Source organism: Singulisphaera rosea, from assembly GCF_054877945.1.
The window spans coordinates 1-57,671 of record NZ_JBTYIP020000025.1 but is presented as its reverse complement, the minus strand read 5'-3'; the positions used below and the strand labels follow the sequence as shown (position 1 = coordinate 57,671).

Below are 57,671 nucleotides of genomic sequence, written 5' to 3'. Positions count from 1 at the left end.
GTCCCGCCCCCGGTTGGGGTCGCGTTTCCGCCGTCGGATTGGACAATTGTTGGCGACAAGCCGCCCTCAAGCCACTAAAATGATCCGGCCCGCGGACATTTTGCGAAGGCGGAATGACGAGAATTTTTCATGTGTGGAATCGTCGGGTTTGTAGACCGGCTGGGCCGTCCCGGATTCCCGACCGGCCGGGTGGCCCTGGCGATGCTCGAGGCCCTGGGCTGCCGGGGGCCCGATAGCGCGGGGCTCGCGGTGGTGCGCGACGAGTCGGCCGGAGACGCCTGGACCGTCCGGATCGCGCCCGGCGATGCGCTCGCGCTCGATCGGCTCGAGCCGCTGGGCGCCGTCGGGCGTCGCGAGCCGCAGGGGAGCACGCTCCGGTTCCGGTTCCGGCCCAATGACGGGGTCACCGTCGACTCCGTCGAGAAGGCCTTGGGGGTCGCCCGAGGGGGCCTTGAGGTCCTCAGTGTGGGTGCGAGCCTCGACCTGGTGAAGCAGGTCGGATCCCCCTCGCAGTTGGAGGCGACGTTCGGGATCTCGACCTGGCACGGCCCCGTGGCGATCGGCCACACGCGGATGTCGACCGAGAGCCGGATCGACCTCAGCCACTCTCAGCCGTTCTGGGCCCACGGGGTGCTCGACCTGGCGACCGTCCACAACGGCCACGTCACGAACTACCACCAGCTCCGCCGGATCTACGAGCAGCGCGGGGTGACCTTCTACACCGACAACGACTCCGAGGTCATCGGGGTCTATCTCCGCGACCGGCTCGACCGGGGCCGGACCTTGCCCGAGGCCATGGCCGACTCGATCCGCGACCTCGACGGCGCCTTCAACTACCTGGTGATTTCCGAGGAAGGCCTGGGCGTCGTGCGCGACCGTTACGGCTTCAAGCCACTCATGATCGCCGAGACCGACGAGTTCGTGGCCGTCGCCACCGAGGAAATCGCCCTGCGGCGTGCCCTGCCCGGCCCCTACCGCGTCTCCGAGCCGCCGACCGGCCAGGCGCTCTTCTTCCCTCGCCATGCGCCGGCGTTGGTGTGAGGGAGAGGACGAGGCAATCCGCTCCGCTCCCGCGCGTTGATTCCCTTCCCAAAGGACGAGGACGAGCCCGTGCCCGCGACTTCCGGACGGACGACGACGATCGACTGCGGCAGCTTGACGGTGCGTGCCATCAACCGCGAGGTCCGCGCGGCGATCGCCTCGGGTTCGACGCATATCAGCCTCATGCATCCTTCGGCCCGGCATAACCTCGGGGTCGCACTCCCCGAGGGGGTCCGCCTCACCATCGAAGGAAGCGCGGGCTATTACGTGGCCGGCCTGAATGACGGGGCGACCGTCGAGGTCCAGGGGAGCGTCGGCTGGGGGGCGGCCGAGAGCATGCGCGACGGCGTCCTCACGATCGACGGTGATGCCGGCAACGCGGTCGCCGCGGCGATCCGGGACGGGACGGTCGTCGTCCGGGGCAACGCCTCGACCCGCGCCGGCATCGCGATGAAGGGGGGCGCGTTGATCGTCGCCGGCAGCGTCGGCCCGATGGCCGGATTCATGATGCAGAAAGGGGTCATGATCATCTGCGGCGACGCCGGCGATGGTGTCGCCGACAGCATGTACGCCGGCACCGTCTATGTCGCCGGCAAGGCCGGCGAGCTCGGCGCCGACGCCGTCGACGCCGACTTCACCCCCGCCGATCGCGAGCTCGTCTTCGGCCACCTGGAACGCTGGAAGGTCACCGCCCCCTCCCCCGGCGGCTTCCGCAAGCTCATCGCCGGCCGCAAGCTCTGGAACTTCCACCAAGCCGATTTGCATATCTGGAAGACCGCCCTATGACGAGGCTGAAACCCGGTTTCTTCCGAGAAACCGGGTTTCTGCCACAGTCGATCGGAACCGGATGCCTGCCACAGTCGATCGGAACCGGATGCCTGCCACAGTCGATCGGAACCGGGGGCCTGACGGAATCTATGCCTGTGGCTTCTGGTACTGGCAGGGTCTGCTGAGTCAGAAACCCGGTTTCTCGGAAGAAACCGGGTTTCTACGGGCGAAGTGAGACGGGATGGCGAAAGAATAATGCCCTATCGAACTGTTACCTTTCAGGCTGGACATTATTATCATGTTTATAATCGCGGTGTTAATCGTAACGATATCTTCTTCGAACGGGAAAACTACCTCTTCTTTCTCCAACGACTGAGACACTCCCTCGTCAACAAAGGCGTCGACGTCATTTCCTATTGCCTGATGCCAAACCATTATCACCTTCTTGTACTCCTGAACGTCGACGACCTCGGGAGTTTGATGCACCCACTTTTGATCTCTTACACGAAAGCCGTCAATAAGCGATTTGGGCGAGTGGGGACGTTGTTCCAAGGAGGCTTTCAGGCCATTCATGTTGACGGGGAAGAATATCTAATCCACCTTAGTCGCTACATTCACCCGAATCCCGTCAAAGCGGGCTTGGTTCAACATCCAGAAGATTGGGAATTTTCCAGCTACCAAGAATTTGTGGGCAAAAGGTCCGGCACGCTTCCCAGGCCGGAGGTCATTCTCTCTCAATTCCCGGAGGCCGAGGTGTATCGATTCTTTGTCGAGGCCGGGCTCGGTGAGAATGACGCGGTGATCGGGCATTTGACTTTAGACTGAAGCCAGGACGACTGCTGGTCTTGCTACATTTTCGCCGTTGAACCCATCAGAAACCCGATTTCTAAGAAGAAATCGGGTTTCACCGGATTAGACCGGATCGGAGCAACCCTTTGAGCACCCCCAAAGACGGGCAGACGCCTTCGACTTCCGCGGCCGACCGTTCCCCGATGGAGCGTTCGGGGACGTTCACGCCGGGGGTGATCGAGGACATCCAGATCAAGTCGGAGCTGGCGCGCTACCGGATCCGAGGGTTCGGCATCCTCCGGCCGAGGACCTGGGCGACCTTCGACGACCTGACGTTCGTGCCCGGCACGCTCACGCGAATCCCGCTCGAGGGGTATCGCGAGAAGTGCTCGACCAAGACGGTCCTGGGGACGCGGTTCGCGGCCAAGCCGCTCGAGCTGGATATCCCGCTGATGGTCACCGGGATGAGCTACGGTGCGCTCTCGAAGAACGCCAAGACCGCCCTGTCGCGCGGGGCCAGGCTGGCCGGGACCTCGACCACCACGGGCGACGGCGGCATGCTCGACGTCGAGCGGTCCGAGTCTCGGGCCATGGTCTACGAGGTCCTGCCTAGCCGGTACGGGATCAATGTCCAGCACCTCCGCCAGGCCGACGCGATCGAGCTGACGATCGGCCAGGGGGCCAAGCCGGGGACCGGCGGCCTGCTGCTCGGCTCGAAGATCTCCGACGAGATCGCCAAGCTCCGCGACCTCCCGCCGGGCGTCGACCAGCGCTCTCCTTGCCGCCACCCCGACTTCCTCGGCCCCGACGACATGGTCATCAAGATCGAGGAGCTTCGCGAGGCGACTGATTGGCAGGTGCCGATCTTCGTCAAGATGGGGGCCTCACGCGTCTTCGACGACGTCCGGCTCGCCGCCAAGGCCGGGGCCGACGTCGTGGTCGTCGACGGCATGGAAGGGGGCACTGGCGCCTCGCCCGAGCTGCTCCAGGAGCATACCGGGATCCCGACCCTCGCGGCCGTCTGCGAGGCCCGCGCGGCGCTCGAGGACATCGGGCTCTACGGCAAGGTCCAGATCGTGATCGCCGGCGGCCTGCGGCACGGCTCCGACTGCGCCAAGGCCCTCGCCCTGGGGGCTGACGCATGCTATCTCGGGACTGCCCTTTTGATCGCGCTCAACTGTAACAAACCTATCTATGAGGACGATTACCACGCGATCGGCGCCGCCCCTTACGCGTGCCACCACTGCCACACCGGCCGATGCCCCGTCGGGATCACGACGCAGGACCCGGAACTGGCGGCCCGCCTCGAGGTCGACGCCGCCTCGGACCGCGTCGCCAACTTCTTCCACGCCCTCTCGTCCGAGATCCAGATCCTCGCCCGGGCCTGCGGCAAGAGCGACGTCCACCATCTCGAACCCGAGGACCTCCGGGCCCTCACCTTCGAGGCTTCGATGATCACCGGCCTTCCCCTCGCGGGCACCAATCGCGTGTTCGGCGGCGGGCCGGGCTGGTAAAGGCAAGGTGTCGCCGACGTCCCCTCTATCGAGGCACCCACAATGGCTACGATCTCGTCCTTGATGACCGTGGAGGAATTCCTGGCGTTGCCCGACGACGGAGTTGAACGCGAGTTGATCCGCGGTGAATTGAGGGAGTCGTCGATGACCACTCGAGGTGGCCCTCACTGTATGGTGATGACCAATTTGGCAAGAGTGCTCAGCAATTGGCTTTGCATTCAGCCCCTGCCTCGCGGGCGAATCTTCACCGGTGATATGCGTGTGCTCCTTCGCAGAACTCCCGATAGCTTTGTGGGAGCGGATCTTGCTTATATTTCGACCGAATTGGCGGCGAAAACGCCGATAAATACGACATTCATCGACGGGGCGCCCGTGCTCGTGGTTGAGATTGTTTCTCCCTCCGACACGGTCGAAGGCATTGCCGAAAAAGTTCGTGGATATCTGGAAGCCGGGGTGTCCCTGGTCTGGGAGGTCAACCCATTCTATGAAACGATCCTCGTCCACCGCCCCGATGCCCGCCCCGAGCTCTTCAACACGGAACATGGGTTGACGGCCGAGCCCCACCTGCCGGGTTTCCAGACGCGCGTCTCAGAAATCTTCATGGTCTGAACGTCGTGAAGAAATGATGGACGCGACGGGTCGACCGGCTGATAATCGGGACGTCGGCGAATCCTCCCCAGTCGCATCGGGTCGGAGCGACGGCTTCGCGAGCGTGCGGCCTACCTTGAATGGCAGGGAAATCCCGAGATGAGACGTGGACGAGCCATGCTCGCGGCCCTCGGGCTGCTCTGGGCTTCGGCCGGGATGTCGGCTTCGGCCGAAGGCCCGGCGGGTGCCAAGGTCGACTTCGATCGCGACATCGCCCCCTTGCTCGCCGAGCATTGCCTCGACTGCCACGGCGGCCCGAAGCCGAAAGGGGGCCTCGACCTGGCGAGCCAACGCGCCACCCTCAAAGGGGGGGACGGCGGCCCGGCGCTCCGGGGCGGTGACCTCGACGAGAGCCTGCTCTGGCAGAAAGTCGCCGACGACGAGATGCCCCCGAAGAAGCCGCTGGCCGACCGGGAGAAGACCCTGATCCGCGACTGGATCGCCTCGGGTGCCAAGTGGGGGACCGACCCGGTCGACCCCTTTCGCCTGACGACCCGCAAGCGTGCGGGGTACGACTGGTGGTCGCTCAAGCCCATCCAGAGTCCGACGCCTCCCTCGCCCAAGGACGCTTCGTGGGCGCGAAACCCGATCGACCAGTTCGTGCTCGCGAAACTGGAGGCCGCCGGCCTGGATCCGTCGCCGGACGCCGACCGTCGCACGTTGATCCGCCGACTCTCATTCGACCTCATCGGGCTCCCGCCGACCCCCGAGGAGGTCGAGGCGTTCGTCGCCGACCGGGACGTCCTGGCGTATGAGCGGCTCGTCGACCGCCTGCTGGCCTCGCCCCACTACGGCGAGCGCTGGGCGAGGCACTGGATGGACGTGGCCCGGTTCGGGGAGAGCGACGGCTTCGAGCGCAACACCTCGCGTACGAGCTCGTGGCACTACCGCAACTGGCTGATCGACGCCCTCAACGCCGACATGCCCTACGACGAATTCTGCCGCCTCCAGGTCGCGGGCGACGTCCTTCGGCCGGGGGACGCGGAGGCCTCGAAGGCGACCGGGTTCCTCGTCGCGGGGGTCCACAACACGGTGCTCGGCAACGACATGATGCGAGTCGTGGCGCGTCAGGATGAGCTCGAGGACATCGTCGGGACGGTCGGCCAGACCTTCCTCGGGCTCACGGTGAACTGCGCCCGTTGCCACGACCACAAGTTCGATCCGATCGCCCAGGCCGATTACTACCGCCTGGCCTCGGCCCTCGGCGGCGTCGAGCACGGCGAGAAGGAGTTCCCCGTCGAGCGGATGCGGGTCGAGGTCGCACGCCTCACCGCCGAACTCGCCAAGGTCGGCGGAGAACTCGAGGAGCTTGAGCGGCCCGTCCGGCGGACGATCCTCGGCCTGCACGAGAAGGGGAACGCGTTGGCGGTGGACCCGCCCACGCCGATCTCGGCCTGGGACTTCCGCTCGGGAACGCGAGATCGCGTCGGGGGCCTGGACCTCAAGGCGAAGGGAAGTGCCCGCGTTGAGTCCGAGGGCGTGGTCCTGGACGGAAAGGACGCCTACCTCGAGAGCGGGCCGATCTCGGGTGAGCTCCGCGAGAAGACGCTCGAGGCCTGGGTCCGGCTCGGCGGATTTGCTCAGCGCGGCGGGGGCCTGATGAGCCTCGAGAGGCCCGACGGCTCGGCGTTCGACGCGATCGTCTACGGCGAGCTCGAGTCGGGCCGCTGGATGGCCGGGAGCGAGAACTTCCGGCGCTACGCGTCGTTCGGAGGCGAGGGCGAATCCGGCGAAGACACCCAACCGGTCCACCTGGCGATCGCCTACCACGCGGACGGCTCAATCGTCGCCTATCGCAACGGTCAACCTTACGGCCGCTCGTATCGGAGCACCGGGGCGATCACCTACCCTGCGGGCCAGGCCGTCGTCCTCTTCGGGTGCCGACACTCGCCCGCGGGGGGGAACCGGATGCTCGCCGGGACCATCGTGCAGGCCCGACTCTACAACCGAGCCCTCGCGGCCGACGAGGTCGCGGCCTCCGCCGCCACGGGGGGCGACTTCGTCGACGAGGCGACCCTCGTCGCCCACCTCACTCCCGAGTTGAGGAGCCGTCGCGAGGCGCTCAAGGGCCGCCAGAAACGCCTCTCGGATGAGCGGGTCGAGTGCCAGGCCCGTTCCAGCTTCAAGGCCTACGTGACCCTCTCGGGCCCCTCGCCGGTGACCCGGCTGCTAGTCCGGGGCCAAGTCACCGAACCAGCGGCCGTTGTCGCCCCCGGCGGGGTCCTGGCCGTCGGCGGGACGTCGGCCAACTTCGGCCTCGCCCCGGAAGCACCCGAGGTTGATCGCCGACGCAGGCTCGCCGACTGGCTGACGAGCCCAGAGAATCCCCTCTTCGCCCGGGTCATGTCCAATCGGCTCTGGCATTACCACTTCGGGACGGGCCTGGTCGAGACCCCCAACGACTTCGGGTTCAACGGGGGACGCCCGAGCCACCCGGAGCTGCTCGACTGGCTCGCCTCCGAGTTCGTCGCGGAGGGGTTCCACCTCAAAGCCATGCACCGCCTGATCGTGACCTCGGCCGCTTATCGCCAGCGCTCGGCACCCGATGCCAAGGGGTTAGCCCGAGACGCCGACAACCGGCTTCTCTGGCGGAGATCCCCGCGACGAGTCGAAGGCGAGGCCGTGCGCGACGCGATCCTCGAGGTCTCCGGACTGCTCAACCGCGAGCTCGACGGACGGGGGTTCACGGACTACCACGAAACATTCCTCAACGGGACGACCTATTTCGATCCGTTCGACCCCGTCGGGCCCGAGTTCCACCGTCGGAGCGTCTACCGGTTCCTCCCTCGAGGGGCGAACCAGGGCCTGCTCGACACGTTCGACTGCCCCGACCCGGCCTCTGCTGCCCCTCGGCGATCGATGACCACGACCCCGATCCAGGCCCTGGCCCTTTGGAACAACGGCTTCGTCTTCCGGATGGCCGAGGCGCTCATCGCCCGGGTCTCGGCCGAGGTCCCCGGTCCGGACCGCGACCCGGCCGTCCTCGACCGCCGGATCGCGCGGGCCTGGCAGCTCGCCTTCCAGCGCGAGCCTCGCCCCTCCGAACGCGGTCCCGCCCGAGACCTCGTCGCGACGTATGGGTTCCGAGCCCTCGGCCGTGCCCTGTTCAACGCTAACGAATTCCTCACGGTGGAGTGAGTGCCATGAACGGACCCAGCGATCCCGGCGGGCTCGACCGTCGCGGCCTCCTCTCTTGGGGCCTTCGAGGCCTCGGCGCGACCGCCCTGCTCGACCTCCTGAGCCGCGAAGGCCACGTCCGCGCCGCGAGCCCTGGAGGCGGCGGCAGTGGCCCCGAGTCGCATGTCCCCCGGCCCCACTTCGCCCCGAAGGCCCGGAGGGCGATCCAGATCAGCCTCATCGGCGGGATGAGCCACCTCGACTCGTTCGACTACAAGCCCGCGCTCGTCGCGTCGCACGGCCGGACGCTCCAGACCGACCAGAAGCCCGACCTCTTCTTCGGCCAGATGGGCCGGCTCCGCCGCCCCGACTGGGAGTTTCGCCGCCGAGGGGAAAGCGGCCTGTGGGTCTCCGAGCTCTTCCCCCATCTCGCCGGGGTCGCCGACGAGCTGACGGTCATCCGTTCCATGACCTGTGAGAGCGCCAACCACACCCCGGCCCTCTTCGTCGCCAACAGCGGGTTCCAGTTCAATGGCTTTCCCGCGCTGGGGAGCTGGCTCTCCTACGGCCTGGGGAGCGAGGCCGATGACTTGCCAGCCTTCGTCGTCCTTCCCGACCCCCGAGGCGCCCCGAACGGCGCGGCGTCCAACTGGACCAACGGGTTCCTCCCCTCACTGCACCAGGGGGTCGTCTTCAAGGGCGGCTCCGAGCCGGTGCGCGACCTCTTCCCCGGCCGCCCGGTCTCCAGTGAGGAAGACCGGGCGACCCGCGACTTCCTCCGCCATCTCAACTCCGAGCACCAGCAGGCGTCCGGCGGTGAATCCTCCCTGGAAGCCCGGCTGCGGACCTACGAGCTGGCTGCTCGGATGCAACTCGCCGTCCCCCGCGCGACCGACCTGGACGACGAGCCCGAATCGACGCGGACCCTCTACGGCCTCGACCGCCCCGAAACCGCCGACTGCGCCCGCCAGTGCCTGATGGCCCGCCGACTCCTCGAGCGCGGGGTCCGGTTCGTCCAGATCTACTCCGGCGGCCCGATCGCCGGCTCCCCCCGGACGAGCTGGGATGCCCACGAAGACGTCCGTGAGAACCACGGCGTCGAGGCCCTCCGCATCGACCAACCCGTCGCCGCGCTCGTCCGCGACCTCCGCCGCCGAGGCCTCCTCGAAGACACGCTCGTCCTGTTCACCACCGAGTTCGGCCGCACCCCATTCGCCCAATCGGCGGCCGACACCGTCGGCACCGGCCGCGACCACAACAAGTACGCCTTCACCTGCTGGCTTGCCGGCGCCGGCGTCAAACCCGGCTACGCCCACGGCCTCACCGACGAGGTCGGCTGGAAGGTCGCGCAGGACCCCGTCCCCTGGCACGACTTCCACGCGACCGTCCTCCACCTCCTCGGCCTCAACCACGAACACTTAACCTACTACCACAACGGCATCGCCCGCCGCCTGACCAACGTCCACGGCGAGGTCATCCGGGAGATCCTCGCCTGAGCCGGGTCGCTCTTGCCGAAGCTCGAGCTTTGGCCTTTCGCGAGTAATCGTCCCGCGACCGTTCGATCGGCGAAACGAGAATTCCGGCCCTGGTTTTGTGTAGCCCTGGTGGGCGATGCGCACCCTACGGGCCTGGCATCGACTCGATTCCCGTAGGGTGTGCATCGCCCACCAGGCCGTTGACTCGGCCGATCTGGCTGGCAATGCTAATCTTATGGCGACTTTCCGGTGGTGCAAGCCCGAAGCGTCAGCGAGTGAATCACCCTCGGCGGAAATCGAGGAGAATTCACTCCTTTGCGCTTTGAGCTGGTGAGAGATCGGTTGGGGGCTGCCTGACCGAATTCATCCTAAGCCCGATCGGCTCTCGGGACAGTTCCGGGGTCAGCTCGGCGATCCGGCAGGCTTTCGGGTCCCCGAGAGCTGGGCACGGAGCGAGTCGAAGGTGGAGTGGCCGTCGCGGTCGAAGACGAAGCGGGTGGGGACGCCGACGACTCGGCTGGCGCCGAGGTCGAAGAGGTGGCGTTGGCAGGCGGTGAGCTTCTTGGCGGCGACGAGGGCGGTGATGCGCCAGCCGGGCTCGTCGCGGTCGTCCCAGACCTCGCCCCGGGCGATGTGCTGGGCCCCTTGTTCGCGGAGGTAGGTGGCGACGGCCCTGGCGGCCTCGGGGCCGTTCGAGGCGGGGCCTCCGACGACTTCGAGGTGGAGCCAGCCGTCGGACGCGCGGACGCCGTCCATCGCGTCGAGGAGGAGGGCCAGAGGGCCGGTCTCACCCTCGTCGGCCAGGGCCGCGAGGCTGGGGGCGTGGCCGATCAGGCAGGAGGCCGACTCGAGGACGTTCCCCCCCTGGATCTCGCGCAGGCGGTTGTCCTTGAGCGTTGTCCCCGAGCTCGTCAGGTCGACGATCACGTCGGCGATCCCCAGGCTGGGATGGAGCTCCAAGGCGCCGTCGGAGTCGATCAACTGATAATAATAAATACCCCACTTGCGGAAGTACGCTTGTGTGAGCGCGGGGTACTTGGTCGAGACGCGGAAGGTCTTGCCGGCGGCCTTGAACTCGGAGGTCAGGTCCACGAGGTCGATGATGTGGGTGACGTCGATCCAGCTCTCGGGGACGGCGACGACGAGGCGACAGCCGCCGTAGCCGAGGTCGGGCACGACCACGGCGGTCTTCTCGGCCTCGTGGGCACGCTCGGCGAAGAGGTCCATGCCGGTCACGCCGAGGTGGCAACGCCCTTCCTCGACCTGGGTGACGATGTCGGTCGGCCGCATGAAGACGACGTGGAACCGGGGCTGGCCGGAGATCGTCGCCTCGTACTGCCGGTCGCTGGCGCGCCGGACCTTGTAGCCGGAGGTCTTGAGGATCTCGACGATCCCCTCATACAAATGCCCCTTGGAGGGGACGGCCAGGCGGATCGGGTCGATGGTCGGCATGGTGCTCATCGTCGTCGGCCCTCCGCCTCGGCGCGGACGATCTCGCCCAGGTCGTGGCCGGAGATCTCACGCTCGGCCCCACCCTCGACGTCACGGAGCCGGAATGCGTTCGGCGCGTCGGGTGAGGCATTCAAGATCACGATACGGGAGACACCCAGGGCCTTGGCCCGGGTGTCCCAGGAGTTGCCCGGGGTGCCGAGCTCGGCGATGGCCCGAACGCCGAGGCTTCGCAACGCGGTCGCGACGGCCGACACCTCCACGGGGCCGAACTTCCCGGACAGGATCAGGTACCCATTCGGCTCGATCGAGAATCGGGTGCGGCCCTGGGCGTCGAGGGCCTGCATCAGGCGCTCCAGGCCGAAGGCGAAGCCGACCCCCTGGTCGTTCCGGTCGCTCCCGAGAACCCGGGCGAGGCCGTCGTATCGGCCGCCGCCGCAGACCTCGACGGGCCCCGAAGGGGTCGGGACGACGAGCTCGAAGATCATCTGCGAGTAGAACCCGATGCCACGCCCGAAGCCGAGGTCGAGCTCGATGCGGTCGAGGTCGATCCGGCACGACCGCAAGGTCTCGAGGAGCCCGGCCAGGGATTCGACCGACTGGGGGACCGTCGCCTTGAAGTTGCGTTCGAGCTGCTCGAGGATTTTTGGCGCGGGGCCTCGCAGCTCGGCGAGCTCGTGGACCTGGCGACGGACGCCGTCGAGCGCGCCGAGCAGTCCATGGCCGAGGTCCCACTTTCGGCGGAGGCGGTGGATGATCTCGTGCCCCGACCGACGGCCGGTGACGACCGGGACGAGGGTCCGGAACAGCCGGTCGATCTCGCCGTCGTTGCCTCGGCCGACCGAGCTTGGGATCTCGGCGTCGCTGGTGGAGTGGAGCCAGCCGGCGAGCTGCTCGAGGCCGAGCTCGATCGCCCGGATGTCTCGGCCTTCGGCCGCGGCCTCGCTGAGCATCTCGATCAGGGCCGAGGCCAGCGGTGCGGGCAGGCCCGAGCGCTCGAGGAGCTCGAGGATCAACCCGACGTGGCCGAGGCGGATCGTCGCCCCCGACACCCCGGCCTCGGCCAGGGCCCAGTCGGCGAGCCAGATGATCTCGCCGTCGGCGAACGGTCCCGAGTCGCCGAGTCGCTCGACGCCGACCTGCTGGAACTCGCGGAGCCGGTCGGGCCTCGGCGGCTCGTAGCGGAAGACCGAGCCGGAGTGGCTCACGCGCCAGGGGAGGCTCGGTGGGACCTCGCTGGCGGTGAATGCCCGGACGATGCCGGCGGTCAACTCGGGCCGGAGGCAGACGCCCCCCTGCCCCGCCCCGGAGACCTCGAACAGCTTCGACACGATCCCCGCGCCACTTTTCCGCTCGTGGAGCTCGGTGAACTCGAGGATTGGCGTCCGGATCGGTTCGTAGCCGGCCCGCTCGAACCGGTCGAGGAGCAGCGACTCGAGCCCGGCGAGCCTGGTGTAATCCTCCGGGAGCCAATCGCGCGTCCCCCGGACGGCGTCGATCGGCCGCTCCGCGACCGGCTTCACGCCCGTCGTCGACGTCTCGGGGCTCATGAACCGGCCCCCTCGATGCGACTCAACGTGTCTCTCACCGTTGCCTCCAGCTCGGACCAGGCGATCGCCTTTTGCTCCTGGCGAGTGGCCAGGTCCCGGAGGTTGAACACCTCTCGGGCCTGCTCGTCGGGGCCGACGATCACCGCGAGCTTGTGCCCGCGTGCCGAGCCATAACCCATCTGCTTGCCGATCTGGAGTGGCTCGGGGAAGACCTCGGCGCCCGTGCCCGAGGCCCGGAGTCGCGCGGCCAACCGGGCGGGGACCGTCGGGTCGATGCCGGGGAAGTTCGCGACCAGCACCGGTGCCGTCGTGGCGGTTCCCTTCAGCCAGCCCGCCTCTTCCATCAGAGCCAGGAGCCGGTCGAGGCCGATCGAGGCGCCGACGCCGGGCAGTCGCCGATCGGTGAAGAGGCTCGCGAGGTTGTCATACCGGCCTCCCGACGCGACGCTCCCGAACCGCTCCCACCCCGCGATCGTCGTCTCGAAGACCACGCCCGTGTAGTAGTCGAGCCCCCGGGCGAGACCCAGGTCGATCTTGAGCCGATCGGTCGGCACTCCCGACGCGTCGAGCAGCTCGACGATCTGCCGGAGGTTCTTGATCCCCTCGGCGGCCTTCGGGTTCGCACCGAGCTCGGATTCGACCCGGGCGAGCGTCTCTACGCCCCCTTGGCCGTTCACGGCGAACTCGACGACCTTGTCGGCCTGCGCCTCGGCCAGGAGTCCGCCTTCGGGGCCGGGGGTCTCGCCTCCGAGGAATTCGAGGCGAAGGCGTTCGGGGCCGATCTTGTCACGCTTGTCGATGATCCGCAGGATCGACGCCGACTTCTCGGCGATCCCGAGCGTCTCGAGCAGTCCGTCGAGGATCTTGCGGTTGTTGAGCGCGATCGTGAACCCGGGGACCCCGGCCGCCTTGAGGGCGTCGTGGATGACCTGGGCGGTCTCGGCGTCGGCGAGGGGGCTCTCGGTGCCGACCGTGTCGAAGTCGCACTGGACGAACTCGCGGAACCGCCCCTTGGCCGGGCGCTCGCCTCGGAAGACCGAGCCGATCGCGTAGCGTTTGAAGGGTACGCCGAGCTCGTTGACGTGCTTGGCGACGAACCGGGCGAGCGGGACCGTCAGGTCGAACCGCAAGGCGAGCTCGCCGGGGGTTCCCCCCTTGTTCGTCACGTCAAAGATCTGGCGGAGGACCTCGTCGGAGCCGGCCCCTTTGCCCGTCAGGACTTCCATGCGCTCGATGTGCGGGGTCTCGATCGGCACGTAGCCGAACGAGCCGAACGTCTTGCGGAAGACGGCGAGCATTCGCTCGCGCGGGATCATCACCGAGGGTGGAATGTCCCTCAACCCGCTGGCCACGCGGGGGTCGATCATGGCAGGCGCTTCCTTCAGAAGGGGCGGGATCCCTTGGGATCGGGCCAACCCCGAAAAACGTCCCCTGGTGCGTCGCGCGGCGACGCCGCCTGCCCTCAAGGGTGGATCTCCACGACCACTTCGATCGTAGCAAGTCGCCTCCGCCCGACGCAAGACGAGCGACGGCCTCTCGACCGCTTCCGGGCCGCTTGTGCCGGTCGTCGAAGGTGTGGTTGTGCGGCCTCGCGTGCGATTCGGCCTCAGGCCTGGGGAAGAGCTTCGTTCGACTCCGTCGACCCCGTCGAAGGCGCGTCCTGGGTGGAGAACAGGACGTCGGCGAGGGCCTTCGAGGCGAGACGGATGTGCTGGTCCATGGCCCCGGCGGCCCCTTCGGCGTCGCCGGCCCGGAGCCGGACGAGGATCTCGAGGTGTTCGCCGACGTCGTCGGACCTCGAGTAGTTCGTGGCGGCGTCTCGGAGGTGGCAGACGTCGCGGAGCGTATGGAAGAGGGTGAGATACCGATCGATCTCGGCCGTGAGCCGGTCGCTGCCGCAGGACCGGGCGATCAGGCCGTGGAGCTTGGTGTCGCAGATCCGGGCGTCCCGGTCCCGGTTTGCGTCCAAGGGGCAGGCCAGGAGGCGTTCCGACTCGGCCTCGAGGGCACAGAGCTCCTTCGGGTCGATCCGGCCGCAGGCGCAGCGGGTCCCTTCGGCTTCCAGTACCCGTCGGATCTGGCTGATCTCGTGGACCTGCTGCGGCCCGAAGGGCAGGACCACCGCGCCTCGGTTCGGCAACAACTCCACGATCCCGAGCGCCTCGAGCTCGACCAGCGCCTCGCGGACAGGGGTGGGGCTGACCTCGTAGAGTTCGGACAGACGCTGGACGATCAGCCGTTGCCCCGACGCGAATCGGCCCTGGAAGACCGCCGCCAGGATCCGCGAGGTCACCTGCTGCCGAAGATTCCCGCGAGGCACTGGGCCCCCGAACGTGCCTTCGGACTCGAGCGGAGTTTCCATGGCCAAGCTTTCTATCCCAGTCGAAGGAAGAGCACGCCACCGCATCCCAATCCTCCGATCTTACCGCATGGAATGCCTTTACGGAATCACTCGACGGAGCCTCACGGTCTCGAGCCTCTTAACCGTCGACCGCCGGCTTGTCGTGAGCACGATGATTCTTCGTTCCATATTTTATATACGATGATCTTTCACGTTTGCTCGAAAAATGATTTCGAAGGGGGCTTCGACCATCCAAAGCCGAGGCCCACGCCGGCCGAAGCGCCGTTGCGAAACCCCGGCGGTGTCTTCGAACGACGAGCCTCTGGAAGGATCGACATCTCTCGGATAGGCGGGAGGAAGGCTCGGTGGGAGAGCCGTCGAGCCCGATCGGATTCAGGAGGATTCGCCGGCTTTCGAGGAAGTGGGAGCGAAGTTGGGAGGATTCTGGATCGTCGTCGAGAACCGTTCGAGCAGGAGATCCCAGGCGTTGTCATAGAGCAGGCGCTCGAACGGATCGCTCCGCTCGCCCCCCATCCCGACACGGCTGGCCTGGTAGGCGGTCATTCTGGGGAGCGGGACCTGCGTGCGGGTGATCAGGGGGCCGACTTTCCAGAGCGTCGACCCTCCTCGGGAGAACACCATCCGCAGGTCGAGGACGCTGAGCCGGTTCATCGACTCGAGATAAGACCCTTCCCAGCGCTCGGAGACGTCGATCGTGACTCGGGTCGGGGCGTGCGACTCCCAGAGCCCGGTCCAGGGTGATTTGGGCTTGGGGAGCAGGAAACCCCGGCGCTGGAGGAGGGCGACGAGTGGCGGCCGGAGCTTGGTGTCGTAGGTGTGCGGGGTGCCGAGGGAGAACTGGCCTCGGACCGGCTCGATCACCACGCCGATTCGCTTGACGATCGAGAGGACGAGGTCGTCGGCCAACCCCTGGAGTCGGGAGCGGAGGTCGTGGTCATCGAGGTCGCGGGCGGTTTTGACGAGTCGCTCGCAGAGGTCGATCGCCGCCGCAGGATGGCCTCCGTCGAGGGTCCGCTTGGCCTCGGCCGCGTCGGACTCGGCCCAGAGGCGTCGGGAGCGCTCGAGGCGTTCGTCGATGCTACTCTCGAGGCCGGATAGGGTGGGGTCGGCTCGGATCACGGCTCGTAAGGCGAGACACTCGGCGACGGCCCGGTCCGGCGGCAATGTGTCGGTCGCGGCGAACCGGGCCTGGACCGAGCGTTTGGCGAGTTGGTCCCTTTGGTGTCGCAGGCCCTCAAGCCGGGCCGAATGCCCCGGGCCGAGCGCCTCCAACTCCTTCACGGCCTTGTCGAGCTCCGCCCGAGCCTCGTCGAGTTGACCTGATCCTTCGAAAGCCTTCGCCGAGTCGATCGATTCGGCCAGCGCCTGTTCGACCTTCGCTCGTCCTCGAGACTGGACGAGTCGGGCGGTCGTGATGACGACGAGCAGAACTCCGGCGACCCCCAGGATTCCCCAGGCCAGGATCGCCCGCCTGCGCTTTTCAACCTGGGTCTGTCGGAACCGAGGCTTGGTCCCCGCCCTTGGCAGGAACGGTACTTCGACCCAGGCTTCGCACCAACGACAGCGGACCTGGCGGCCGGGCGTCAGACCTTCGAGGGTGAATTCGGTCCCGCACTCGGGACAGGCGAAGGACCCGACCATGCCTCGACCCCCCACGTCCGGTCTCGGGCCGACGACCCGTCCCTCGCGGGCCCCATCGCCCCTACGAATCTCCGGGCGAGCGTCGCAGGATCTCACACCTCTTAAGCTAATCGCTGTCGCTCAAGCAAACGAGTGGGGTGTGATACCTTTGGGGGGCTTTCGCCAATCTTTCTCGGATCTCGACGAGGAAATTCAAGGACCATCCCCCTTCTTGGGAGCGTCCGTAGAAAGACGCTGTGCGTCGTCGATTCCCACCCACGAGTCATGGAACGCTTCGCCGTCGACCTGCACACGGGATTCGCTCTATGGAGTCGCGCCGTTCCCTTCCGACTCTCGCGGGGCAAGAGTGCCCCGCCTACCCAGCGAGCTTCGCAAAGAGACGGTAGAGTGGATGGTTGCGTCGCAGAGAGATCCCTGGTTTCAGCGGTGTCTCTGCGACGCAACCATCTTAATCACTCTGGTTTTCGGGCAAATTTCCCGCCCTCCGGTACGCCTTGCCGCCAACGAGTTAATGGGCTTTTTGCAAGTACCTGCGGTCAGGAAATTTGCGACGACAACCCCATCAGGCGGGGCACTCCTGCCCCGCATGTGTTGATCATCACCAGGGTTGAGTCAGCGTTATGTCGGCCGGCTTGAAGTCGATGTTTTTTTATGTTTTGATTTCATGGGCCCCGTCGAGGCGTCGGATTGTCGTCTGGTGGCGTGAGCCTCGAGTTGGATTCGACATCCGATCACGTCTTGGTTCGAACCGCCTCGAAGGCGGCCGTTCTTTTCCCGTCGATGTGGGCCCGCCTTTCGGACCCAAGTCCCGACGGGCAACCCTCAGGCCGAGGGCGGCCCGCTGGGAACGGCGTCCCTCCTGGGATATCAGTTTTTGGGAGGGGCCGGAAAAAACGATCCCGCCGAAGATTCCGGCGGGCCGATGAAGAGAGGGGAAGGTTGTGCCGAGGATTCGGCTCAGAGATCGGCCGTGCAGTGGTTGATCAACCAGGTGTCCACGTCCGAGAGCATCGGCGAGGTCAGGCGATGGGCACAAGGGTACGATTGGAAGGCGACGCGAAGCCCGCCGGCGCGAAGGCCTCGGACGTCGCGACGGGCCGCCTGGACGGGGACCCTCGCGTTCCATTCGCCGTGCACGACCAGGATCCGGAGGTCGCGACAAGCCTTGAGCCGGCTCAACGGGCGGAAGTCGCCCGGCAACCAGCCGTTGATGGCCACGACGCCCGCGAAGCGTTCCGGGTAGCTCAGGCCCAGGCGATAAGCGACGGCGGCTCCTTCTCCGCAGCCGACCAGGAAGATCCGCTCCGAGTGGACGTGCAGGGCCCGTCGCGTTTGGCGGATCGCCGAGAAGATGCCGTCTTCGAGCTTGTCGATCGGGTCGGACAAGCCGTCCTGGAGGCTCTGCCGCACGATCTCCCCGTCGGAAAGGGGAGAGACCGGACGAGGGGCTCGACGGTCGGGGCGGGCATAGGCGGCGCCCCACCCATGGCCGTCCGGGCGGCCTCGCTTCGCCACCACCTCGGGTCCTCGCAGGCTCAAGCCGACATAGTTCCGCCAACTGAGTGCCGGCATCGACCGGACCATCTGCTCTTCATCACCCCCTCGGGAGTGGAGCAGCACCAGGAGCGGATAAGGATAGTTGGGCTCATACCGTTGCGGGATGAACCGCGCCTCGACCAACCCGCTTGCATTCGTTACCGCGTCAGAGGATAGTGCATTCAGCCGGTCGCTGGACATCTCGGGAAGCTCCTCGAAGGCAATCAGGGCGGGGCATCCCTACCCCCTATCAGCCGGTCCGGCTCAACCCGTCGGCGCCAACCGGGTTGATCTGTGCAAGCATAGCCAGGAAATTGCCAGTCTTCAATAAATCGCCCATTTAATTTAGATTTTGTCTCAAGTTTTTCCCAGGACGACCGTAAGCTGGGCAAATTGCCAGAAAAGCTTCGGGTTCTACTGGTTACACGGCATGATTCGGACGGCGAAATGAGGGCGGGAGGGGTGAGTTTGCACCCCTCGCCGGGGTTGGATGTTGACTCGTGGGGTCGACTCGCCTATTTGAAGAGGTCGTTGAAGAAACTGCTGACTTTGTCGGGGAAGACGCGCAGCTTGTGTTCGACCTGGGACGCGACGCTGTGCGACTTGGGGACGTATCGGCGGTGGAGCCGGCGCTGGGCCGCGGCCGCGTTGAGCGCGGCCTGGGCGGCCGTCTGCCCCTGACCGATCGGGTGGAGGGTCCCCGCCGTCTTGACCGTGCCCAGGGTGATCCCCGCGGCGGCCTGGGTGGGGACGGTGCTGCTGCCGTCGGTGCCGAGCACCCGGAGCTTGACCGGGTTCGACTCCGAGAGGTTGTTCGTCCGGACGGTGTCGTTGACCACGTCCTCGGGGTCGACAATCATCGCGATCCGGCCGAGGGCGGCACTGCTGAGGGTCACGCCGTTGGGGAGCCGGTTCGGCAGGTTCAAGGTCTGGGTGATGTCCTGGTTGGCGCCGGCCTTCAGGCCGGCGACGTCGGCCCCGCCGATATAGATGGCGCGGTCGAGTGTGCCGTTGGCGCCGGTCAGGAGGAAGCTGACGTGGAATGGCCCGGCGTCGGCCTGCCCGACGTTCTGCACGGTGCCGGTGACCTGGAAGCTATGGCCCCAGGCGAGCGTGTCCGAAGGCGCCTGGATCGCGCCTGCGGCGAGGTCGGTGATGGGGGTCGGCTTGGCGGTCGAGTTCGGGTCGGTCGTGATCGTGATCGGGACGAGGTCGAGCCCGGTCCCCTGCGAAGGCTGGTGGGGATACATCGGGTCGGTCACGTAGTCGGCGTCCTGCACGAGCGACAGGACGAAGCCCGTGGCGTCGCCCAGGGCTGTCGGTGCCGCCGCGGGCAGGGTGATCGTCTGGACGACGTTCACCGTCTGCCAGGCGGGGACCGCCGGGACGTTGACGTAGCCGACGGTGACGTCGGCGTCGGTGCCGAACTTGTCGCCGGCCGGGGTCAGCACGACCGCCGCCCTCGTCGCGGGGGCCGCGCCCTGGGCGTTGTTGCGGACCTGGGCGGTTACCGTGACCTGCTGGCCCCAGGTGACCTGGCTGCTCGACAGCGAGAGCGAGCTCCCCTCGAGGTCCGACGGCGGAGTCGGGGCGATGCCGATGACTCCGGTATCGCGCCCCTTGCCGACCCCGTGGTTATTCCTCGTGTTGCCTTCCTTGACCGCGCCGTCGGGGTTGACCCAGACGTTGATGTAGACGGGCTTCCCCGAGAATCCCGAGAGCGGTGTGGTCGGCAGCGTCACGGTCTCGTTGTACGAGGCGGTCTGCCCAGCCGCGAGTCCGCCGGGGATCGTGACCTCGCCCAAAGGGATCGACTTGGGGCCGATGCCAGGGGTCGTCGAGGCGTAGAGCTGGACCTGGAATGACTCGTTCGCCGTCCCCTTGCCCTGGTTCAGGACGGAGCCGACGACGTTGAAGGAATCGCCCCAGTCGGCCGAGGGGGTCGACGTGATCACGGCATTCCCGACGAGGTCGGGCAATGCGTTCGCCGCGAGCAGTTGCCGGCCCTCAAGGGATTCGAAGCGGAGAATGATTGGTCCGCGCCCCCAGGCGCGGCGGCGGGCGGCGGCCCGGCGGTCTTGGGACGGCATGAAGTCTTCTCCTCCTTGAGAAGGCGGCCTGCATCGAAGATGAGATCGCGAGCCGATCGTCTACCCTGGCCCGCGCTATCCAGCGGGGCCTGGCGCTCCAACTCGCGTTGGCTCTCGACAACCCTTCCTTGGATTCTGAGCGGAACCTAACCGCGATCGCCATTCCGGTCAAGGTCGACTCGCCGGCCACTCCGCCATCTCGGCACCTGCCGGGGAGCCAAATCCCCGGGAATTCCCGACTTCCGTCGTGGCTCGAAGGTGGATCGCCTCCCTCGGTTACATCAAAGCATTGGTGTGCAAGACGCCATGTGCCGATGCAGACGCCCGCATCTTTATGGTAGAACGGGGAGCCGAGGATGCCCCGGCCGGCCCGGTTGATGTCGAGAGTCCGGGGACTTTGCCACGAAAGGTTCGGCAGGAGGCGTGTCCCTCGACGATCTCTGGGCGTTATGATACCAATCTCGACGACGGGGTCGGATCGGGCGAGGGTGGCGAGTCGGGGAGTCGGGTTTGGCGGAAGCACTGGTCGGAAAACTCGGCTACCTGGGGATCGCGCTGCTGTTGGTGTTGGGCGGCCTGGGGCTTCCGGTCCCCGAGGAGGCGCCGATCATCCTGGCGGCCGTCCTTTCGAAGAACGAGAAGATGTGGTGGCCCATCGCCCTGGCCTCGTGCTTCGTCGGGGTCCTGCTCGGCGACTTCATCGTCTACTTCCTCGGCTATTTCTACGGCGAGAAGGTCCTCAGCCTGAGGCTGACGCGCCAATTCCTGACCCGGGCTCGCGAGGCCCAGATCAAGGGCTACTTCCACCGCCACGGCTTCAAGATCCTGATCCTCGGCCGATTCGCGGTCGGGTTCCGGACCGCGGCCTATCTGACGGCCGGGATCCTGAAGCTCCCGCCGCTGAAGCTGTTCTTGACCGACGCCTTCGCCGCGTCGTTGAGCACGCTGCTGATGTTCGGGCTCGGCTACATCTTCGCGCACCAGATCCAGAGCAACTTCGACCAGATGAAGCACTGGCTGACGGCCTCGGTCGCTGTCGCCCTGGGGGCCTGGCTGCTCCACCGATACTATAAGGGGCGGATGCGGGCGGGCCTTCCCGTCGGCCCCCCGGTCCTGGTGGCCGACGATGCGCCACTCCCCCCCGACGATCTCCATCCGCTTCCCAAGGGAGCCGCGGTGACGAACCCGCCGGCACCTCCGCCTCAGGAGCGTGCCCCCGCCGAGCCTGCCGGACCCCTGCCCGAAGTCGAGGCGGCCTCGCCGCCTCCCCCCCTCGAAGCCCCGGGCGGCCCCTCGGCGGCTCCGCCGGTCCTCCCTCCGGTCGACGCTGGCCAGGCCCCTCCGCTCGAGCCGAATTCTCGCTGATCTTAATAAGTGTTAAGGGCTTCATTACAAGGGTAAAGTCGGGTTGACCGTCCGGGAGCCGACTGCTACCCTCACGCCGCCTTGGGACTGGACCGTGACTCGTTTGAGTCGCGTCGAGATTCCCGAGTCGAGCAGAACTCCTCTTGCGTCCGCCAGCGCGACGGGTGACTCGACAGCGGCCGGAGCCCGCCCGCGGAGCCGAACAGGCGACGTCGGTCGGATCGAAGGTCGGAACACGAGCACCCGCCCGAGGGAGTGAGCTCGAGAGAGCCGGTAGTCGGCCCGATCCGGGGTAGACGAATCGGTTTCTCCGCGCCCGACGCGCAACCAGGATCATCCCCGGTGCGCGGGGCCAGCCCGGAGTCGTCCTCCGGTCGGCGAGTAACGGACTGACTCGCACGAGACACTCGGGTTCGCAGGTCGAACCCCTTCAGATCAACCCTGGAAGATCGTTAAGAATGAACAAGCTCATCGTTCCTCTCGCCCTGGCGGCCGGTCTGACCCTGGGCCTGGCCGCTCCGAAAGCGCACGCCGACACCATCCAGTCGCTGAGCCTCTCCGACATGTCGGCGTCCCAGTTCAACGCCCTGTTCACCCCGGTCGACGGCGCGCCGACCATGTCGTCCCCGTTCACCTACCTGGGCCAGACCGACCCGTCCGGGAACGTGGTCTCGGAGGTCTTCAAGGGGACGGGGGCCGCCGCGGGCCTCTACGCCTACGCCTACCAGTATGACCTGAACTCGAACCCGTCGAGCGCGTCCACGGTCAACCTCCAGGCGACCTCGATGACCTTCAACGCGACCCCGGTCGGCTCCGACCTGACCGGCGCGGGCTCGACGAGCTACGGCTACGTGATCAAGGACGGCGCGGTCGGCGGCATCGGTGCCCCCTCGGCGGCTGCCGGCCAGGGGATCCTCTCCCCGACCGTCTACTGGCAGCCGAGCACGGCGAACGGGTCGCTGCTGACCACCTATTTCGACCCGACCAAGCAGATCACCGCCCTCAATGCCGGTGCCCACAGCGCCACCTACGTCGTGCTGTCGACCCAGCCGTTCACCAAGACCAACGTCGCGATCCTGGGCTCGACCCCGATCAACCCGGGCTCGCAGGTCACGACCTCCTACGCCGCGACCGGCGGCTCGATCGACCCGATCCCGGCCCCCGAGCCGACCACGGTCCTCGCCTGGGCCGGCATGGTCGGAGCCGTCGGCCTGGTGCGCCGGGTCCGCCGCAAGAACCAGCCCGCCGTCGCCTGAACCGATCCTCTTCGCGATCGCCAACGTCCCCGGCACCATGCCGGGGCAGGTGGACCGGACGAAGTGACGTCGCCCTCGACCGCCCCTCGCATCCGCGAGGGGCTTTGGCGCGCGCCCCGGGTTTTGGGTAAGATCTCCCGTGCCTTCCCGCGGCCGGACCTCGACGCCCGCGACGCGAAGGCCCACCCTCGCGAGCCAACCGAAGCGAGTACCGATGAGCTTCCCACCGATCGCCCGAGTCCGCCAGTCCGTCCACCAGCCCGAAGTCGCCGACGTCCCCGCGGCCATCGCCGACACCATCCGATCGAGCCGGATCTCCGCCAGGCTCAAGCCGGGCGCGACCGTCGCCGTCACGGTCGGGAGCCGGGGGATCGTCGGGATCGACCGCATCGCCAAGGCCGCCGTCGACACGCTCAAGGGGCTCGGTTTCTCCCCGTTCGTCGTGGCCGCGATGGGGAGCCACGGCGGCGGCACCGCCGAAGGCCAGCGCGCCATGCTCGCCGAATTCGGCGTCACGGAAGATGCGGTCGGCTGCCCGATCCGCTCCGAGATGGACACGGTCGTCCTCGGCACCGATGGCTTCGGCCTGCCGATCCACTTCGACAAGAATGCGTACGAGGCCGACGGTATCGTCCTGCTGAATCGGATCAAGCCCCACACGTCGTTTACCGGGCGATACGAGAGCGGCCTGCTCAAGATGCTCACGATCGGCCTGGGCAAGCGGCAAGGGGCCGCCCAGGTCCACAAGCTCGGGCTCCCGGGCCTGAAGCGCATGCTCCCGGAAGTCGGCGCGTTCCTGCTCGAGAAGACGCCGGTGGCCCTCGGGATCGCGCTGCTCGAGAACGCCGAGGAACGCACCTCCCGCGTGGTTGCCGTCGAGCCCGAGGACCTGCTCGAGGTCGAGCCCAAACTCCTCGACGAGGCGAGGGTCCTGATGGCCCGCCTCCCGTTCGACCAGATCGACGTCCTCGTCGTCGGCGAGCTCGGCAAGAACTACAGCGGCACCGGGCTCGACCCCAACGTCATCGGCCGGCAGCGGGTCGAGACGATGCCCGACCTCCCCCGCCCCATCGTGACGAGACTCGCGGTCCTCGACCTCTCCGTCGAGACCCGGGGCAACGCACTCGGGATCGGCCTGGCTGATCTGACGACCGAACGTCTGGCCCGGGCGGTCGACCCGGTCCCGATGCGGCTCAACAGCATGACGTCCAACTTCCTCACCCGCGCGAGGATCCCGCTGTCCCTGTCCGACGACCGCGAGGTCCTCGCCGCCAGCCTCGACACCTGCTGGCGGATCGCCCGCTCCGAGGCGAGGATGGTTATCATCCCCAACACCCTCGAGCTCGCCACCCTCTACGTCACCCCCGCGTTGGCCGCCGACGTCGAGGCCGACCCGAACCTCTCGTTCGAATCTCCATTCTCCGAAATCCCCTTCGACGATGCCGGCAACCTCGAACAGGCCCAGCTCTTCCCCGAGAGCGTGCGGGGGCGGAGGGTGTGAAGATGGGGAGGAGGATTCACCACAAAGGGCACGGAGGAAAAAATGCAAGAATTAAAAAAATAAATTTGATTTAATTTGAATTCTTCGTGTCCTTTGTGCCTTTGTGGTGAATCCTCCCCCTCCCTCCGTAGGTCTTTGATGATGCCGGGTCCGATCCTCGCAGTGGTGTTCGACCTCGACGGCCTGATGTTCGACACGGAGGCGTTGTTCCATCGGGTGCTCGCCGCGATGCTGGCCGCGCGGGGGAAGTTGTTGACCCGGGAGATCATGGGGGCGATGATCGGCCGTCGGGCCGACGAGGCGTGGCCTTCGCTCCGTCGGATTGCGGAGTTGGAAGAGTCGATCGAGGCGTTGAAAGAGGAAGCGACCCAACGCTTCTACGCCGAGGCCGACGCCGCGATCCACCCGACGCCCGGCCTGATCGCGCTCCTCGACCATCTCGAGACCGTGAAGCTACCCAGGGCCGTGGCGACCTCGTCGCATCGGACGTATGCGGAAGGGTTGTTGCGGGGGCATGGACTGTTCGACCGGTTCTCGTTCGTGCTGACGGGCGAGGATGTGAGTCGAGGGAAGCCCGACCCCGAGATCTATCTCGCGGCCTCGGCGCGGTTCGGGGTGTCCCCGTCGTCGGTCCTCGTGCTCGAGGATAGCGTGGCGGGTCTGACGGCGGCGAAGGCCGCCGGGACGTTTGCCGTCGGGGTGCCGCACGAGCACAGCCCCGCCGAGGGCCTGCGCGACATCGCCTCGATGATCATCCCCCGGCTCGACGACCCCGCCCTGCTCGACCTCCTCGCCGGAGCACCTGCCGACCGATGAGCGGACCCGACGCGAAAGGCTCTGGGGCCCCCGACCTCCGGGCGCTCCCTTATGTGATCCCGATGGCCGGGTTCCTGGCCCTCACCTCGCTGGAGGGCTACCTGCCCCAACCGGGAGGCTATCCCGACCCGTTCTGGTATCCTGTGGCCTATGCGGCCAAGGTCGTGGTCGTCGCCATCCTCGCCTGGGCGTGCCGTTCCGCGTGGCAAGACCTCCGTCCTCGCCCGAGCTGGGGAGCCGTCGGGCTCGCCTCGGGACTTGGCCTCGTCGTCACCGCGGTCTGGGTCGGCTTGGACGGGCTCTATCCCTCGCTCCCGTTCCTCGGCACCCGGACGGCGTTCGACCCGAATGCGCTCTCCCCGACCGCTCGCTCGGCCTTCCTGGCGATCCGCCTGGTCGGCCTGGTGGCCCTCGTACCCCTGATCGAAGAGCTGTTCTGGCGGTCGTTCCTGATCCGTTGGATCGTCGAGCCCGACTTCACCCTCGTCCCGATCGGCCAGGTCACCCCGATGGCCGTGGGCGTCACCTCGGCCTGCTTCGGCCTCGCGCACCCCGAGTGGCTCCCGGCCCTGCTCACCGGCCTGGCCTGGGCTTGGCTGCTCAAGCAGACCAAGAGCGTTTCGGCTTGCCTGGTCAGCCACGCCGTCGCGAATCTCGCGTTGGGACTCTACGTGATCGCGACCGGGGACTGGAAGTTCTGGTAAGACCCGTTCCGAGACAGGGATGGATCTTGAATAAGAGAAGACAAATTTGTCCGCAGATGCCACAGTTGGACGCGGATGAAATCAAAAGTCTAAAAAATTCATCTGCGTCCAACTGTGGCATCTGCGGAGAGGCGTTAAAGCGGTTAACGTTTGTCTGACACACGGCACGATGGGACCCGAACCCGAGAGCGGAGACGGAAACGGGGACTGGCTCCGCAGCGAAGCGCAGGTGCCTGTCCCCGTTTCCGCCGCAGCGGACGGCGACGGCCCGGAAAATGGGGACAGGCACCCGGCCTCGATGTCGATCGCGAGAGTCCGGGTCCGACCCTGCCGGGAGCCAGTCCCCGTTTTCCTCCGACGTGCGCAATGCAAGCGAGAGCCGCTCTAGCCTCCCTTTGTTGGTCACGACCCCGCGACGATGCCACCTTCCGTCTTCGATCCCATCCCGAGACCCGCGTGAGGCCCTTTCAAGGGCGGCTTCGCCGGCCCTCCCGTCCCCTCGGTGATCCGGTCTCGGAGCGCGAGGAGCGGTTGCTCGATGTAGCGCCAGGAGAGCGCGGCGGCCGCGAAGCAGCAGGCGACGCGGAACACGTCGTACCAGGCCGACCCTTTGAACCCGAGGCTCGTGCGGAGCACGATCGTCAGGATGAAGACAAACGGGTGGTAGAGGTAGAGGCCGTAGCTGATCTGCCCGAGGTGGCAGAGCCACTTGTTGCGCAAAGGGGCGAAGAAACGATGCCCCGGCGAGCAGACGATCAGGCCGACGAGGCTGAAGTAGACCACCGACATCCGGAAGATCGAGAGCGAGACATAGGTCGGGATCCATTCCAGGCGAGGCCAGTGGGCCTGGAGGCCCGAGAAGAGCGGGACGTCGCCGAAGACTCGCCCGCCCCAGAACGGGACCGTCGCCGCGAATGTGCCGAGGACGGCGAACGCGGCCCGGAACTTCGATCGATGGCGTTCGAGCCGTTCGCCGTCGAAGAGCAAGGCCGCGAGCAACCCGCCCAGGACCAGGCCGTCGGTCCTGGAGAGGAGGAGGTCTCGCGGGAACCCACTGGCCCGCATCACGACCGAGCAGGCGAGGCACGGGAAGACGAGCGCCATCAAGGTCCGACGCCCGGTCAGGCAGACCAGGAGCGGCCAGACCATGTAGAACTGCTCCTCGATGGCGAGCGTCCAGGTATGGTCGAAGTGCCGGCTGAACGGGGGCATGCTCCCCGACCAGTAACCCGGTACGAACTGGGTGTAAGACAGGTAGTACGGCCAGGCCGCGGTCGGCATCGGCTGCGAAAGACAGACGTTAACCGCGAAGAAGACCGCGAATGCCAGGTAGTAAATCGGCCAGATACGCCAGGCTCGACGTATGTAGAACGTCCGGAGCGAACCGAACGAGCGGTCGCTCTTGAGCAGGATCGACGTGATCAGGTATCCCGAGAGGACGAAGAAGAGGTCGATGGCCGTACCCAGCATGGGGTAGGTCTTCATGAACCTGAGGTGGAACATCAGGATCGCCACCGACGCGATCCCCCGGATCGCGTCCAGCTCGGGCACTCGACTCATCCCTGGGTCCTTTCCCGAAGGCGTCCCGGAGTCCGGACGAGGGGCCCGTCCACCGAATCCTCGCCGACTCTCGTGTCATCCCGTGCGCAGGGGGTCTCCCGACCCATCCCGGATCGTCCTGCGCCGGGAGTATGTCGCATAATCGGCATTTTCCGGCAAGCGGAGCCCCTCCCGCGACGCGCTTGCCCGAGGCCGGAACGAGGCATTACCCTAAAACGCCGTGGCCGTCCTGGATTCCGCCGACCCATTGCGAGGGATCGACACGATGCCCGTCCCCGACCCGACGTCCGAGCGCCTCGATTCGCTGAGCTATTCCCTGGCGCGTTATCGCGAGGTCGCCCCTCAACTCGCCTTCCGCGCCGAGACGCCGGAACAGGTGGCGGAATGGACGCGGACGGCCCGCGCGAAGCTCACCGAATTGATCGGTCCCCTGCCCTCGACACGAGTTCCCCTCGAGCCGAGCTTCGGCGAGGCGGTCCAGCGCCCGGGTTATCATCGCAAGCCGGTGACCTTCGCGACGCGGCCCGACATGTCGGCCTTCGGCTATCTCCTCGTGCCCGACACACTCAAGGGCCCTTCGCCGGCGATCGTCTGCATCCCCGGACACGGCCGAGGGGTCGACGAGATCGTGGGGATCGACGAGGACGGCAAGGACCGCGACCACCACGACGGCTACCAGCACGACTTCGCCGTCCAGTGCGTCGAGCGTGGCTATGTGACTCTGGCCCTCGAGCCGATCGGGTTCGGCCATCGCCGCGACCCCGCCGCGCGGCGCAAAGGGCCGGGCACGAGCAGTTGCCAACCGTCGGCCGGTGCCGCCTTACTTCTCGGCGAGACCATGGTCGGCTGGCGGACCTGGGACGCCATGCGGGCCCTCGACCTCTTCGAAACGCTCCCGGAGGTCGACCCCAAGCGGATGGCCATGATGGGGATCTCCGGCGGCGGGACCATCACGCTCTACGCCGCCGCGCTTGACGATCGGATCAAGGCCGCGGTCCTCTCGGGCTCATACTGCACCTTCAAGGACTCGATCTACAGCGTCGCGCACTGCATCGACAACTACGTCCCGGGCATCCTCCGCTGGTTCGAGGCCGCCGACGTCGCCGGACTGATCGCCCCTCGCTACCTCTTCTGCGAGAGCGGCACCGCCGACCGCATCTTCCCCGAGCCCGGCGTGCGTGCCGCCCTCCGCGACCTCGAACGCATCTATCGCATCCGAGGGGCCGACCGCCACGTCGCCCACGCCTTCTTCGACGCCGGCCATTCGTTCGACGGGGTCCAGGCGTTCAAGGCATTGAAGGAATGGCTCTGATCGGACCATGGGTCACTGAGATAGGCACCGACCGTGTTGAGGGGCATATCTGCCACGACTTCTTCGACGTCCATGGCTTGCCAGGGGCCTCTTGTCGCTGCGCGACCACGGTTGTTCCATCCGCGGCTACCCTATTCACAGAATGAAATATCGTACAGTTGGGCTATTGCATTGTCTTATTGTCGGCGCGGTGTCCCCGCATGATGTTGCACGACCACCCGTGGGGCGGTCAGCGACATGAGGAAGACCGTGAGTTGCGACCTCTCCGCCTTGCTCAGGCGGCTGTAGCGTAGAGTGGTGGCGTCGCTCTCGCCGCCGTGTGCGAGGATCGCGTCGTTGAGGTTGGCGGCGCGGCCGTCGTGGAGGTAGGGGGCGGAGTCGCGGATTCCCCAGAGAGGAGGGGTCCGCCATTCCTGAGGGCCTGCGGGGAGCTCATCGGCTAGTCTTGGCGGGGAACCTCGGCGGCCGTTGGTTGAGGACGCTGACTCCGCATCGACAATCAAGTCGGCGGGCGAGGTCGGGCTGCCGTAGTAGGTGGCGGCGTCACTCAGGGAGCCTCCCATGTCGTGGAGGATGAGGTCGCCGTAGAGACCTTCGACGTGCCCCAGGTTGGGCGTATGGCACGCGGCGCATCCGATCGATCGGAAGGTCGCCTCGCCCGCGACGATGGTCTCCGCCTGCGTCTGGTTGAAGGGGGCGCGGTGGCCTGGTGCGGGGAGCGAGGCGACATAAGCCACCAAAGCGTTGCATTCGTCACGGGTCAGGTCGGGGCCCGGGGCCTTGCGATCCGGGGCCAGCGGGTCGGCAGACTGGCCGTGGTCGGGGACCTCCAGGCCGAGTTCGACGGAGCAGGCGGTCAGGACGAAATCCTCCAGGCTCGCCGTCTGGGCCTTCCATCCGAACCGGCCGAGTTCCCCGCTCGGCGTGCGCCCGACCCGGCCGAGGATCTCGGGAAACTCACGAACGCCCCGACCTTGCACCTGGGCCTCGATCACGTGGTTCGGGATCGTATCGATCAGCCCCGCCCCGAAGACTGCGGGTGTATTGCGGGAAGACGATCGCATGCGGAAGCCACTCGCGTTGCGGCCCTGGACCCGATCCGAGGCTCGCCAGGTGGGGTATCCAGGGTCGGTGCCGAACTTGTGGAGGATCACACTCCCCAAGGTGGTGAAGCCCGTCGTATTCTTCACCCTGCGGGCGAACTCTTGCAGCGAGAGGGTCTCCTGGCCGGGACCCGTGAGGGCGATGGGAGTCAGGATCTCAACGTTGTTCTCCGAGCTTCCCCCGCCTCCCACGCCACCCTGATTGTGGCAGGCGAGGCAGGAACTCCCGTTGTAGACCGGACCCAGGCCGTCGCCACCGTGGCTCCGGGGGTCGTCGACGACCCACTCTCTCTGGAAGAGTTCCTTGCCGACGACAAGCTTGGCCCCTCGACTCGTCCTCTCGACGGCGGCCGCCTCTTCCTCGCCCCCTGCCCACCAGGCCAATACCAAGACCCAACCGATCGCCATCGTCCCCGAAGCGCGCATCGCGATCCCTCCCCTCTCGGCGTTTGAACCGAGAGTCGTCCCCAATATTCGTGAATGTCGATAGCAAGATGCGAGGTACGGGAGGAGCCGAAGGCCCCTGCACCCCGATTCGATCCGAGCGGCCGGAGTTTGCGCCGATCTGCCTCGGAGGCTCGCTTCTAGCGGTGGTGACTCTCACACTTCGACGTCGCGTGGACGACGATTATTCGGGCGGGCTCGACGAATCGATCGAAAGCATCGACCTCGGAAGCCTGAAGCGTCGATGGGCTTTTCTCAATTACCGAACTCAGCCTGAGTGAGGGGCTGTTGCCGGAGGGCTTGCGGCAGGGCTTCACCCGCCGGGGTGAGGAACTTGGCGTAGACGGAACCCTGGACCGTCTCGTTGATGTATCGCACGGCGCCGTCGCAGAAGAGGAAGTTGCTCCCGCCGGGGTGTCGACTATTGGCGTAGGGGAACGAGCCTTCGGCGGTTGCTGCCCTCGCATGGTTGATGTTCTCGAAGGTCCACCCTTGGTTGGCTGCGTACCACCCTTCACCATCACCGCCGCCCGGCATCGGTGCCAACTGGCCGGCGAGGCAGTCTGTGACAGACCGCCCCGATCGGCAGACGTCGTCGGATCCGAGGAACATGCAGAAGTTTGGAAGCGGACAAGCCCAGTTGGTCTCGACTCCCCCCGAAAGGAGAGTCCCATTGGTATAACCGGCGAGGGAGTTCTCGCCGACCATGAGCGTGTTGCCGGCGCCGTCGATGAGGTCGGCGGGACTCGTTTTGATATCCCAGGGCTGATCCCCGGTGTGCGTCCCGAGGAACATCACGCCGAGCTTTTTGCCGACGGCCTGACTCCGCGCCCAGTCGTTTCTCGTTTCAGTCCATCGCAGGGTCTCTCCATTCCGCGAAGATCCCACCGTCGGGCTCCCGTTCCAGGAGATGGGGATGGGATACCATCGGGCGAACCCTCCATTGACCACGTAACTCAGGTTGCCCTGGTGCGTCACGGCCGACTCATCTTCGGGACAGCGCAGGATGCCGATCGCGGTCGTCGCGATTTGAAGGTTGCTTGGCATCCCCGTCGAAGATAAGTGATTCGCTTGCATATTCCAGGCGTTATAGAGTTCCTGAGAATCGATGTACGGGAGTATGTCGACGACCCAGCTTCTCAGCCAGGGCCGGGGGCGATCTTGGATGGTGCTCGGGGCCTGGATCGCCCGGAGAAGGCTCGACTTCGTCGGGTCGCCTCCGTGGACGGCCGGGTCATCGAAGAATGTCCCGGCATTGGGAAAGGCTCCCTTGGCATTGAGGTGGCCGAGGAGGCCCAGCCCGACTTGACGCATATTGTTCTGACACGAGGAACGGCAGGAGACACCTTCAGAAATCCCCACGCCCCGGACGAAGATCGCGCACATCACGCCGAAGATGAAGATGACCACCATCAGCTCGATCAGCTTGAATCCACGTCGCGGGTCGGTGTTCATTGTCGGTCCCTCCGGATCAACCCTCCGCGCTCCTCGCCCTCGAATGGCTCGGGACGGTCGCTCGGATCTTCAGCAGTGGAGAAATGACGATCGTGCTACTGAGCGAAATCGTCTTGTGAGAGGCCGGCCTGTTGAATTTCGGCCGGCAGCTTGCTGCCCGCCGGGGTGATGAGTTTGGCGTAGACGGTCCCAGCGATCGTGCTCTTGACGAAGCGCACGGCTCCATCGCAGAAGACGAAGTTGGCTCCGCCAGGGTGCGCGCTGCTGACGAACGGGAATGAGCCCTCGACGGTTAACGCGACTCCGAAGTTCATGTTTTCAAAGGTCCCTTCTTTGTTGGCAAGGGCCCAGTTCGGTCCGTCGAGGTTGTGGGGTTGTATCGCCAATAGCCCGCCGAGGCAATCGGTGGCCGAGCCGCCCAGGTGGCAGACGTCGTCGGAGGCGAGGAACATGGAGAAGTTCGGCAGCGGGCAGGCCCAATTGGTGGGCTGTCCTCCGGAATAAGGAGTTCCCTTGGAATACCCGACGAGGGTGTTCTCGCCGACGAGTAGCGTAGAACTGGCGCCGTCGGCAATGTCGGTGGGCGTGATCTTGATGTCCCAGGGTTGGTCGCCGGTGTGAGTGGCGAGGAACAACACGCCGAGCTTCTTGCCGACGGCCTGTCCCTGGGTCCAATCGGCTTCAGGCGCGACCCAACGGAGGACGTCGCCGTTCTTGGGTTGGCCGTCCGTCTTGCTCCCGGTCCAGGAGACGGGGTCGGGATACCATCGGGCGAAGCCGCCGTTGACAGCGTAACTGAGGTTTCCCGCGTTCGGTACGGTGGTGTTGTCATCAGGGCAGCGGAGGATCCCGATCGCGGTCGATGCGATCTCCAGGTTGCTTGGTCGACCCTGGCTCAAATCTGACGACAGGTAGCTCTGGTCCTTGTTCCAGCCGTTGTAAAGCTCCTGGCTGTCGATGTAGGGGAGGATGTCGACGATCCAACTTCGAAGCCAGGGCGCAGGAGTACCGTCGACCGCGCCGGGATCGTACAAGGTTCGGTAGATGTTCGATTTAGTGGGGTCGCCCTGGTGGATGGTCGGGTCGTCAAAAAACGTCCCGGCGTTAGGGAAGGAACCGTAGGTGTTGGCGTAGCCGAGCAAACCAAGCCCAATCTGCCGCAGGTTATTCTGGCATTGTTCCCTTCGACCACAGCCCGAACGGGAGTTCAATTCGGGGAGCAGGATCGCCATTAAGATGCCGAGAATGAAAATGAGCACCAGCAACTCGATCAGCTTGAAACCGGGTCGCGGATCGGAGTGCATCGTCGGTTCCTCCCCCTCGAGCTTGTCGTTTCTCGAACCCTGCGGATGTGCCTGTGACAATTGTAGAACAAATGCCTTGCGAAGGGGAGCCCTCCTCGTGACGGTCGCCTGCTTTTTCCCTTTGTGCCCTTTGTGCCTTTGTGGTGAAACCTCCCCAGCCCAGCAGGCCCGCAGGTCCAAAATCGCGGTATGAAGTTTTTGACGATTCGACACACGCGGGTTACGATGGGGTGAGTCCGGTCGGCCCGTCGAAGGGCCATCCCCACGCATCCACGGGCGTTCGTAATCGAGGTCGGCGCTCATGCATATCCCCGAGGCCGTGTTGACTCCGGCGGTGGCGGCGGCGACGGGCGCGGTGGGGGCGGCGGGGCTCTGGGCGGGCCTGCGGTCGCTCGAGGCGCGGTTGGGCGAGCGGACGACCGTGCTGATGGGGACGATGTCGGCCTTCGTCTTCGCGGCGCAGATGGTCAATTTCCCGGTCGGGCCGCTGCCGATCTCGGGGCACCTGCTCGGCGGGGTCCTGGCGGCGGTGATGCTCGGGCCCTGGGCCGGCGCGGTGGTGATCGCGGCGGTCTTGATCGTCCAGGCCCTGCTTTTTGGCGACGGCGGACTCACGGCCCTGGGCGCGAACTTCGTGAACATGGGGCTGATCGGCGCGGTCGGCGGATACGCGATCTACGACCCGATCCGACGCGCGATCGGCGGCCGGTCCGGAGTCTTGATCGGGGCGATGGTCGCGGCCTGGTTCTCGGTTCTGCTCGCCTCGGGGGCCTTTGCACTCGAGCTCGCGTTCTCCAGCGGCTGGGCGGAGTTCTTCCGCGTGCTGAGCTGGATGGCCCTGGTCCATGCGGGGATCGGCCTCGGCGAAGCGATCGTCACAGGGCTCGTCCTCCGGTTCATCCTGACGACCCGGCCCGACCTCGTCTATCTCCCCGAGAAGCTGGAAACGCGGGAGCTGCCCGGCTCCTGGCAGGTCCTTGCCGCAGGCTTGGGGATCGCGGTCGCGGTCGGCGTCTTCCTCGCCCCGTTCGCCTCCGAGCACCCCGACGGGCTCGAATACGTGGGCGAGAAGCTCGGGTTCCTGAAGGGTGAGGCGCCTTCCCTGATCCCCGCCCCGATCCCCGACTACCAGGTCACGGCGCTCGCCAACGGCCACGTCAAGCTCGCGACGGCGGTTGCCGGGCTGGTGGGGACCTTGGTCGTCTTCGGGGTCGGCTTCCTGCTGGCTCGAGGGTTCTCGAGGCGAGGCACCGACGGGGTCGCCCCGGATGCGGCTTGACTCGCTCGAACGCTATAGCGAAGGGAACGGGCCGCTCCATCGGCTCGACGCCAGGCCGAAGCTGCTGGTGACGCTCGCGTACGTCGTCGCGGTGGTCGCCACGCCGATCGGCCGCTGGCCGGTGATGGCGGCCGAGGGGCTACTTCTGGTCTTCGTCATCGGGCTCTCGGGCGTCCCGCCGCGAGTGCTCTGGTCGCGCTGGCTGGGGTTCCTGGCGCTGGTCGGGTTCCTGGCGTTCGCCGTCGCTCAGTCGCACCCCGATCGCCGCGAGCACGGGGCGTTGGTTGTAGCGCTCGCGATCGTCGCCAAGAACAGCCTGGCGTTCCTCGCGACGCTCACACTGGTCAACGTGACCCCGTTCCGCAAGCTGCTGGCGGCGATGCGGCGGCTGGGGATGCCCGCCCCGCTGGCGACGACCTTGCAGTTCATGTATCGTTACCTGCACGTGCTGGCCGACGAGCTCGACCGGATGGTCCAGGCACGCCGGGCGCGGACGTTCCGCCGCTCGGGGAGGCTCGACTGGGGATTGCTCACGGGCCTGATCGGCCTCCTCTTCCTCCGCGCCTTCGAACGAGGCGAACGCGTCCACGCGGCGATGTTGGCAAGGGGTTGGGACGGCACCCTCCGGACGCTCGACGAGGCCGACGGCCCGACGCGATGAGACCCGTGGACGACGACGAAACGACACCCTCGCCCCCGCCCCCCACTCCCGATCCGGACGCCGTCCCCGCCGTCCGCGTGCGAGACCTCATGTACCGCTATCCCGACGGCCGCCAGGCCCTCCGGGGCGTCGACCTGACGATCATGCCGGGGGAAACCGTGGCCCTCGTCGGCCCCAATGGCGCGGGCAAGAGCACGTTCCTGCTCCACCTCAACGGGCTCCTGCCCGGGACGGCGAAGGCCCAACCCGTTCACTCGCACGGTGACTCCCGGGCCTCGCGCAACGGCGAGCCGGCCGTCTGGATCGACGGGCTCGAGGTCAACGCCAAGAATGCTCCCGAAGTCCGGCGCCGGGTCGGCCTGCTCTTCCAGGATCCGGACGACCAGCTCTTCAGCACCTCGGTGATCGAAGATGTGGCCTTCGGACCGCTGAACCTGGGGATGGGCCGGGCGGAGGCGCGCCGGCTGGCCCTGGATTGCCTGGCGCGGGTGGACCTGGAAGATGCCGCCGACCGGGCCCCCCACCACCTCAGCTTCGGCGAGCGGAAGCGCGTCTGCCTCGCCGGGGTCCTTGCCTGCAACCCGTCGGTCCTGGTCCTCGACGAGCCGACGGCCAACCTCGACCCTCGCGGCCGACGTCGCTTCATGGCCCTGATCCGAGGACTCTCGGCGACGAAGCTGATCGCGACCCACGACCTCGAGATGGTCCTGGAACTTTGCAACCGCACGATCCTCCTCGACGCCGGTCGGGTCGTTGCCAACGGCCTCAGCCGAAATATCCTGGGCGACCCAAACCTCCTTGAAGCCCATGGACTCGAAATGCCGTTGAGCCTCAAAATTTGGCGATAAACCCTCGGGGATTCGGTAATATTAGGTCCGGTTCGCGTTCGAAGTCCCGCAGGACGTCGCCCGGTCATCGCGAGGAAATGTGCGTAATATTTGATGGTTTCTAATAAAACGAGAGTCGGTCGAGTCTCTTCGTGAATCCTTGGCATCGACAAAGTTCGCGTAGGAATTATGCTTGGGTTTATCGGTGTAAGTATTTTTACTTGGTTTGCCTCTCCTCCCCTCTCATCCCGGTTTTCCCCCCCCCTTCGAGTCGACCCGTGATTTCCTTGCGGGATGGGACTTCGGCCGAGAATGTCGAGAAAAAGAATCGTCTCCTTCCCGAACGTCGCTTCGCGCTCTAAGCTTAATGATGCGCGGGGACTGGGCTCGTCTCCCTCCGGCAGAGGCTTGTGCATGCATGGCTTGAGGCTGGCGGCGCACGAAGACGGTGCGCAGGGAATGGCAGGAATGAGCGTCGCGGGCGAACTCGGCGACCTGGCCGATCAGCTTGCGCGCGAGTTCGGTGCTCCGGTCGGGCTCCTCGATCCTTCGGCCCCGGGTCGAGGCTGGCGTGCGTGGTCGGGGGACGTGGCGGTGAGGGATTGGTTCCCCGTCGTCGATGTGGCGTTGATCGCGACGCTGGTGGCCAATGGGTATGGAACGGCCCGTGCGGGAGTCTGGCGGCCGGAGGGTGAGAGTCAACCGGCCTGGCTCGCCTTCCCGGTGCCGCGTGCCGGCCATGGAGATCTCCTCGGATTGGCCGGCTTCGCGTCCTCGGTCGAACCCGCTCGCTCGTCCGGTTGGGGCCCGTCCTGCCCTGCCCCGGCCCTCCGCTCTTGGGGGCAAGAGGTCTCCGACCGTTTGCGAGCGGAGGCCGCGGCGCTCGAGAAGACCAAGACCGCGAGCCATGCCTCAGCGGGGTCCGTGTCCGACGAGCATCTGCTGCTGGCCCGCCTGATCCGCCGACTCAAGGTCTCCGACCCCCCCGAGCGGTTCCAGAACCTCGCGAGCTTCGCGCTCCGGGACGCCCTCGGGATCGCCGCCGTGGCCTGGATCCCCGGTCATCCTCATGACGCCGTGATCGTCTGCGGGGCGGTCGCCGGGCTGCGTCATGAGGACTTTCGTGCGTTGGTACCCGGGTCGCGCGACATCCCGAGCCGGGTCGAGACCCTGCCGATCGGCGCTCCGAGCAAGACCCCCTGGCGCGTGATCGCCGTCGCCGCCGACGGCCACGGGGCCAACGGTTGGCTCGTGGCCCTGGAGCCCGTCGAAGGCCGGCCCCTCCCCGCGTCGCTGGTCGAGATCCTCCAGCCCGTCGCCTCGCTCATCGCCAACCAGCAGGCGAATGCCCGGATCTACGGCGAGTTGAAGGGCCTCTTCTTCGGCGTCATCCGCGCCTTGACCGCGGCGATCGACGCGAAAGACCCGTACACCTCGGGCCACTCCGAGCGCGTCGCACGCATCGCCGTGCGGATCGCCCAGCAGATGGGGGTGGGCGTCAACCAGCGCAACGACCTCTACTTGATGGGCCTGCTCCACGACATCGGCAAGATCGGGATCGACGACCGCGTGCTCAAGAAGATGGGGCCGCTCACCCCCGAGGAGCGCCGGGAGATCCAGTCGCACGTCGAGATCGGGGTCCACATCCTCGCCGACCTCGAGCGGCTCCGCCACCTGCTGCCGGGGGTCCAGTACCACCACGAGAACCTCGACGGCAACGGCTATCCCTACGGCCTCGCGGGCGACCAGATCCCGCTCGAGGCGCGGATCCTGGCCGTGGCCGACGCGTTCGACGCGATGATGAGCACGCGGCCTTACCGCAGCCGGATGTCATCCTCGAAGGTCGACGAGATCCTCCGCTCGGGGGCCGGCAGCCAGTGGGACCCCCAGGTCATCGAGGCCCTCTTCGCCTGCCGACCCGACGTCGAGCGGATCCGCCAGAAGGGGATCGGCGAGAGCCTCCAACTCGCCGTCAACGACACCATCGGTCGTCGTTGATTTATGCTCTTATCGTTTCTTCGCTACTGAAACCCGGATCTTTCTCCATCACCGGATTTCTAACGCGGTCGATGCGGACGCCCCCTCTCGGGGATCTTGAGGCCGTCTCCGATAGGAACGCGGTTGATACACGGTGTGAAATCGGTACGGGAGGTCGCGGATCAAGGGTGGCGCCGGTTGTTCCAACCGGCGCTACCCAAATCTCGCAGGAGCGACATCACACGGCCGATGAGCCAACCCGGTTTTGAAGAAGGCCGGGTTTCGGGACGGATACCTACTTGATCGGGCTGTAGTCGGTCGGGTTCAAGAAGACGGACTCGACCTGCTTGACGATCTTGCCGTCCTTCTCGCTCTCCTTGGCCACCTTCTGCCACTCGGGATCGGCGCGGAAGGCCTTCCACGAGGCGTCGGCGGCCTCTCGGCTGGGATAGGCGAGCAGGTAGACGAGCTTGTCCTTCTTGCCGTCCTTCTCGTCCTGGGGCGTCCAGTATCCGACGATCTGGATCCCGTGCTTCTTGAAGAGCGTGTTGGTGTGGTTGCGGAAGCGAGCGTTGAGGGCGTCGAGCCGGTTCTCGTGGGTGACGTACGTCCGCATCTCGAAGACCCGCTGCGCCGAGGTCCCGTCCTTGCAGCACTCGCAGGCTTCGGCCTCGGTCCCCGTCTTGGCGTCCTTCACGGTCTCTTTCCCCTTCTCCGGAGCCGCGGCGAACCCCGGCGTGGCCAGCGCGGCGAGCGTCAGGCCCAACATCCAGCGACGAATCATCGGTGCTCTCCCCGTTGATGGAACGTTCAGCGACATCCCGGTTATAGCCCGAGAGTCCGGGCCGACTCAAGGTGCGAGCCCAAGGCTCGACATCCGACGATCTCCGAAGCCGAGGGGCCGGTCGTCTTGCCTCGGGGCCTCGGTCGTCGGAGCCAGGGGGTCGGAGGGATCGTTAGCCGTCCGGCGGCCGATCGCCGACCAGCCCCTCATCGTGATGATTTGCACGGATGATCGCCGATCCACTCGGGTTTCTCGACCCTCAGGACTGGTCTCTCGAACGTAACCAGTCCAGGACGTCGTCGGCGTTCTTGTCGGGCGGGAAGACCGGGTACCAGAGCTTGCGGATCGTCCCTTGCTCGACGAACCACGTCATGCGCTTGAGCAGGGTGTTGGGGCCGCCGCCGCCGATCGAGGCGACGTCGAAGTCGAAGGTCGGCAATCGCAAAGTCCGGGCGAGCGTGAGGTCGGCGTCGGAGAGGATCGGGAACGGGAAATGAGTCCGCTCGGCGAATTCGCGCTGATACTCGGTCGATTGGGTGCTCAGGCCGATGACGCGGACGCCAACGGCTTCGAATTCACGCCGGAGGTCGCGGAACGCGCATCCCTGCGCGGTGCAGCCGCGAGCCCCCGGGATTGCATTCCAGTCGTCCCCGGGCGCCCGGTCCGGCATCCCCGTCCTCGGATAGGCGAAGATCACCGCGTCATCCAGATCTCCGAGATTGAGGGTGCCGCCTGAAGTCGATGGAAGCGCGAGGTTCGGCAGCCGGGCTCCTTCGAGGTGGGATGCGGCTCCATCATCGATGGGGTTGGGGAGGTCGGCCGGGAGAGTTTGATGGTCGTGATCCATAAATTTTGCGTTATTGGTATATCAATAAAGGTCAAACGGTGAACTCCGACTCGGAACAGGCCTGACACACTCGAGCCGTGAACCGCCACGGACTCGCGTTGTGGGGTGCCCGACTACACATCGGGGTCCGCATCGCGGAACGCGGCCCAGAGGGGGACCAGTCGACCGCACTGACTCTGGAAGCTCCCGAGAGTGTACTCGTCGAGGACGTCGAGGAACGCCTGCTGTGCCCGCGACAGGGCCCCCTTGAGGCCGCAGGCGGGCGAGATCGGGCAGGTGTTGGTCACGGGGTCGAAACACTCGGCGATGTGGAAGTGGGGCTCGGTCTGGCGCAAGAGCCAGCCGATGTTGATCTCGTCCGGGCGCATCGCGAGCCGGAAGCCGCCGCTCCGCCCTCGAGTCGACGCCACCACGCCCAGGTCGGTCAACCGCCGGACGACCTTCGTCAGGTGGTTGCGAGAGATCCCGTAGCTCCGGCTGATCTCATCGACCGAGACCGGTTCGTCCGGGTGCGCGGCGAGATAGATCGCCACTCGCAACGAGTAGTCCGAGAACTGGGTCAAGTGCAAGACTTCGCCTCCAATCGATCGGCCTTTACCAAGACATTATGCCAGGGTTGACAATTCCCAAGGCCGACCGAATAAATGGGTATTCTGAATGCCTGATTTAGTTCGGGTCTGTCGCAAGGAAGAAACGTCGGACTGGGACTTCCGCTCCGGGAAAACTCGGCGGGCCTGCCAAGAGAACGGTCCCCTGACAGTCGGCAGGTCACCACGAGGTGCCCACAACGGACACGCGGACGCCCCTAAAGGCACCCGTTCATTGCGGCAGGCCCGGGAATTGGCCGGATTTCTCATGAGGACAGGACGCATGGCGACTCTCTACGACGAACTTGGCGGTGCCGCGGCGGTCGAGTCGGCGGTCGAGGATTTCTACCGCAGGATGCTGATGGACGACCGGGTGGCCCCGTTCTTCGACGACACCGACATGGACCGCCAGATTGCCAAGCAACAGGCGTTCCTGACGATGGTTTTCGGCGGTCCGAACCATTATTCGGGGCAAGACATGCGCGAGGGCCACAAGCACCTGGTGGCCAGGGGACTGAACGACAGTCACGTCGACATCGTGATCGCGCACCTCGGCGACACGCTCCGGGAACTGGGCGTCGATGAGGCGAGGATCGGTCGAGTGGCGGCCCTCGCCGATTCGGTCCGCGACGACGTCCTCAATCGGCCGGTCGTGGTTGGGAAGTGAGGTCCTCGTTTATGACCAAGGTGACGTTCGAGGGGCAGGCGACCGAGCTCAACCCCGGAGAGACCGTTTTGGAGGCCCTGCTCCGGGAGGGCCACCCGGTCCCCCACTCTTGCCGGGCCGGGGCCTGCCGGTCTTGCTTGATGCGGGCCGTCGAAGGTCGGGTCCCCGAGGCGGCCCAGGCCGGACTGAACGACAGCCTGAAGGCCCAGGGCTACTTCCTGGCGTGCCTCGCCTGGCCCTCGAGCCCGATGGCCGTCGACCTCGGCGGCGAGGGGCTCGGGCGGACGGGGGTCACGATCGTGTCGATCGAATGGCTGAGCGAGACGGTCCTCAAAGTCCTCCTCGAGCCCGAGTCGACGTTCGCGTATCGAGCCGGGCAGTTCCTGACCTTGATCCATGATGGCGTCGCACGGAGCTACTCGATCGCGAGCCTCCCCGCCAGGGACCCCTACCTCGAGCTGCACGTGCGGGTCCTCGCCGATGGCCGGATGAGCCGCTGGCTGGCCGACGAGGCCCGACCGGGCGACCGGGTCGTTGTGCAAGGTCCGTCCGGCGACTGCTTCTACGCCCCGGGCACAGTCGACCAGGAGATTGTCCTCGCCGGGACGGGCACCGGCCTCGCCCCCCTCTTCGGGATCATCCAGGACGCGGCCGCACACGGACACAAGGCCCCCGTAACCTTGTTCCACGGCGCCCGCGATCGCAGTGGCCTGTATCTCGTCGATCGCCTCCGCGAGCTGGAGCGGGAGCACTCCTGGTTCCGCTACATCCCCTCTTGCGTCGAAGGCGATGGCCTCGATGACATCCAGGCCGGCACGCTGGACAAGGTCGTCCTCGGTCGGATCCCGAACTTCAAAGGACGCCGGGTCTACCTCTGCGGCAACCCGACCATGGTGCGGTCCCTCCGCAAGGCGGTCTTTTTGAAGGGGGCCAACTCGAAGGAGATCTTCAGCGACGCCTTCCTCCCCTCGGTCACCCTCGCCAGCTGACTTTCGCGATCGACCTGTCCCCTGGCTGCCGCGGAGGCGATACTGAACATGGGCTTCCCTCAAGCTGATCTAAAGCGCATCACGCTCGGATTGCAAACACCCGATGGCTCCTGCGGAATGACTTTTTACAAGCCCGAAGCGCAAGCGAGTGAATTTCCACAGGAAAAATCGAAGAAGATTCACTCGCTTGCGCTTCGGGCTTGTATCGAAGAGATGCCACTCGAAGGTTAACCGCTCTAGATCGGATGCGTCTACTTTCGGCCGAGGCTCAAGAAGGGACTCTGAGCCTTGAGGAGCAAGCCGAGATCAATCATTACGAGCGAGCCGGGCACATTCTCACGCTGTTGAAATCGAAGGTTCGCCGCTCTCTCAAGCGTCAGGGCGATCATGGAGAAAATAGGGCTGATTGATTACGCATAATTTGCAAATAAATTGTGAGCGATCAATCACGCGTTTGGGCGGTCTCCGCGGGAATGCGGTCTTCGGACGCTCCGCGTCCTTTTTTTCCGGCCTCGGAAGTCCGCCTGGAAACCGTGGGAGCGAGCCGATGAGTCCCTGGCGGGACTCCCGATTCGATCCCTCATCGGCGAGGGCGGTTTGATCAGGACCGTGTCGCGTCCGTGCGGCCCGAAATGCCGACGCGGAGCGTCGAGGGCGGCATTCCCACGGAGACCGTGGGAACGAGAAATGAACATGCCGTGAGCGCTGCTGAGGGGCGGTGGACGATGATGATGGGAGGTCGCCTCGACGCATATGTCGACCATGGGTGGCAGGGATTCTGGGGACGAGTCGTCGGCGATTGCGAACGTATGGGTGATGGATCGTTGTGGCCCCCCGCGGGCTCATGCGAGAGGCGAGCTTCCGACCCGGAGGACGCCGACGTCTGCCGCTGGCAACGTCGGCGTCTGCCGCTCAGAAGCCCGATTTCTCGGAAGAAATCGGGCTTCTGGGTGAACAATTATTTGAAGCCCTTGGCGGCGGCACCGCCCTGGCCTCCCTGGTTGTAGCGGTTCTGGAGCCGTTCGATCTGGCGCATCTGGTTCGCGCCGTTCTGCATCTGGATGTTTTGCTCAAGGCTTGGCGCGGGAGCGCCCGGCTTTTCGTTCGGTAACTGGGGCGCGGGGGCATTGGCTTCGGCCTTGGTCGCTTGCCCCACGTGGGTGGTGCCGCGGTAGAAGGCGTACTGGGCCGTGCCTCGGCGGGCGACGGCGGTGACTTCTCCCTGGACGCCTTCGGCGACGAAGACGCCGCGGAGGTCGGTCTCGCCCGAGAAGAAGGTATGGTTCTCGTCGCCGATGACCTTGACCTGGACCTTGGTCGCGGGATCCTTGGTCAGGGCGTCGCGGACCATGACGCGGACCCGTCCGGCCTCGGCCTCCTCGAGGACCTCGAGCTCGAGGGGAGAGACCAGGATGATCCCGGAGGCGTACAGGTCGCCGCCCCGGGTCATGACGAGGTAGGCCCCTTCCTTCTCCAGCGGGAGGTCGATCGCCTTGAGCTTGTCGGCGTAGTCTTCGCCCTTGCCCAGGGGGATGCTCCGCTCGAGGAGCGGGGTGATCCCGGCGAGGTCGATCCCGGCGATCGCGTCGAGGTTGCGTCGGGTGAGGTACAGCCGCATCAGGTCGACCGGGTAGACCTTGACGTCGGCCTCGGCGATGTTGCGATAGCCGAGCTCGACCCCCGGCTTGGCCAACGCCTTCGGGGCGGTCGGTGCCACGGCGCGGAGGCCGGGGGCTGCGGCGACGTTGGGCTTCGACTCGGGGCGGACGACGGTGACTTCGGGGAGCTTCAGATCCTTGCGTGTATAGGCCTTGATGGCTCCCGCGGCGTCGGTGAACTGCTCGGCCACGGCCTCGTAGTAGCCGATCGCCTTGCCGGGCCGCTGCCTCGCGTCGTAGATCTGGCCGAGGATGTACAGGGCCTGCCACTTGTTCGGGCTCGGCTGGTCGACCCCGTTCGGATCTTTATAAGTGGCCTTGGCGATGGCCTCGGCGACCTCGATCGCACGGTCGAAGCGCCCGAGGTGGAACTGGCCGAGGGCCTCGCTGTACTGGAAGCTGTCGAGGAACGAGCTCTTGGGATAGAGCTTCGCGAATCGCGCCGAGAGCTTGACGACGGCGTCGTAATCCTCGAGCTCGAGGAACGAGCCGACCAGGGCGAGGCTCGCCTCGTCGGCGAGCGGGCCGGCCGGCGACCGGGCGAGGAACGACTGGGTGAGCCGGATCGACTGGAGGAGCAGCTCGGAGCGGGTCACGCCGGCCGAGGCGAGCTCGTGCCGGGTCGCGGGGTCGGTCGTCGCGACCGTGGCCCGCTGCGCGATGACCTGGGAGAGGCCGAACATGTCGGCCTCGATCGACGCGGTACCGGGGTATTCTCGCCAAAGTCCGAGGAGGTAGGCGATCGCCTCGAGCGTCTTGCCGCGATTGCGGAGCGTCTCCCCGACCTTCGCATCCTCGAGGTAGCTCGCCTCGACGACCCCGCGCCAGACGAGGGAGGCCCGCTCGAACTCGCCGATGTCGCGGTAGGCCTTCCCGACGACGAGGAGGTCGTCGAAGGCGATCACGAGCTCGGGGACCTTCTCCTTGACGACCTCGAAGTACTGGACGACGAGGCGGGCATTGTATCGCTTGATGTGGATCAGGAGCAGCATCCGGGCGGCGTCCTTGGCGACGTCGTCGCGGAGCGTGTACGCGGAGAAGAGCGACCCGAGCGACTCGCCGGCTTCGGCCAGGCGGCCGGCGTCGAAGTCGGCCTTGCCGCGGGCGTAGAGCTCGTCCGGCGTGGCCTTGTACGGGTCGTTATTCGGCTCGCCGGGGGCGAGCACCCGGAGGTCGCCGGTCTGGCCGAGGTGGCTCCGGCCCGGTTCATAGGCGCTCCGGATCGACGCGGGGAGGGCCCGATAGCGGCCCGGCAGGTAGCCGTGGACGTCGTAACGGATCCCCCCCGGCCACTGGTCGGGCGCGAAGTAGAACGTCAGCACGCCGTCGGCGAGCGTGTACGAGCTGGCCGACGACTGGACCGAGTCTTCGATCAGGGTCGTGCCCGCGGGCAGGTGCTCCTCGACGACGAGTGCGTCGCGTTCCCAGTCGGGTTGGACCGCGGGGGTGATCCGGTAGGCGTCGAGCTGGACCTGGGCCCGCCCGCCGAGGGCCACCTGGCTCGCCAGGTTCTCGAAGCCCTGGGCGTTGACGGCGACCTGGAACCCCGTGGGGAGGACCTTGCCGTCGAGCTCGGGGCTGGCCGGGAGGTAGACCCGCCGGTTCACGATCGCGGTCCGATCGGCCCGGTCCTGGTCCGCGGCGAGGTCGCGGGTGAAGCCGGTCATCGTGACGGAGTAACCGAAGGTCCCTCGCCCGTCGACGTCGAACCGGACCCGGTTCTTCGCGCCCGCCTTGAGGGCCCGACGCGGGACGAGGACGGCCTTGCCCGCGGTCGCCCCGGCGACGTCGAGCGTCGCCACCTGGGTGTCATTCACCGTGACGACGAGCTTGTAGCGGTCCTCGGCGCGCTCGGCCTTGCGGTAGTAGGCGGCCAGCGCGGCCAGGGCGGGCCCTTTGGCCTTGTGGGGCTGCCAGCCGACGCCTTGTCGGTGCGTCTGGAGCCATTCGACCGCCCCGGCGATCACCGGGGACTGGGGACGTGCCTTCGCGAACGCGAGGGCGGCGAGCGCGGTGGCCTCGACCGGGCCTCGGTTGAAGGGCAGCGAGCTCTTACCTTCCCAGTACGTCCGCCGCGGCTGCCCGGCCGCGACCGCCTCGGTCTTCGCGCGGGGCGAGAGGACGTCGAGCACCTCGCCCGCGAGCGAGGCGCGGTCGAGGTTGACCAGGCTCAGCGCGAGATACCCGAGGGCCGCGTCGGAGAGCCCCTGCCGGACCCGGTTCAGGCTGTTGGCCTGCTCGAACGTCGCCTTGCGTCGCGTGCTCAGGGCGTGCAGGAGGAGGGCTCGGGTGTCCCGGTCTCCTTCACCCGCCTTCGCGTACTCTTGCGCGAGGTAGTTGGTGGCGTTCTCGAGCGCTTGTGGGTCGGTGAGGAGCCCGAGCGGTTCGGCCGAAGCCAGGGCCCAGACGGTCCGGGCCGAGGTCGCCCGGTCGCTCGGATTGATCGTGACGTTCTGGTCGGGGAGTCGCTTCCGGCTGACCACCCAGGGCCAGCCGCCGTCCTCGTTCTGGAGCGCGGTCAGTTCGGAGACGAGCCCCTGGATCTTCGTCGTCAGGCGCGAGGCCTCGGCGGCCGACGGTGCACTGCCCGAGGCGCGAAGGTAGGCCAACGCCTCCGTCGCCGCGAGCAGGTCCCCCGCGCGGTCGGCCGTCGTATAAGGGGTTGGAGGGAAAATGCACGTGTTGACGCGAGTGTCCAGCGGGTAGAATTCCTGCCCGAGGGCCAGCTCGATCAGCATCCGACGCAGCGTCGGCGAGACGACCACGAGCATCTCGGCGCTTTCATACGACCGGCCGGTCGGCAGGCCTACGAAGACGGTCGCGTCGTCGCTCGACGTCCCCGAGGCCGAGGCGAACGATTGCACGCCCCAAGGCCGGATCGGTACCTCCGTCACGAGCCGGTCGGTACGCTCGCCGAGCGTCGCGGTCAGAGTGAGTCGCACCGACTCGCCGTCGGGGACCTCGAACGGCTCGAACAGGATCTCCTCGACCCCGTCACCCTTGATCTCGACCTCCTTCGGGTCGGTCGACTCCTTGCCCCCAGCATACGCTTCGAGCTTCAGCGCGAGCTTGCCGACGAGCCCGAGGTGGTGGACCTGGGCGACGAACCGCGGCTGGTCCCCTTGGGTCAAGGCGGCCGGGACCTTCAGGTCGACGAAGAAGTCCTTCCGTACCGAGATCGACGCCGACGATTGGCCGACGAGCGTGTCGGCCCCCGAGGTCCCTCGGGCCGAAAATTGATAGGCCGAGAGGGCGAGCGGGGCGCGGAATTTCACCTTGGCCTTCCCCTGGGTGTCGGTGACGACCGAGGGGTTCCAGTAGGCGGTCTCGACGAAGCGTTGCCGAGTCGACAACGGCTTCGGCGCTTCCAATCGGAGGCCGCTTTCGTCCTTCCTCTTCCGGTTGGCCGACGGTCCGTCGGCGTCACGGGCATCGAAGGCGAGATCTTCGAATTCACTCCCTTCCTTGGCAAATCCTCCTCCTCCCATCTGTCCACCACGCCCGAGCGCACTCCTTGACTTCTGGTAGAGCCGACGCGACGCCTGAGCCTGCCCGGCCTCGGCGGGCGCGGCCGGCGCCGGGGCGGGCATGGCCATCGGGGCCTGGGGCATCACCTGGTCCTGGGCCTTCTCGATCGCCCCCAGCCTTGCGGCTTCGTTGGCCGCGACCGCGTTGGCTCGCTCGTTCTCCTCGACGACCGCGTCGGAGACCGGCGTGGTCGTCGGGGTGTACTTGAAGGTGTTGCTCGACTGGGTCGCAAACGCGCCGGTGCGAGTCTGGTCGTAGAAGAACGAGGTGATCGGCGGGAGCGTGTCGTTGAAGAGCCGCAGGAGCGAGCGATCGACCATGGCGAGCGAAACCTCGGCGGAGACGGGCTTCCCGAGCTGGTCTTCGGTCGAGACCTCGACTTCGATCTCATCGCCGGGCCCGACGGCCTCCTTTGTCGGCTTGACCGAGACGCGGAGGTCACGCTCCACGCGGACGTCGAGGCGAGCCTCGTCGAATTTCGTCTCGGCCATCCGCGACGCGGCGAGTGTGAAGTTCGGGAATTGCGGCCCGTCGACCGTCCAGGAGAGGGCGTTGTCCCCTTCCTGGAGCTGGACGACCTTGTAGGTCAGGATCCGATCGGCCTCCCAGGTCAGCAGCGCGGTGCCGGCCTTACCTCGGCTGTGGAGGTTGACCTTCGCGTCCTCGCCCAATTTGTAGGCCTGGCGTTCGGCGAGGATCCGCAGCCGTGTCTCGTCCTTCTTGCCGGAGACCGTCAGGACGCGGTCGGCCACGACGGGATTGCCGAAACGGTCGGTGCCCGAGGCTCTGATGATGTAACGACCCCCCTGCTCGTCCTCGACTTTCATTGAGGCCGACCCTCGGCCCGTCTTCGGGTCGGTCTTGAGCTCCTGCCTGGCGACTTCACGTTCGGAGATCCGTCCCGCCTGCTCGACCTGCTTGAGCACCGAGACGGCGAGCGACTCGCCGCTCGGCCCCCCTTGCGCGTCGGCGGTCTCGGCGTTGACCACGAACGACTCGCCGTCGAGGTAGACGTCGCGGGTCGTCGCCAGCTCGATGGAGAAGGCCCGCACCGCGAGCGTCACTCGAGCGATCGCGGCGACGTTGTCCTGCGGCAGGCGGGCAATGAGCCGGAGCGACTGGACCTCGGCGAACCCCTCGGTCGGGAACTCGACGTGATATTTGCCTTCGGCGTCGGTCGTCCCGTGCACGACCCGGCCGTCGGGGAGCTGCACGTCGATCGGTCGGTTCGCGACCGGAGAACCGTACTGGTAGCGGGCGACGACTTCGGCTCGGATCGTCTCGCCGCGGAAGTAGACCGTCTTCTTCAGGTCGAAGGCGAGGTCGACCTTCTCCAACTGGTACGACTGGACCTCGAACTGCCCGGTGAAGTCGCTCTTGCCCGGCTGATACACCCGGACTCGATACGTCCCGATGGGCGCCCCTTCGTCGAGCGGTAGCGCCTCGTGGAACGTGCCGAACTCCGAGAGTTTGACCGGCCTGGCGACGAGCTGTCGGCCTCGGCTATCCGCCACCTCCAACCGATAGACGGCGCCCGGTGTGTTGGCATACTGGCCGTCGACGACTTCGCGGACCACGCCCCGGATCTCGACCCGGTGGCCCGGCCGATACGCGGGGCGATCGGTGTAGAGATAAGCACGCGGGGTGAGCCCCTGCGCCACCTTGTCGGGCACGCCGAGCCCCGAGCCGGCGATGTCGGGCCCGTCGAGCACGAGATACCGAAGCGCCGAATTCCCTTCGCGAGGCTTGTCCCAGGGCTTCAGCAGCACCCCGTCGTCGCCGGTCTTCGCCTCGAGGACGACCTTGCCCCCCTCGGTGATGAGGACCCGCGCGCCGGGCCGTCCCTTGCCGGTCTTCATGTCCTGGGCGAATACTAGCAATTGTTCACGCGAAACTTTGACGATCGCGTCCAGGTCGCTGCCGAGCACCAGCGTCGTCGCCTGGAGCGTCTTCTCGTCGGTCACCTTGACCACGAAGACGCCGGGGACCTTCAACGGCTCGAGCTCGTACTCCTTCTCCACCGGCTTGTACTTGGCGTAGCCCGGGACGGCGGCCGTCCACTCGGCGTCGGGCTGCACGAGGCCGATGTCGAGCGACTCGACCCCTTCGAGCGCCTGCTTCTTCCGGAAGTAGGCTTCGGCGTCGAGCTTGTACGCGGTGAAGGTGAGCTTCTCCAGGTTCCTCGACCCGATCTTGAGCCGAGGGCGTTCGCCCGAGCGATAGGCCCTGGGGGTGATGACGGTGAGCGACTTCGCCTCCATCACGGCGATCCGCTGGGCCGCCTGCGAGTGCCAGGGTTCGCCGGCGATCTTCTTGAAACGCTCGATGGCGGCGGCGGGATCCCCCTTCTCGTCCTCGAAGATCGCGGCGATCAGGAACTGGGCGTGCCAGGCGGGATCGCTCTGGGGGAATTTGCTCAGCAGCGGCTCCCAGGCCGCGATCGCCTTATCCGCCTCCTTCTCCTGGAGGTAGCTTTCGCCCAGTTGGAAGAGGACCTCGGGGACGCGGGCGTCGAGCGGGTTCTGGCTCACGAACGCCTGATACGCCGCGCGGGCCTCGGAGAACCGCCGGTGGGCCAGGTGGTCGGCGGCGATCTGGATCTGGGTGTCGAGGATCGCCCGCTGGGCGTCGGCCGACTGGGGGCCGTTCGGGTACTTGGCCAGGTAGCCTTTCCACGCGGCGATCGCCTCGTCAAATTGCTGCTGCCCCTGGAGGACCTGGCCGACCTGGTAGGTGGCCGTCATCGAGAGTTGGGCGAGGTCACGCTTGGCCTCGTCGGTCTCGGCGCGGAAGCCGTCCTCCTTGATGAAAGACTTGAGGGCCTCGAGGGCCTCCTGGCTCTTCCCCCGGGACAGGTACGAGGCGCCGATCTCGTAACTCGCCGTGACGGACGACGAGTGGGCCGGGTAGGCGGCGAGGAACCGACGGAGGGCGGCGACGCCGAGCCCGAGGCTGGTGTCGTCCGGAGGCGCCGGGATCCCATAAGTCCTCGCGATCTCGAAGAGGGACTTGGCCCTCGTGTCGTCCTCGCTCGGCGTGAGGGGGCGTTTGAGGGCCCCGAGATCCCTGGCCAGGTCGGCCCAGGCCAGCCGGGCCGGGACGACCTGCCCAAGCCCGCGCAACGCCTCGCCGTGGCGGAAGCGGGCCTCGGCCCGGTCCGGACCGTTCGGGAACTCCTTCAGGTAGACGGCGAGATCCTGGATCGCCCTCGCGTGGTTCCCCGCCGCCTGGCTGGCGCGGACCATCGCGAGCAGGAGTCGGGCCCGGAGCCCTTCCCCCTTCGCGAGCCCGCGCGCCTGGCCGAGCAGCTCATAGGCGCCGTTGGGGTCGGGCGGGGTGACCGGGTCCGCGGGCTTCAGGAGCGTGCGGGCGAAGTCCTGGTAGACCTCCGCGAGCCGGTCCTTCCGGGCGGGGTCGAGCAACGCCTCGGCCTCGGCCCTGGCGAGTGTCTCGGCGTCCTCGAACCGCCCCGCGGCGAGCTCGACGGTGGCGAGCTCGAACCGGATCTTCGCCGTCCAGGTTCCCCGAGGGTTCGCCTTCAGGGCCGCTGCCAGGGTCTCCTTGGCTGCGTCCCCCCGGCGGTCGAGCCGCAGGGCGATGCCTCGGACCCAGGCATAGTAGGCCGCCTCGTCCCCCGACTTGGCCGCTTGCGCGAGCTTTCCAAGCGCCACCTCGGCGTCGGCGTAACGCCCCTCCTGCATCGCGGCGACGACTTCGGCCGAGAGCGTCGGTGTCGGCGGCGTGATGGCGTCCCTGGCCGCGATCGGCCTCGGCTTCGCAGGTTCGGGGGTCGCGGCTACGCAGAGGCCCAGGGCCAGGAGTCCGGCGAAGACTCCTCCCAGCCAAACAAGACCTTGGCCGTTGCGAGGGATCATGGGGATGACCTCCGAGTCGAGACGTCGGGTGAACGAGGGGGAACACATCGTCAGATCGAAGGGAAAGGCGGTGCGCACGACGACCGCTCTTTTGACGATATCAAGGGGATCTCCGTTCCAGGCTGTCAAACGGATTCCTTGCGACGCCGTGACGGATCGGGAAGGCGAGATCACCCCCCCATCCCGGCATCTGCCGTCCTTCACGGCCGGGAAGAGGAAATCTTAGGCGAGGCCGTCGATTCGAGCGACGCCGACTGTAGAAGATGCCTCCCGCCGAAAACCCCCTCGATTCGATCCCTTGCGACGGGGGTGACAGGGCGTCGTAACCCGCCAGGGTTGGGGTGGATTTTTGATAACGCCTGGTCGTTGAAGTGGTTGTGTTGAGAAATCTCGGGTCGACGAGCGGCCGTTTGAAAAATGCTGTCGGGAGTTGGCGGCGAATCTCGTTAAACTACGATAGCGGTGCCTGAACCCTCGGGGTCCGGCCGGGGTTTCAGGTTCTGCGGCCATGCGATGATCGCATGTCGGGTGTCGTCAACCGGTGCCACGGATGCTCAACGTGCTCGAAGGACTGGCCTCGTTGTCGATCCGAGATTGGGCCAAGGGCCTGCGCCGGTCCCCTTGCGCCTCCGTCCGCCGGACTCGGCCCCGCGCCTCCTACCGCGTCGAAGCCCTGGAACCGCGCTGGCTGCTCGCCTCGTCGGGGACGACGTTCGTGGGCCCCCAGCCGCCGGGAGCCCTGTCCGCCTCGGTCATCGTCCCGGAGACGCCGACCCCGCTGCCCGTCGCCGGACCGATCTCGCCGAACGATCTCAACGCCACGACCAGCTCCTCGGTCGCCCCCCAAGGGCCCCTCCTCTGGGGTCAACATTGGGGCGGGGGCACTGGCAGTGGAAATAATGGGCCGCTGATCCCGGGCTGGTTCGCGCTCGATCCCTTATTCTTCGACGCCTTGCATGGTGCGAGCGACTCGGGCCGGATGCTCGCGGTCGGTGCGGTGACGTCGGCCCACACCCTCTCGGCCCCCGACTTTGCCCTCACGGATCAAGCGAGCCCGAGCGCGGGGACCGTCGCGTACCCTGACGGTGCCGACTCCGTCGCTGGCGACCCGGGTACCCCCCGATCGGACCTTGTGACCGGCGGCTCGATCGCGTTCCGGTCGCTGAGCAGCGCGATGCCCCTGCCGGACGTCGACAACCTCCGGGTCGAAGACTCGCTCGTGCCGGGGCAGTCCTCGAACCTCTACCGGATCCCCATCGACTCCACCACGCACCGGCTCGGGATCGACATCCAGTCGCTCTCGACGGACAGCTCGGTCACCGAGACCGTGAGCGTGTACGACCCTTCGGGGCGTGTTTATCTGTCCGGGCACATTTATCAGGATCCGGCGACCGGCATCAAGACGCTCGTCCTGAACGTCTCGGGGGATGGAGATAAGGCACAGCCTCCTACGATGCTCTACGTGGAGGTGAGCCTCCTCGGCAGCGACGACGACTCGACGACGAAGACATACGTCATGTCGGCCGAGCCGTACGTCATGAGGGTCATGAGGAACCCGATCGTCCTCGGCGAGTCGACGACGCCGGGCACCACCTTCGGCTACGTCCTCCCCGCGTCGTTGCCCCTGCTCGACGTCACGGTCAACCGCTCGGGATCCGATGGCTACTGGTTCACGGTGTCGACGGTCGGCCAGTCGGTCGTCACGTCGAACTCGCCCAACCAGGGGACGACGCCGGTCGGGACGACCCCCCTGCCCTCGCCCCCTCCGGCGACCGCGGCCGACGAGGTCGACTTGTCGCTCACGGCGAACGTCTCGCAACCGAACGTCTCGATCCTCAACAACCCGACGCCGGTCCTGGTCGCCACCGGCCCCTTGCCGGCCCGCTCGGCCGCGCCTTTGGGAGGCATCCTCGCCGACGGCGACCCGGTCCCCCCCGTCGACCCCCACGGCCTCGCGCTCGCCGACTTCGCGCTCGACGAACTCGTGCCCGGGGCCGAAGGGGGCGGAGCCGCACCGCCTAATGAAGAGGGGGCGGTCGTCGCGGTCCGGGGCCCGGGCGGGTTCCCGCTCCTGGCCACCGCCCTGATCGCCGACACGTTCACCTCGTCCTCCGTCGGAGAGGGTCCGCTCTCGCCAAGCGACGCCGCGACCGTGGCCTCCGGATGCGCCTCCCCGGCCAACCAACCGGCGTCCGACTCCTCGAAGTCGACCCGCCAACGGACCGCGACCCGTTCCCGCGTCTTCCCCGCCCTGACCTTCGCCCTCGCGATGGGCATCGGCCTGATGCTCCCCGACTTCGTCGCCGCCTTCCAAACCCCCTCGCCCAAAGGCCCCCGCCTCCGCCTCGGGATGCTCCGCCGGATGTCCGGCGGGCGATCGTCGCGAAGGGGTCCCCCCTTTTCCTAGGGCGCGTCGCGGTCGATCGGCACACAGGTTTCGCGGAGTGGGGCGTCGTCCCCTTCCCACAAACGAAAAGGGGACGACAAACGAAAAGGGGACGTAACGAATTGAGTCGCATTGTTCTTGAGCGAGCGAGAGCAGCGGCGTTCCTGGGTGGACCGGGGCCAACCCACGGGCGATGGGCCTGGAGGCTCAAGGAAGCCGTAGGTAGGCCCAGGCTTGAGTCGATGTTTCGAACCCGTGGATCAACCGATGAACGTCGACGTTAATTCGTTATGTCTCCTTTTGTGTTTTTATATTTAACAGAAGAAGTCAGATGATAGGCTCCGTCCTCTTAATTCAAGTTTCGAGGATTTCAGGTAGCTCGAATTCGCACTAATGAATTTAAATTTCGTAGACTTCGTGACGGATTACGACCGGACCGAGGGGTGATTTTCCTCCCGGAGACCCGATCCCGCAAGAGTATTGGCAGCGGTAGGCCAGGCGTGCGGTAGGCTTACCCGGCGCGGCTGAGGAACTCGGTCAGTTGGGCAATCCAGGTTTTCAGCCCACACTGTTTCGGCAGCAGTTGCTCGGTCTTCTCGTCGTAGCCGACTCGCCTCAGGGTCGTCAGGATGTCGGCGAAGGAGGGTTCTGTCTTCCCGCGATACCACGGCCGCAAGGGAAAACGTACGAGGCGGTGGCCGACTCGGTGAAACCATACCACGGTGATACTGAAGAAGAAGAAGAATGCCATCGGCGCGGTTCGCTCTACGGCCTTAGGCAGACGGTTGAGAATGAAAAGAGGACGTAACGAATATTGGCATACTTCCAATATTCGTTACGTCCCCTTTTTTGCCTCCCTCGCGTCGAAGCCTTCGCCTCGGAGTGCGTGGGCGATCAATCCTCCGTCGCACTCGAAGTCTGTTCCGAGCCCGCCACCGCCTTTAGTGCGTGAGCTAATTGTGGGGGCAGGCTTTTCCCCCTTTTCGCGGCTCGGCGTAAGATCCCTGAGCAGGCCTTCCGGCTCAAAAAGTACCGTCGCGGGAGGTCGCCAGTCTCCAAGATATCCGACAACGAACACACGCCTGCGTCTTTGTGGCACTCCGAAAAAATTGTGCGTCAAGAACCCGGTAGGCGAACCCATACCCGCATTCCGCCAGCCCCCCGAGGAAGGAGTCAAACGCCCGTCCTCCGTCGATTGACAAGACACCGGGGACATTTTCCCAAACCAACCAGCGGGGCTTGAGCCTCTGAGCCAGCCGAATAAACTCAAGTGTGAGGTTGCCTCGCTCGTCAGCAAAGCCTTTGCGAAGTCCCGCGACCGAGAAGGCTTGGCAAGGGGTTCCTCCGACGAGAAGATCGATAGCTGCATAGTCGTTTTCCTTTATGGTTGTGAAGTCGCCGTGGCACGGGACAGTGGGGTAATGGTGGGCGAGAACCGCACGTGGGAAGGCGTCGATTTCGCTGAAGAAGGCTGGCTTCCAGTTCAGAGAGTGCCAGGCGGCCGTGGCCGCTTCTATGCCCGAGCACACGGAACCGTAGACGATGGGCGGGGGATTTGACAATATTTCCCGAGGTGGTATCTGATGAGTCATAATCGCTAACTCCATTTAGCGGTTTAGGGGCGGGCGGAGGCCGTAACACCTTCGCCCTCTCTGTCTAGCACTTTCACGTTATTTAGCAAGCACTTTCACGACGTATCTGGCGGCCGCATCCTCCCCTGCTCCATCTCCTTCAGCAGCCAGTCGGCAAAGGCGTCGAGCACCTGCTCCTCCCAGAATTCGTCGGTCAGTTGCTCCGGCGGGTATGAGCTGTCAAACACGAGCTTCATGCCCCGTCCTCCCCTGCTCCGCTGTGAACCGGCACCTAATCGCCCTGGGCCCGGAGGCGATTCCGCTCGGCGAACCATCGCAGGTAATCGAGGGTGCCGCCCTCGGCGAGGTAGCGTTCGTAATCGCACCGGTTTTTGAATTGGATGAAATCGTCGATCATGGCGTTCACTCCTCTGCCTTGAGGGCCCAGCCCTGCCGGATGAAAGTGACGGCGAGGGCGTGGGTGACGTCGTAGGTGTCGCCCTTGAGGAACCGGCGGACGGTGAAGCCATCCTCGGTGCCCCTACGGGTTTCGAGCATGGTGATTTTCATGGGGGCTACTCCTTCGGTTGGTAGGCGTTGAGGGCGTTGACGATCAGCTTGGCGTCGGCTTCGGCCTCTGTCTCGCGCTCCCAGAAGTGGATCGCCACGAGCATTTCTCCGTCGCCGTCCAGGATGTCGAATGTCTTATCGCAGCCGTCGGTGCCTCTCGAATAGGTGTAGGGTTTGGTCATGGTGTTTCTCCGTGAGTTGGTAATGAAGGTATGGTGCGAACCATACCTTCTGCCACGTGGCGAACGGCGGGGGGAGCTGTCAAGCCTGGGCAGACGGCTAATTTGGAGCGAAGCGTCCGCGAGGAATCCGCGAAGCGGAGGGGAAATTAGTCGGCTGACCACCCGAAGGGCTCGGGCTTGACTGCGATGGGGCGGCAGCCCCTTACTTGCGATAGCGGGGTGGAAGGCGGCAAAGCCGGTCCGAAGGACGGGAGCGAAGCGGACCCTGGAAGCACGCGGGCCGAAGGCATCGCCCACACTGTTTAGCATCTCACTGCCTTGTGCTATCCTCATTCGGATGTCAATCATCACATACACCAAGGGCGATGCGACTCAGCCTCAGGGCAACGGGAACAAGATCATCGCCCACATCTGCAACGACCTGGGCGGCTGGGGAAAGGGCTTCGTCGTCGCCATCTCGAAGCGTTGGGATGAACCGGAAGCCTCTTACCGCGAGTGGCACCGCTCGAAGAACGACTTCGACCTCGGGTCAATCCAGTTCGTCAAGGTCGAGCCCGACGTATGGGTTGCCAACATGATCGCCCAGCGGGGCATGAGGAACAGTGCTAAGGGACCGCCGATCCGCTACGAAGCCGTGCGTGCCTGCTTGAAGAAGCTGGCAGTCGGGGCGAAGTCGTTGAAGGCGGGCGTCCACATGCCCCGGATCGGATGCGGCTTGGCCGGTGGCCGATGGGAGGAAATCGAGCCGATCATCGCCGAGGAATTGACCGGGATTGACGTGACTGTTTATGACTTTGGTTGATCTGGCGAGCTTGGAAAGAATCGACCCCGAAGGGCATCGCCCATCCCCGACTTGGCGTCCACTCTCCACTCCGATAGGATTGGGGGACGGAGGCTGATCCGCTGCCCCGCTACCGATTTGGTCCGAGTTTGAGGGATGGCATGACACGCAACCGACTCAAGTGGATGCTCCCCGTCTTGGCGTGCCTACTCGCAGGATGCCGGCCAACCCCGGACCACTCTCCGCAACCATTTCTCGGGAAAACTAAACTTACAAAAGTCCAGGCATTAGACCTTGCGAAAAAGGCCGCATTGAAACATGGCATCAATCTGTCAAAATATGACAATTCGGACGCCAGCATCGATGAGTCTGGGAAATCCTGGTTCATCTTTTTTCAGCCTAACGGGCCGGCGATCGCGGTAGGAGATCACTTCGGAATCGAAGTTGATGACTCGTCCGGGGCGATAGTGTTCTTCCCAGGGAGATAGCCGTTCGTTCTTTGACAGAACTCAAACAGGTCATGAGTGGTCAGGTGGCCGAGCCACTGGCACGGGGTGGTGTCAGGTGCGAGAATGTCATCGGGAACCGCGACCATCGGGGGCTCAGGCAGTGTGGTAACCGCAGTCGGCCAAATCGGGCCGGCCCTCGCCTGGCGGTCGGTAGACGAGGGCCGCGAAAGTTTCGAGGTATCAGTCATGGGGGCAGACTCAACGCGCATCTTTTACGGCATCCGCTATGCCACACCCGAGGGGGAGCACGAACTTCTGGAGTCGAAGAGCGACCCCCGTCAACAATTGGCTCGCCACTGCCAACTCGACTCGTGGTGGGGGCGTTTCGCCTCAGAGAACGGCGAGGAGGTGTACTACCTGTTCGTCGGGGCGACGCTGGGAAGCATCGGCTACGAAGGCCAATTCGAGATATGCCTGAGCCACGACGACCTCAAGGCGACGATGGAGCGGGTCGGGGAGAAACTCAAGCGGTCGGGCACCGAGGAAGAGCCAAGGTTCTACGTTCAGTTCTGCCCGGACTATTGACCGGGCACCATTGTCCTCGACCTAGGCTTTCGGTACCCACGCCACCTTCGAACCTTCGTAGCGCAGATAGGCGTTATCGGTTTCGCGGCTCAAATCGGCAGTGATTTCGATGATATCGGAGGCAAAAAGGGGACGTAACGAATATTGGAAGTATGCCAATATTCGTTACGTCCCCTTTTTATTGTTTAGACGAAATTGATAGTTCTGTATTTAGTGAGCAAACTTTGAATAGAGCGACATTGGGGCTTCCACTGTCTAAGGAACAATCGCTGCAAGAGGGTAGTTTAAAGCTCCATCTTTAAGACAAAGACCAAGGGTTTGGGATCGTAAATCGACGGAAAGAATTCTCCACAGACTAAGAGGCTATCCGGTAACTTTTTCCTCAATTTCCCGGAATTTAAAGGCCGCACGCTTCCTCTTCTCATCCTTTTTTAATAGTCTGAGCATTCGATGAATTGAACTGATTTTGATCATTGCCTCGCTCGACTCCGTACGCACCTCGTAGTCGCGGCTATGCCTACGATATCGACCCAGCCACGCAAACGTCCGCTCCACCGTATACCTCTGCGGCTGTTCCACGAAACCTTTGCTACCCAACGGACGACTCACGACCTCCACCACATAACCCGCACCCGTGTCCACCAGCCAACGCTGAAGCGTCTTGTTCC

43 protein-coding genes and 2 pseudogenes are annotated in these 57,671 nt (G+C 65.9%); 23 read left to right on the top strand and 22 right to left on the bottom strand.

Annotation, left to right across the window (positions count from 1 at the left end; genetic code table 11):
* The first annotated feature begins 129 nt into the window (after positions 1-129).
* The 7 genes from ACYOEI_RS30760 (at position 130) to ACYOEI_RS30730 (ending at position 9,373) form a co-directional block, all read left to right on the top strand.
* Positions 130-1,041 (top strand): class II glutamine amidotransferase domain-containing protein, encoded by a 912-nt coding sequence (locus ACYOEI_RS30760; RefSeq protein ID WP_462853543.1) that lies wholly within the window; start codon positions 130-132, stop codon positions 1,039-1,041.
* A gap of 69 nt (positions 1,042-1,110) precedes the next feature.
* Entirely contained in the window at positions 1,111-1,827 is a 717-nt protein-coding gene (locus ACYOEI_RS30755; RefSeq protein ID WP_462853542.1) for a GltB/FmdC/FwdC-like GXGXG domain-containing protein, read from the top strand.
* A 237-nt stretch (positions 1,828-2,064) separates the two neighbouring features.
* The gene (locus tag ACYOEI_RS30750; protein WP_462853540.1) at positions 2,065-2,634 is read left to right on the top strand and encodes a transposase; all 570 of its coding nucleotides are present in this window, start codon (positions 2,065-2,067) and stop codon (positions 2,632-2,634) included.
* A gap of 167 nt (positions 2,635-2,801) precedes the next feature.
* Entirely contained in the window at positions 2,802-4,112 is a 1,311-nt protein-coding gene (locus tag ACYOEI_RS30745; RefSeq protein WP_462853674.1) for an FMN-binding glutamate synthase family protein, read from the top strand.
* Between the two features lie 42 nt (positions 4,113-4,154).
* Positions 4,155-4,721, top strand: coding sequence for a Uma2 family endonuclease (locus tag ACYOEI_RS30740; protein WP_462853538.1), 567 nt, complete (start codon positions 4,155-4,157; stop codon positions 4,719-4,721).
* Positions 4,722-4,859: 138 nt separating this feature from the next.
* Positions 4,860-7,898 (top strand): DUF1549 domain-containing protein, encoded by a 3,039-nt coding sequence (locus tag ACYOEI_RS30735; protein ID WP_462853537.1) that lies wholly within the window; start codon positions 4,860-4,862, stop codon positions 7,896-7,898.
* Positions 7,899-7,903: 5 nt separating this feature from the next.
* On the top strand, positions 7,904-9,373 hold the full coding sequence (locus ACYOEI_RS30730) for a DUF1501 domain-containing protein (protein WP_462853535.1): 1,470 nt from the start codon (positions 7,904-7,906) through the stop codon (positions 9,371-9,373).
* Positions 9,374-9,754: 381 nt separating this feature from the next.
* Here the strand turns inward: ACYOEI_RS30730 and hisG are convergent, their stop codons facing one another.
* The 7 genes from hisG to ACYOEI_RS30695 all read right to left on the bottom strand — a co-directional run bounded on the left by hisG (position 9,755) and on the right by ACYOEI_RS30695 (position 19,980).
* Positions 9,755-10,813, bottom strand: a complete 1,059-nt coding sequence (gene hisG / locus ACYOEI_RS30725) for an ATP phosphoribosyltransferase (protein WP_462853533.1) — start codon at positions 10,811-10,813, stop codon at positions 9,755-9,757.
* Positions 10,810-12,351 carry a histidine--tRNA ligase gene (locus tag ACYOEI_RS30720; protein WP_462853531.1) on the bottom strand — a complete coding sequence of 514 codons (1,542 nt, stop codon included), beginning with the start codon at positions 12,349-12,351 and terminating at the stop codon, positions 10,810-10,812. Before ACYOEI_RS30720 ends, hisG begins: the two co-directional genes overlap by 4 nt.
* Entirely contained in the window at positions 12,348-13,718 is a 1,371-nt protein-coding gene (gene hisS, locus ACYOEI_RS30715; protein ID WP_462853529.1) for a histidine--tRNA ligase, read from the bottom strand. The genes ACYOEI_RS30720 and hisS overlap by 4 nt, the downstream gene beginning before the upstream one ends.
* A 239-nt stretch (positions 13,719-13,957) precedes the next feature.
* On the bottom strand, positions 13,958-14,713 hold the full coding sequence (locus tag ACYOEI_RS30710; protein WP_462853673.1) for a GntR family transcriptional regulator: 756 nt from the start codon (positions 14,711-14,713) through the stop codon (positions 13,958-13,960).
* A 372-nt stretch (positions 14,714-15,085) separates the two neighbouring features.
* On the bottom strand, positions 15,086-16,354 hold the full coding sequence (locus tag ACYOEI_RS30705; protein WP_462853528.1) for a hypothetical protein: 1,269 nt from the start codon (positions 16,352-16,354) through the stop codon (positions 15,086-15,088).
* Between the two features lie 957 nt (positions 16,355-17,311).
* Positions 17,312-18,091, bottom strand: a complete 780-nt coding sequence (locus tag ACYOEI_RS30700; RefSeq protein WP_462853527.1) for an alpha/beta hydrolase — start codon at positions 18,089-18,091, stop codon at positions 17,312-17,314.
* Positions 18,092-18,405: 314 nt separating this feature from the next.
* Positions 18,406-19,980 carry a CARDB domain-containing protein gene (locus ACYOEI_RS30695; RefSeq protein ID WP_462853526.1) on the bottom strand — a complete coding sequence of 525 codons (1,575 nt, stop codon included), beginning with the start codon at positions 19,978-19,980 and terminating at the stop codon, positions 18,406-18,408.
* Between the two features lie 510 nt (positions 19,981-20,490).
* On the opposite strand from ACYOEI_RS30695, the gene ACYOEI_RS30690 reads away from it, so the two are divergent.
* From ACYOEI_RS30690 to ACYOEI_RS30670, 5 genes are all read left to right on the top strand, one after another.
* Positions 20,491-21,345: a DedA family protein gene (locus ACYOEI_RS30690; RefSeq protein WP_462853525.1), complete on the top strand. Its 855-nt coding sequence runs from the start codon at positions 20,491-20,493 to the stop codon at positions 21,343-21,345.
* 458 nt (positions 21,346-21,803) lie between these two features.
* On the top strand, positions 21,804-22,601 hold the full coding sequence (locus tag ACYOEI_RS30685) for a hypothetical protein (RefSeq protein ID WP_462853523.1): 798 nt from the start codon (positions 21,804-21,806) through the stop codon (positions 22,599-22,601).
* 214 nt (positions 22,602-22,815) lie between these two features.
* Complete coding sequence (locus tag ACYOEI_RS30680) at positions 22,816-24,102, top strand: nickel pincer cofactor-dependent isomerase, group 22 (RefSeq protein ID WP_462853521.1); 1,287 nt, start codon at positions 22,816-22,818, stop codon at positions 24,100-24,102.
* Positions 24,103-24,240: 138 nt separating this feature from the next.
* Complete coding sequence (locus tag ACYOEI_RS30675; protein ID WP_462853519.1) at positions 24,241-24,918, top strand: HAD family hydrolase; 678 nt, start codon at positions 24,241-24,243, stop codon at positions 24,916-24,918.
* The gene (locus ACYOEI_RS30670; protein ID WP_462853517.1) at positions 24,915-25,622 is read left to right on the top strand and encodes a CAAX prenyl protease-related protein; all 708 of its coding nucleotides are present in this window, start codon (positions 24,915-24,917) and stop codon (positions 25,620-25,622) included. The genes ACYOEI_RS30675 and ACYOEI_RS30670 overlap by 4 nt, the downstream gene beginning before the upstream one ends.
* 402 nt (positions 25,623-26,024) lie before the next feature.
* Here ACYOEI_RS30670 and ACYOEI_RS30665 read toward each other — a convergent pair whose 3' ends face one another.
* Positions 26,025-27,182: an acyltransferase family protein gene (locus ACYOEI_RS30665; RefSeq protein ID WP_462853516.1), complete on the bottom strand. Its 1,158-nt coding sequence runs from the start codon at positions 27,180-27,182 to the stop codon at positions 26,025-26,027.
* 265 nt (positions 27,183-27,447) lie between these two features.
* On the opposite strand from ACYOEI_RS30665, the gene ACYOEI_RS30660 reads away from it, so the two are divergent.
* Positions 27,448-28,494, top strand: coding sequence for an alpha/beta hydrolase family protein (locus tag ACYOEI_RS30660; protein WP_462853514.1), 1,047 nt, complete (start codon positions 27,448-27,450; stop codon positions 28,492-28,494).
* Positions 28,495-28,670: 176 nt separating this feature from the next.
* Here the strand turns inward: ACYOEI_RS30660 and ACYOEI_RS30655 are convergent, their stop codons facing one another.
* The 3 genes from ACYOEI_RS30655 to ACYOEI_RS30645 all read right to left on the bottom strand — a co-directional run bounded on the left by ACYOEI_RS30655 (position 28,671) and on the right by ACYOEI_RS30645 (position 33,103).
* Complete coding sequence (locus ACYOEI_RS30655) at positions 28,671-30,023, bottom strand: di-heme oxidoredictase family protein (RefSeq protein ID WP_462853512.1); 1,353 nt, start codon at positions 30,021-30,023, stop codon at positions 28,671-28,673.
* Positions 30,024-30,296: 273 nt separating this feature from the next.
* Complete coding sequence (locus ACYOEI_RS30650) at positions 30,297-31,496, bottom strand: DUF1559 family PulG-like putative transporter (RefSeq protein ID WP_462853509.1); 1,200 nt, start codon at positions 31,494-31,496, stop codon at positions 30,297-30,299.
* A gap of 95 nt (positions 31,497-31,591) precedes the next feature.
* A complete protein-coding gene (locus ACYOEI_RS30645; RefSeq protein WP_462853507.1) occupies positions 31,592-33,103 on the bottom strand; it encodes a DUF1559 family PulG-like putative transporter in 1,512 nt (503 codons plus the stop codon).
* On the opposite strand from ACYOEI_RS30645, the gene ACYOEI_RS30640 reads away from it, so the two are divergent.
* The 4 genes from ACYOEI_RS30640 (at position 33,102) to ACYOEI_RS30625 (ending at position 37,565) form a co-directional block, all read left to right on the top strand.
* Positions 33,102-34,079, top strand: a complete 978-nt coding sequence (locus ACYOEI_RS30640; RefSeq protein WP_462853506.1) for an energy-coupling factor ABC transporter permease — start codon at positions 33,102-33,104, stop codon at positions 34,077-34,079. The two genes, ACYOEI_RS30645 and ACYOEI_RS30640, sit on opposite strands and share 2 nt — an antisense overlap.
* The gene (cbiQ, locus tag ACYOEI_RS30635) at positions 34,069-34,740 is read left to right on the top strand and encodes a cobalt ECF transporter T component CbiQ (RefSeq protein ID WP_462853503.1); all 672 of its coding nucleotides are present in this window, start codon (positions 34,069-34,071) and stop codon (positions 34,738-34,740) included. The genes ACYOEI_RS30640 and cbiQ overlap by 11 nt, the downstream gene beginning before the upstream one ends.
* An 89-nt stretch (positions 34,741-34,829) precedes the next feature.
* Positions 34,830-35,588 (top strand): energy-coupling factor ABC transporter ATP-binding protein, encoded by a 759-nt coding sequence (locus ACYOEI_RS30630; RefSeq protein WP_462853672.1) that lies wholly within the window; start codon positions 34,830-34,832, stop codon positions 35,586-35,588.
* Positions 35,589-36,035: 447 nt separating this feature from the next.
* Positions 36,036-37,565 (top strand): HD-GYP domain-containing protein, encoded by a 1,530-nt coding sequence (locus ACYOEI_RS30625; RefSeq protein ID WP_462853501.1) that lies wholly within the window; start codon positions 36,036-36,038, stop codon positions 37,563-37,565.
* Positions 37,566-37,839: 274 nt separating this feature from the next.
* On the opposite strand, the gene ACYOEI_RS30620 is transcribed toward ACYOEI_RS30625, so the two are convergent.
* The 3 genes from ACYOEI_RS30620 to ACYOEI_RS30610 all read right to left on the bottom strand — a co-directional run bounded on the left by ACYOEI_RS30620 (position 37,840) and on the right by ACYOEI_RS30610 (position 39,744).
* The gene (locus ACYOEI_RS30620) at positions 37,840-38,328 is read right to left on the bottom strand and encodes an NIPSNAP family protein (RefSeq protein ID WP_462853500.1); all 489 of its coding nucleotides are present in this window, start codon (positions 38,326-38,328) and stop codon (positions 37,840-37,842) included.
* Between the two features lie 259 nt (positions 38,329-38,587).
* Positions 38,588-39,175, bottom strand: coding sequence for a peroxiredoxin (locus tag ACYOEI_RS30615; protein ID WP_462853498.1), 588 nt, complete (start codon positions 39,173-39,175; stop codon positions 38,588-38,590).
* Between the two features lie 113 nt (positions 39,176-39,288).
* Positions 39,289-39,744 carry an RrF2 family transcriptional regulator gene (locus tag ACYOEI_RS30610; RefSeq protein ID WP_462853496.1) on the bottom strand — a complete coding sequence of 152 codons (456 nt, stop codon included), beginning with the start codon at positions 39,742-39,744 and terminating at the stop codon, positions 39,289-39,291.
* Positions 39,745-40,045: 301 nt separating this feature from the next.
* On the opposite strand from ACYOEI_RS30610, the gene ACYOEI_RS30605 reads away from it, so the two are divergent.
* The 3 genes from ACYOEI_RS30605 to ACYOEI_RS30595 are packed head-to-tail and all read left to right on the top strand — an operon-like array spanning position 40,046 to position 41,649.
* Positions 40,046-40,429: a group I truncated hemoglobin gene (locus ACYOEI_RS30605; RefSeq protein WP_462853495.1), complete on the top strand. Its 384-nt coding sequence runs from the start codon at positions 40,046-40,048 to the stop codon at positions 40,427-40,429.
* 11 nt (positions 40,430-40,440) lie between these two features.
* Positions 40,441-41,418, top strand: a complete 978-nt coding sequence (locus ACYOEI_RS30600) for a 2Fe-2S iron-sulfur cluster-binding protein (RefSeq protein ID WP_462853493.1) — start codon at positions 40,441-40,443, stop codon at positions 41,416-41,418.
* A gap of 48 nt (positions 41,419-41,466) precedes the next feature.
* The gene (locus tag ACYOEI_RS30595) at positions 41,467-41,649 is read left to right on the top strand and encodes a hypothetical protein (RefSeq protein ID WP_462853492.1); all 183 of its coding nucleotides are present in this window, start codon (positions 41,467-41,469) and stop codon (positions 41,647-41,649) included.
* A 727-nt stretch (positions 41,650-42,376) separates the two neighbouring features.
* Here ACYOEI_RS30595 and ACYOEI_RS30590 read toward each other — a convergent pair.
* Positions 42,377-50,479, bottom strand: a complete 8,103-nt coding sequence (locus ACYOEI_RS30590) for an MG2 domain-containing protein (RefSeq protein WP_462853490.1) — start codon at positions 50,477-50,479, stop codon at positions 42,377-42,379.
* Between the two features lie 559 nt (positions 50,480-51,038).
* Here ACYOEI_RS30590 and ACYOEI_RS30585 point away from each other — a divergent pair.
* Positions 51,039-52,886: a hypothetical protein gene (locus ACYOEI_RS30585; protein ID WP_462853488.1), complete on the top strand. Its 1,848-nt coding sequence runs from the start codon at positions 51,039-51,041 to the stop codon at positions 52,884-52,886.
* Between the two features lie 490 nt (positions 52,887-53,376).
* Here ACYOEI_RS30585 and ACYOEI_RS30580 read toward each other — a convergent pair whose 3' ends face one another.
* From ACYOEI_RS30580 to ACYOEI_RS30555, 6 genes and pseudogenes are all read right to left on the bottom strand, one after another.
* Entirely contained in the window at positions 53,377-53,616 is a 240-nt protein-coding gene (locus ACYOEI_RS30580) for a hypothetical protein (RefSeq protein WP_462853487.1), read from the bottom strand.
* A gap of 90 nt (positions 53,617-53,706) precedes the next feature.
* Positions 53,707-54,409: pseudogene (locus tag ACYOEI_RS30575) on the bottom strand (DNA cytosine methyltransferase); the annotation flags it as partial.
* A 143-nt stretch (positions 54,410-54,552) separates the two neighbouring features.
* Complete coding sequence (locus tag ACYOEI_RS30570; RefSeq protein WP_462853485.1) at positions 54,553-54,693, bottom strand: hypothetical protein; 141 nt, start codon at positions 54,691-54,693, stop codon at positions 54,553-54,555.
* Positions 54,694-54,728: 35 nt separating this feature from the next.
* Entirely contained in the window at positions 54,729-54,854 is a 126-nt protein-coding gene (locus ACYOEI_RS30565; RefSeq protein WP_462853484.1) for a hypothetical protein, read from the bottom strand.
* 5 nt (positions 54,855-54,859) lie between these two features.
* Positions 54,860-55,006, bottom strand: coding sequence for a hypothetical protein (locus tag ACYOEI_RS30560; RefSeq protein WP_462853483.1), 147 nt, complete (start codon positions 55,004-55,006; stop codon positions 54,860-54,862).
* 5 nt (positions 55,007-55,011) lie between these two features.
* Positions 55,012-55,188 carry a hypothetical protein gene (locus tag ACYOEI_RS30555; protein ID WP_462853482.1) on the bottom strand — a complete coding sequence of 59 codons (177 nt, stop codon included), beginning with the start codon at positions 55,186-55,188 and terminating at the stop codon, positions 55,012-55,014.
* Positions 55,189-55,525: 337 nt separating this feature from the next.
* Between ACYOEI_RS30555 and ACYOEI_RS30550 the strand changes: the two genes are divergently transcribed.
* Both ACYOEI_RS30550 and ACYOEI_RS30545 read left to right on the top strand, forming a co-directional pair.
* Complete coding sequence (locus tag ACYOEI_RS30550) at positions 55,526-55,990, top strand: macro domain-containing protein (RefSeq protein WP_462853480.1); 465 nt, start codon at positions 55,526-55,528, stop codon at positions 55,988-55,990.
* A 674-nt stretch (positions 55,991-56,664) separates the two neighbouring features.
* The gene (locus ACYOEI_RS30545) at positions 56,665-57,003 is read left to right on the top strand and encodes a hypothetical protein (protein ID WP_462853479.1); all 339 of its coding nucleotides are present in this window, start codon (positions 56,665-56,667) and stop codon (positions 57,001-57,003) included.
* 363 nt (positions 57,004-57,366) lie between these two features.
* Here ACYOEI_RS30545 and ACYOEI_RS30540 read toward each other — a convergent pair.
* Positions 57,367-57,671 (bottom strand): annotated as a pseudogene (locus tag ACYOEI_RS30540) (IS5 family transposase); the annotation flags it as partial.

What these genes read in the sequence shown, in the direction of transcription:
- ACYOEI_RS30685 (WP_462853523.1), top strand. Translation starts at nt 21,804, where the DNA reads ATGAACAAGCTCATCGTTCCTCTCGCCCTGGCGGCCGGTCTGACCCTG.
- ACYOEI_RS30710 (WP_462853673.1), bottom strand. Translation starts at nt 14,713, where the DNA reads ATGGAAACTCCGCTCGAGTCCGAAGGCACGTTCGGGGGCCCAGTGCCT.
- ACYOEI_RS30560 (WP_462853483.1), bottom strand. Translation starts at nt 55,006, where the DNA reads ATGAAAATCACCATGCTCGAAACCCGTAGGGGCACCGAGGATGGCTTC.
- ACYOEI_RS30655 (WP_462853512.1), bottom strand. Translation starts at nt 30,023, where the DNA reads ATGCGCGCTTCGGGGACGATGGCGATCGGTTGGGTCTTGGTATTGGCC.
- ACYOEI_RS30590 (WP_462853490.1), bottom strand. Translation starts at nt 50,479, where the DNA reads ATGATCCCTCGCAACGGCCAAGGTCTTGTTTGGCTGGGAGGAGTCTTC.
- ACYOEI_RS30615 (WP_462853498.1), bottom strand. Translation starts at nt 39,175, where the DNA reads ATGGATCACGACCATCAAACTCTCCCGGCCGACCTCCCCAACCCCATC.
- ACYOEI_RS30580 (WP_462853487.1), bottom strand. Translation starts at nt 53,616, where the DNA reads ATGGCATTCTTCTTCTTCTTCAGTATCACCGTGGTATGGTTTCACCGA.
- ACYOEI_RS30695 (WP_462853526.1), bottom strand. Translation starts at nt 19,980, where the DNA reads ATGCCGTCCCAAGACCGCCGGGCCGCCGCCCGCCGCCGCGCCTGGGGG.
- ACYOEI_RS30720 (WP_462853531.1), bottom strand. Translation starts at nt 12,351, where the DNA reads ATGAGCCCCGAGACGTCGACGACGGGCGTGAAGCCGGTCGCGGAGCGG.
- ACYOEI_RS30620 (WP_462853500.1), bottom strand. Translation starts at nt 38,328, where the DNA reads ATGATTCGTCGCTGGATGTTGGGCCTGACGCTCGCCGCGCTGGCCACG.
- ACYOEI_RS30705 (WP_462853528.1), bottom strand. Translation starts at nt 16,354, where the DNA reads ATGGTCGGGTCCTTCGCCTGTCCCGAGTGCGGGACCGAATTCACCCTC.
- ACYOEI_RS30700 (WP_462853527.1), bottom strand. Translation starts at nt 18,091, where the DNA reads ATGTCCAGCGACCGGCTGAATGCACTATCCTCTGACGCGGTAACGAAT.
- hisS (WP_462853529.1), bottom strand. Translation starts at nt 13,718, where the DNA reads ATGATCGACCCCCGCGTGGCCAGCGGGTTGAGGGACATTCCACCCTCG.
- ACYOEI_RS30570 (WP_462853485.1), bottom strand. Translation starts at nt 54,693, where the DNA reads ATGAAGCTCGTGTTTGACAGCTCATACCCGCCGGAGCAACTGACCGAC.
- ACYOEI_RS30740 (WP_462853538.1), top strand. Translation starts at nt 4,155, where the DNA reads ATGGCTACGATCTCGTCCTTGATGACCGTGGAGGAATTCCTGGCGTTG.
- ACYOEI_RS30680 (WP_462853521.1), top strand. Translation starts at nt 22,816, where the DNA reads ATGAGCTTCCCACCGATCGCCCGAGTCCGCCAGTCCGTCCACCAGCCC.
- ACYOEI_RS30550 (WP_462853480.1), top strand. Translation starts at nt 55,526, where the DNA reads ATGTCAATCATCACATACACCAAGGGCGATGCGACTCAGCCTCAGGGC.
- ACYOEI_RS30565 (WP_462853484.1), bottom strand. Translation starts at nt 54,854, where the DNA reads ATGATCGACGATTTCATCCAATTCAAAAACCGGTGCGATTACGAACGC.
- ACYOEI_RS30630 (WP_462853672.1), top strand. Translation starts at nt 34,830, where the DNA reads ATGTACCGCTATCCCGACGGCCGCCAGGCCCTCCGGGGCGTCGACCTG.
- hisG (WP_462853533.1), bottom strand. Translation starts at nt 10,813, where the DNA reads ATGAGCACCATGCCGACCATCGACCCGATCCGCCTGGCCGTCCCCTCC.
- ACYOEI_RS30545 (WP_462853479.1), top strand. Translation starts at nt 56,665, where the DNA reads ATGGGGGCAGACTCAACGCGCATCTTTTACGGCATCCGCTATGCCACA.
- ACYOEI_RS30600 (WP_462853493.1), top strand. Translation starts at nt 40,441, where the DNA reads ATGACCAAGGTGACGTTCGAGGGGCAGGCGACCGAGCTCAACCCCGGA.
- ACYOEI_RS30665 (WP_462853516.1), bottom strand. Translation starts at nt 27,182, where the DNA reads ATGAGTCGAGTGCCCGAGCTGGACGCGATCCGGGGGATCGCGTCGGTG.
- cbiQ (WP_462853503.1), top strand. Translation starts at nt 34,069, where the DNA reads ATGCGGCTTGACTCGCTCGAACGCTATAGCGAAGGGAACGGGCCGCTC.
- ACYOEI_RS30745 (WP_462853674.1), top strand. Translation starts at nt 2,802, where the DNA reads ATGGAGCGTTCGGGGACGTTCACGCCGGGGGTGATCGAGGACATCCAG.
- ACYOEI_RS30730 (WP_462853535.1), top strand. Translation starts at nt 7,904, where the DNA reads ATGAACGGACCCAGCGATCCCGGCGGGCTCGACCGTCGCGGCCTCCTC.
- ACYOEI_RS30650 (WP_462853509.1), bottom strand. Translation starts at nt 31,496, where the DNA reads ATGAACACCGACCCGCGACGTGGATTCAAGCTGATCGAGCTGATGGTG.
- ACYOEI_RS30670 (WP_462853517.1), top strand. Translation starts at nt 24,915, where the DNA reads ATGAGCGGACCCGACGCGAAAGGCTCTGGGGCCCCCGACCTCCGGGCG.
- ACYOEI_RS30760 (WP_462853543.1), top strand. Translation starts at nt 130, where the DNA reads ATGTGTGGAATCGTCGGGTTTGTAGACCGGCTGGGCCGTCCCGGATTC.
- ACYOEI_RS30555 (WP_462853482.1), bottom strand. Translation starts at nt 55,188, where the DNA reads ATGACCAAACCCTACACCTATTCGAGAGGCACCGACGGCTGCGATAAG.
- ACYOEI_RS30675 (WP_462853519.1), top strand. Translation starts at nt 24,241, where the DNA reads ATGATGCCGGGTCCGATCCTCGCAGTGGTGTTCGACCTCGACGGCCTG.
- ACYOEI_RS30735 (WP_462853537.1), top strand. Translation starts at nt 4,860, where the DNA reads ATGAGACGTGGACGAGCCATGCTCGCGGCCCTCGGGCTGCTCTGGGCT.
- ACYOEI_RS30625 (WP_462853501.1), top strand. Translation starts at nt 36,036, where the DNA reads ATGAGCGTCGCGGGCGAACTCGGCGACCTGGCCGATCAGCTTGCGCGC.
- ACYOEI_RS30660 (WP_462853514.1), top strand. Translation starts at nt 27,448, where the DNA reads ATGCCCGTCCCCGACCCGACGTCCGAGCGCCTCGATTCGCTGAGCTAT.
- ACYOEI_RS30595 (WP_462853492.1), top strand. Translation starts at nt 41,467, where the DNA reads ATGGGCTTCCCTCAAGCTGATCTAAAGCGCATCACGCTCGGATTGCAA.
- ACYOEI_RS30750 (WP_462853540.1), top strand. Translation starts at nt 2,065, where the DNA reads ATGCCCTATCGAACTGTTACCTTTCAGGCTGGACATTATTATCATGTT.
- ACYOEI_RS30645 (WP_462853507.1), bottom strand. Translation starts at nt 33,103, where the DNA reads ATGAGCGCCGACCTCGATTACGAACGCCCGTGGATGCGTGGGGATGGC.
- ACYOEI_RS30605 (WP_462853495.1), top strand. Translation starts at nt 40,046, where the DNA reads ATGGCGACTCTCTACGACGAACTTGGCGGTGCCGCGGCGGTCGAGTCG.
- ACYOEI_RS30640 (WP_462853506.1), top strand. Translation starts at nt 33,102, where the DNA reads ATGCATATCCCCGAGGCCGTGTTGACTCCGGCGGTGGCGGCGGCGACG.